At 55.6% G+C, this 45,430-nt stretch carries 35 protein-coding genes and 1 tRNA gene; 6 read left to right on the top strand and 30 right to left on the bottom strand.

Going from position 1 to position 45,430, the window contains the following annotated elements:
- Both K325_RS17935 and putA read right to left on the bottom strand, forming a co-directional pair.
- On the bottom strand, positions 1-1,706 hold a 1,706-nt coding region (locus tag K325_RS17935), incomplete at its 3' end, for a putative Ig domain-containing protein (RefSeq protein WP_036192755.1).
- 203 nt (positions 1,707-1,909) lie between these two features.
- The gene (gene putA, locus K325_RS0100185) at positions 1,910-5,539 is read right to left on the bottom strand and encodes a bifunctional proline dehydrogenase/L-glutamate gamma-semialdehyde dehydrogenase PutA (RefSeq protein ID WP_029652241.1); all 3,630 of its coding nucleotides are present in this window, start codon (positions 5,537-5,539) and stop codon (positions 1,910-1,912) included.
- A gap of 199 nt (positions 5,540-5,738) precedes the next feature.
- On the opposite strand from putA, the gene K325_RS0100180 reads away from it, so the two are divergent.
- Both K325_RS0100180 and K325_RS0100175 read left to right on the top strand, forming a co-directional pair.
- The gene (locus K325_RS0100180; protein WP_029652240.1) at positions 5,739-6,191 is read left to right on the top strand and encodes a winged helix-turn-helix transcriptional regulator; all 453 of its coding nucleotides are present in this window, start codon (positions 5,739-5,741) and stop codon (positions 6,189-6,191) included.
- 1 nt (position 6,192) lies between these two features.
- The gene (locus K325_RS0100175) at positions 6,193-7,329 is read left to right on the top strand and encodes a glycerate kinase (protein ID WP_029652239.1); all 1,137 of its coding nucleotides are present in this window, start codon (positions 6,193-6,195) and stop codon (positions 7,327-7,329) included.
- Here K325_RS0100175 and K325_RS0100170 read toward each other — a convergent pair.
- On the bottom strand, positions 7,318-7,959 hold the full coding sequence (locus K325_RS0100170; RefSeq protein WP_029652238.1) for a Crp/Fnr family transcriptional regulator: 642 nt from the start codon (positions 7,957-7,959) through the stop codon (positions 7,318-7,320). The genes K325_RS0100175 and K325_RS0100170 overlap by 12 nt on opposite strands.
- A gap of 112 nt (positions 7,960-8,071) precedes the next feature.
- On the opposite strand from K325_RS0100170, the gene K325_RS0100165 reads away from it, so the two are divergent.
- A complete protein-coding gene (locus K325_RS0100165; RefSeq protein ID WP_029652237.1) occupies positions 8,072-8,260 on the top strand; it encodes a YgaP family membrane protein in 189 nt (62 codons plus the stop codon).
- Between the two features lie 74 nt (positions 8,261-8,334).
- Here K325_RS0100165 and K325_RS0100160 read toward each other — a convergent pair whose 3' ends face one another.
- The 21 genes from K325_RS0100160 to K325_RS0100050 form a co-directional block, all read right to left on the bottom strand.
- A complete protein-coding gene (locus K325_RS0100160; protein ID WP_029652236.1) occupies positions 8,335-8,700 on the bottom strand; it encodes a MerR family transcriptional regulator in 366 nt (121 codons plus the stop codon).
- On the bottom strand, positions 8,681-8,983 hold the full coding sequence (gene ihfA / locus K325_RS0100155) for an integration host factor subunit alpha (RefSeq protein WP_011785529.1): 303 nt from the start codon (positions 8,981-8,983) through the stop codon (positions 8,681-8,683). Before ihfA ends, K325_RS0100160 begins: the two co-directional genes overlap by 20 nt.
- 3 nt (positions 8,984-8,986) lie before the next feature.
- Positions 8,987-11,359: a phenylalanine--tRNA ligase subunit beta gene (pheT, locus tag K325_RS0100150; RefSeq protein ID WP_029652235.1), complete on the bottom strand. Its 2,373-nt coding sequence runs from the start codon at positions 11,357-11,359 to the stop codon at positions 8,987-8,989.
- Between the two features lie 61 nt (positions 11,360-11,420).
- Positions 11,421-12,419 (bottom strand): phenylalanine--tRNA ligase subunit alpha, encoded by a 999-nt coding sequence (gene pheS / locus K325_RS0100145; protein ID WP_029652234.1) that lies wholly within the window; start codon positions 12,417-12,419, stop codon positions 11,421-11,423.
- A gap of 137 nt (positions 12,420-12,556) precedes the next feature.
- Positions 12,557-12,910, bottom strand: coding sequence for a 50S ribosomal protein L20 (gene rplT, locus K325_RS0100140; RefSeq protein ID WP_011785532.1), 354 nt, complete (start codon positions 12,908-12,910; stop codon positions 12,557-12,559).
- Between the two features lie 50 nt (positions 12,911-12,960).
- Positions 12,961-13,152, bottom strand: a complete 192-nt coding sequence (gene rpmI / locus K325_RS0100135; RefSeq protein WP_029652233.1) for a 50S ribosomal protein L35 — start codon at positions 13,150-13,152, stop codon at positions 12,961-12,963.
- Between the two features lie 94 nt (positions 13,153-13,246).
- Entirely contained in the window at positions 13,247-13,786 is a 540-nt protein-coding gene (gene infC / locus K325_RS0100130) for a translation initiation factor IF-3 (protein ID WP_084694134.1), read from the bottom strand.
- Between the two features lie 2 nt (positions 13,787-13,788).
- A complete protein-coding gene (gene thrS, locus K325_RS0100125) occupies positions 13,789-15,714 on the bottom strand; it encodes a threonine--tRNA ligase (protein ID WP_029652231.1) in 1,926 nt (641 codons plus the stop codon).
- Positions 15,715-15,864: 150 nt separating this feature from the next.
- Positions 15,865-18,465 carry a TRAP transporter permease gene (locus tag K325_RS0100120; protein ID WP_029652230.1) on the bottom strand — a complete coding sequence of 867 codons (2,601 nt, stop codon included), beginning with the start codon at positions 18,463-18,465 and terminating at the stop codon, positions 15,865-15,867.
- An 81-nt stretch (positions 18,466-18,546) separates the two neighbouring features.
- Complete coding sequence (locus K325_RS0100115) at positions 18,547-19,530, bottom strand: TAXI family TRAP transporter solute-binding subunit (protein ID WP_029652229.1); 984 nt, start codon at positions 19,528-19,530, stop codon at positions 18,547-18,549.
- A 187-nt stretch (positions 19,531-19,717) separates the two neighbouring features.
- Positions 19,718-22,105, bottom strand: a complete 2,388-nt coding sequence (locus tag K325_RS0100110; protein ID WP_029652228.1) for an efflux RND transporter permease subunit — start codon at positions 22,103-22,105, stop codon at positions 19,718-19,720.
- A 46-nt stretch (positions 22,106-22,151) separates the two neighbouring features.
- Complete coding sequence (locus tag K325_RS0100105) at positions 22,152-23,300, bottom strand: WD40/YVTN/BNR-like repeat-containing protein (RefSeq protein WP_029652227.1); 1,149 nt, start codon at positions 23,298-23,300, stop codon at positions 22,152-22,154.
- Between the two features lie 146 nt (positions 23,301-23,446).
- Positions 23,447-24,835: a DUF1329 domain-containing protein gene (locus K325_RS0100095; protein WP_029652226.1), complete on the bottom strand. Its 1,389-nt coding sequence runs from the start codon at positions 24,833-24,835 to the stop codon at positions 23,447-23,449.
- Between the two features lie 203 nt (positions 24,836-25,038).
- Positions 25,039-27,678 carry an aminopeptidase N gene (gene pepN / locus K325_RS0100090; protein WP_029652225.1) on the bottom strand — a complete coding sequence of 880 codons (2,640 nt, stop codon included), beginning with the start codon at positions 27,676-27,678 and terminating at the stop codon, positions 25,039-25,041.
- A gap of 31 nt (positions 27,679-27,709) precedes the next feature.
- On the bottom strand, positions 27,710-28,546 hold the full coding sequence (locus tag K325_RS0100085) for a DUF2797 domain-containing protein (protein ID WP_029652224.1): 837 nt from the start codon (positions 28,544-28,546) through the stop codon (positions 27,710-27,712).
- Positions 28,543-28,839: a YeaC family protein gene (locus tag K325_RS0100080; protein ID WP_029652223.1), complete on the bottom strand. Its 297-nt coding sequence runs from the start codon at positions 28,837-28,839 to the stop codon at positions 28,543-28,545. The genes K325_RS0100085 and K325_RS0100080 overlap by 4 nt, the downstream gene beginning before the upstream one ends.
- A 168-nt stretch (positions 28,840-29,007) precedes the next feature.
- On the bottom strand, positions 29,008-29,799 hold the full coding sequence (locus tag K325_RS0100075; RefSeq protein WP_084694133.1) for a rhomboid family intramembrane serine protease: 792 nt from the start codon (positions 29,797-29,799) through the stop codon (positions 29,008-29,010).
- The gene (locus K325_RS0100070) at positions 29,699-30,712 is read right to left on the bottom strand and encodes a metallophosphoesterase (protein ID WP_029652221.1); all 1,014 of its coding nucleotides are present in this window, start codon (positions 30,710-30,712) and stop codon (positions 29,699-29,701) included. Before K325_RS0100070 ends, K325_RS0100075 begins: the two co-directional genes overlap by 101 nt.
- Positions 30,713-30,718: 6 nt before the next feature.
- Entirely contained in the window at positions 30,719-31,603 is an 885-nt protein-coding gene (locus K325_RS0100065) for an NAD(+) kinase (RefSeq protein WP_029652220.1), read from the bottom strand.
- Between the two features lie 130 nt (positions 31,604-31,733).
- The gene (locus K325_RS0100055; protein ID WP_029652219.1) at positions 31,734-32,969 is read right to left on the bottom strand and encodes a hypothetical protein; all 1,236 of its coding nucleotides are present in this window, start codon (positions 32,967-32,969) and stop codon (positions 31,734-31,736) included.
- A 132-nt stretch (positions 32,970-33,101) separates the two neighbouring features.
- On the bottom strand, positions 33,102-35,165 hold the full coding sequence (locus K325_RS0100050; protein WP_029652218.1) for an NADPH-dependent 2,4-dienoyl-CoA reductase: 2,064 nt from the start codon (positions 35,163-35,165) through the stop codon (positions 33,102-33,104).
- A 135-nt stretch (positions 35,166-35,300) separates the two neighbouring features.
- On the opposite strand from K325_RS0100050, the gene K325_RS0100045 reads away from it, so the two are divergent.
- Positions 35,301-36,347, top strand: a complete 1,047-nt coding sequence (locus K325_RS0100045) for an AraC family transcriptional regulator (RefSeq protein WP_029652217.1) — start codon at positions 35,301-35,303, stop codon at positions 36,345-36,347.
- A gap of 35 nt (positions 36,348-36,382) precedes the next feature.
- Here the strand turns inward: K325_RS0100045 and K325_RS0100040 are convergent.
- A tRNA-Asp gene (locus tag K325_RS0100040) sits at positions 36,383-36,459 on the bottom strand.
- Positions 36,460-36,574: 115 nt separating this feature from the next.
- Positions 36,575-37,606: an AraC family transcriptional regulator gene (locus K325_RS0100035; RefSeq protein ID WP_029652216.1), complete on the bottom strand. Its 1,032-nt coding sequence runs from the start codon at positions 37,604-37,606 to the stop codon at positions 36,575-36,577.
- A gap of 236 nt (positions 37,607-37,842) precedes the next feature.
- Between K325_RS0100035 and K325_RS0100030 the strand changes: the two genes are divergently transcribed.
- Entirely contained in the window at positions 37,843-38,718 is an 876-nt protein-coding gene (locus tag K325_RS0100030) for a MaoC family dehydratase (RefSeq protein ID WP_029652215.1), read from the top strand.
- A 15-nt stretch (positions 38,719-38,733) separates the two neighbouring features.
- Here K325_RS0100030 and K325_RS0100025 read toward each other — a convergent pair whose 3' ends face one another.
- Genes K325_RS0100025 through K325_RS0100015 form a run of 3 tightly spaced genes read right to left on the bottom strand, consistent with a single transcriptional unit; the run spans position 38,734 to position 43,421 of the window.
- Entirely contained in the window at positions 38,734-40,302 is a 1,569-nt protein-coding gene (locus tag K325_RS0100025) for an ATP-binding response regulator (RefSeq protein WP_029652214.1), read from the bottom strand.
- A gap of 51 nt (positions 40,303-40,353) precedes the next feature.
- Positions 40,354-40,974, bottom strand: coding sequence for a response regulator FixJ (gene fixJ, locus K325_RS0100020; RefSeq protein WP_029652213.1), 621 nt, complete (start codon positions 40,972-40,974; stop codon positions 40,354-40,356).
- A gap of 38 nt (positions 40,975-41,012) precedes the next feature.
- Positions 41,013-43,421 (bottom strand): ATP-binding protein, encoded by a 2,409-nt coding sequence (locus tag K325_RS0100015; protein WP_029652212.1) that lies wholly within the window; start codon positions 43,419-43,421, stop codon positions 41,013-41,015.
- A gap of 237 nt (positions 43,422-43,658) precedes the next feature.
- Here K325_RS0100015 and K325_RS0100010 point away from each other — a divergent pair, with 237 nt between their 5' ends.
- The gene (locus K325_RS0100010; RefSeq protein WP_029652211.1) at positions 43,659-44,036 is read left to right on the top strand and encodes a hypothetical protein; all 378 of its coding nucleotides are present in this window, start codon (positions 43,659-43,661) and stop codon (positions 44,034-44,036) included.
- Positions 44,037-44,438: 402 nt separating this feature from the next.
- Here K325_RS0100010 and K325_RS0100005 read toward each other — a convergent pair whose 3' ends face one another.
- Positions 44,439-45,383, bottom strand: coding sequence for an IS5 family transposase (locus K325_RS0100005; protein ID WP_029652210.1), 945 nt, complete (start codon positions 45,381-45,383; stop codon positions 44,439-44,441).
- Positions 45,384-45,430 lie beyond the last annotated feature (47 nt).

The raw sequence follows: 45,430 nt of genomic DNA, 5'->3' as shown, positions 1-45,430 counted from the left end.
GCCCCGTTCGGGTTAAAGGTGTAGCTGCCGTCGGCGTTCAGGGTGAACTCCCCGCCGTTATCCCCCGACAAAGCCGAACCGGGATACACGGTGACCGCACCATTTGTAATCCCTGTCACGGACAAAACATCACCATCCGGATCGGCATCATTGGCCAGCACACCGCTGGCCGCATCCATGTCCAACACCGAATCCTGATCGGTGGTGCCGGTATCGTCAGCCGCTACCGGCGCCGGGTTGGTCACCGTCCATGTAAAGGTCTGGTCGACGGTTGCGCCCTGGCTGTCTGTGGCTGTGATCGTGACCTGGTATACCCCGTTACTTCCGCCCTGGCTGGCCGAAGGAGCCGGCGTGCCAGTGATCCGACCGGTGGCCGAATCCAGAGTCAGGCCATCGGGCAACCCGCTGGCGGTGTAGGTCAGGGTGTCACTGGCATCGGCATCAGTGAAGTACCCGGAGACGTCCAGGTCGGTGATGGTGACGTCATCAACGTCGGTCTGATCCGGAATCGAGCCCGAGGCCTGCGGGGCATCGTTGCCCCCGGTTACCGTAATGGTCAGCGTGGCCGTTGCCGTTCCGCCTTCTCCATCACTGATCACATAATCAATGGACGTTCTGGCGCTCTCGGAGTCACCCAGATACCCGAATTCACCGTTAGGATCAAACGAGTAACTGCCATCCGCGTGAATAATGAATATTCCGCCATGGCTGCCCGGCAGGGCAGCACCAACCCCGCCTGATGAAGGCGTCGCCCCAGAACCAGACAACACTCCGGGCTGAATCTGATTGACAGCAACAACTTCTATACTGTCTCCGTCCGGCGCGTGGTCATTTCCCAGCAGGCCAGCCGCTGCCGGCACCTGCAATACAACCTCTGAATCGGTTGCTTCCTGATCATTGACCGCAACCGGGGGAACGTTGATCACAGTCCAATCGAACGACTGGCTGATACTGGAGCCAAACTCCGGAGTAGCGGTCACCGTAACGCGGTAAACGCCCTCATTGGCCCCTTGACTGGATGAGCCATCAAAGGTGCCTGAAATTACGCCTGTACGAGGGTCCATAGTCATGCCCGGGGGCAATCCTTGCGCGGAAAAGCTCAGTTTTCCGGCGCCCTCCGGCTGAGTAAAGTAGGAAGCGATATCGACAGAGGTCAGAGATTCCGCATCGTAGTTGACCTGAGGATCAATGCTCCGAAGTACTTTCAGCTCTGTTTCTCGCCATTCCGGCTCGGAGGGCCGCGGTTCAGGCCCCTCACCGAACGACGTGATCCCGGGTTCAGACGGACGGTCTTCGCTCAGGGATCGCGGTGAGTCGCCGTACAGGGCTCTCTCTCCGGCCCCTTCAGACAGCCGGACATGATCGAAACCACTGCTCTGATACTGGACCTGCTTGTTATAGACCCGGTAAAGGCCCTCGCCAGGCTCGATACGCTGAGGATCAGAAAACTCGATCGTTGATTCGGTATACGCAGGGTCATGCAGGACCTTCTCAGACAGGATCAGCTCACCGTGGCCATGATCTGTACTCAACCGGACGATCTGCCCGTCAGGCATTCTAACAAGAACTGCAGAGCCATCCGGGATCAGAAGCGGAGCTCCTGCTTCCAACGAATCCCCTATCGCCAAAAGCTGACTGGCACCCTCCTCATTCCTGAGAAATGCAGTACCTTCAATGTCAATGACGTATCCCAGAATATTGCTCACGGCGCATCACCTTCGAACTATGGTTTTTCCTAGTACGGGATGATCTCACTCTGGCGATACAACTCTTTTGGGCAGCCGCCAAAAGGATTGGAGGAAGGAAAAGTTTATTTAAAGATCGATAACATAAGCCCCAAAAACAAAAAAAGCGCCAACCTGGCAACAGGCTGGCGCTCCATCACAGAACAAAGTCGTTACAGCACGACCTACTCTGCAGACGCAATCAGGCTGGCATTACCTCCCGCTGCGGTCGTATCGACACACAGGTGGCGCTCAATCACAAAGCGCTGATCCAGTTGCGGCTCGGTGATGATCGGCAGCAACGCCCCTTCCCGCCGGCAAAGCGCCGTTCGGTATTGCTTAAGCAAAGATTTCTCCGCAACACTGACAACGGCAGCAAACCCTTCCAGATCAGCCAGCACATCCGGATTGAGCATGCCATCACTGACAACAACCGGAAGACCAGCTTTAACCGCACCGGCCAACGCTTCATCTGCCCCGGGTGCGATCACAACCACCTTGTTACCCTGAGACAACGCCGTTCCCGCCTGCTCAATAGCAGCCTCGGCATCCGGGCCAAGGCACAAAACCACACCACGTCCATGACAGGACAGGTGGTTCTGCTCCCCCGTTGGCCCCGGCATTTCCTCATACCCTTCATCCAATGGTGCAGGTACCTTCCCGAAATAGGGCTCCAACACCGCCTGTCGCCCTTTTGCTTCCGGAATATCCAGCTCGGCCAGTTTGCGGATCAGCTTTTGTGCTTTATCTGCGCCCACCATTTTATCGGTAGAAGGCGCAGGCTTCTCAAGCACGCTGCCCTTGAGGAACCGGCTCACATACTGCGGCCCGCCGGCTTTAGGACCGGTACCGGAAAGCCCTTCTCCACCAAAAGGCTGAGAGCCGACAATGGCCCCGATCTGGTTTCGGTTCACGTAGGTGTTGCCGACTTTAATGCGGCTGGCAATGTGCTCGATACGGCGGTCAACCCGGCTGTGAATCCCGAACGTCAGGCCGTAGCCTTTGGCATTGATAGCATCGATAACCTTATCAATATCCCTGGCCTCAAACGTAGCCACATGCAGGACCGGGCCAAAGATTTCCTCTTCCAGCTCCTCAATGCCACTGACCTGAAGCACCGCAGGCGACACAAACAGGCCTTGCTCCGGTACCTTGAGTTTCTTCAACAGCTTGCCCTGCTGTTCGAACTTCTGACAATGGTCAGAAATCTTCTTGCGGGCATTTTCGTCAATCACCGGGCCCACATCGGTTGATAATTGCCACGGATCACCAATCCCCAATTCCTCCATCGCGCCATACAGCATTTCCAGAAGGTTATCGGCAATATCTTTCTGGACGTACAGCATCCGAAGGGCGGAGCAGCGCTGCCCAGCACTCTGGAACGACGACGCCAGCACATCCCGGACGACCTGCTCCGGCAAGGCGGTGGAGTCTACAATCATGGCATTGAGACCACCGGTTTCCGCCACCAGGGGCGCATCCGGCTCCATGTGCTCAGTCATCGCCTTGTTGATTCTTTGCGCTGTGGCGGTCGAACCGGTAAAACAAACCCCGGCGACCCTCGCATCAGAGGTCAGGCCTGAACCGACGGTTGCGCCGGTGCCCGGTAACAACTGGATAGCCGCTGCAGGAATCCCCGCCTGATGCATCAACTCTACGGCCCGGACAGCCAGCAACGATGTCTGCTCTGCTGGCTTGGCCACCACGGCATTACCCGCCGCCAGGTTAGCCAGAATTTGCCCGGTAAAAATGGCCAGCGGGAAGTTCCAGGGCGAGATACAGCACATCACGCCACGGGCTGCCCCATCGCCCTTATAACGAATGCCTTCATCGGCATAGAACATCGCGAAATCAACGGCTTCACGAATCTCCGCAACGGCATCCAGCAATGACTTGCCCGCCTCACGGGTGGTCAGCGCGAACAGCTCATGTACGTTCGCTTCATACAGGTCGCCTACTTTGCGAATCATCGCTGCCCGGTCCTCCACCGGCACCGCAGACCACTCCCTGAAACCATCCTGAGCCGCATCCAGCGCCGCAGAGATATCCGCCTCAGAGGCATAGGTCATGTGGCCCACCAGGTCGTCCGGGTTCGCTGGATTCCGTACTTCCACCACCTCATCACTGACTGAATCGACCGCCAACACCGGGCCGCCCTTCCACTGATGGCTCTTGTAACGATTCCGCCCTTCATCAATCTCGGCCACCGTTACCGGGTCGGTAATATCCCACCCTCTGGAGTTTCGGCGCTGCTCACCAAAGATTTTAGACGGGTGCACAATCGCCTGACTGGACAGGTTATGACCAAGCCCGACCACGACATCAATCGGGTCTTTGGCAATTTCTTCCGGAGTGATGCTGGTATCCACAATCTGGTTCACAAACGAGCTGTTGGCGCCGTTCTCCAGCAGCCGGCGCACCAGATACGCCAACAGGTCTTTATGAGCTCCAACCGGGGCGTAGATTCGACAGGGCACACCGCTGTCTTCCAGAACCTGATCATGCAGAGACTCCCCCATACCGTGCAGGCGCTGGAACTCAAACTTATCCCGCCCAAGATCCTTTGCAAGTTCCAGCACCGCAGATACCGAATGGGCATTGTGGGTGGCGAACTGCGGATAAATTCGATCGGTCATTGCCAGAAGCTTACGAGCCCCGGCCAGGTAGGCCACATCGCTGCATGCTTTGCGTGTGTACACAGGGAAACCACTCAACCCCATTACCTGGGCACGCTTGATTTCGGCATCCCAGTACGCGCCTTTAACCAGCCGGACCATGATGCGGCGATCCAGTTTCTCCGACAGAGCATAGAGCCAATCCAGAGTCTGTGATGCCCTTTTGCCGAAAGCTTGGACAACCACTCCGAAACCGTCCCAGTTTTTCAGTTCGGAATCGGAAAGAATGGCCTCGATAACATCAAGAGACAGGTCCAGGCGATCCTGCTCTTCTGCATCAATATTGAACCCCATATTGGCCGCCGCTGCCTTTCTGGCGAGCTTGAGTGCGCGTGGAACCAGTTCATTCATCACCCGCTCTTTATGGCCATACTCATAACGGGCCAGAAGCGCGGAGAGCTTCACTGAGATACCCGGATTGGTTCTCACATCACCCTTGCAGCGCTTACTGATACTGTCGATGGCGTCGGAATAGGCCTGATAATAACGGTGAGCGTCCGCATCGGTGCGAGCCGCTTCTCCCAGCATGTCATACGAGTAGGTATAGCCCCGGGTTTCCTGGGACTTCCCTCGATCCTGGGCTTCTTCAATGGTCCGCCCAAGTACAAACTGGCGCCCCATTTCCTTCATCGCCTGCCCGGCAACCGTGCGAACCACAGGTTCCCCCAGGCGCTTGACCAGTTTACGCAGCGTGTCCCCGACACTTTGCCGCTCCGAATCTTTCAGCAGATTACTGGTCATCAGCAAGGCAAGGGTGGCAGAGTTGATCATGCCGGATTTTGCTTTACCGACGTGAGCTCCCCAGTTACCTGAGGTGATTTTGTCTTCGATCAGGTCCTGAATGGTCAGATTATCCGGCACCCGCAACAACGCTTCAGCCAGACACATCAGCGCGACCCCCTCTTTGGTGGTCAGCCCGTACTCGGCAAGGAATTTTTCCATGATGGTCGGGCGCGCACTGTTGCGTACATCCCTCACCAGCTCGGCTGCACGGGCAGAAATGGCCTTTCGGGTTTCATCCGACAACCGTGCCTCAGCAATCAGCCGGTGAATCACTTCATGTTCATCCGCCAGGTAGTTCGCGCGGATGGCCTGGCGAATGTCATTGAGCTCCGGAGCTGGGGATTGCTGAAGACTCATGGTGTACCCTCCTGATTGTTTGAATACTGACCGCATTTTAACGAAGCAGGTGCATACAATTAGCCTATTCAGCCCTCAAACAGCGTTTATTTTTCCTTTTTTGCACCCCAGAAACTTACCTATATCCCTGCATATTCGTTAATATCAGACAACCTGACTTTTTTCGCAGGTTTCACCCCTATTTCAAAGGATAGCAGCCATGGCAGATCTCGACAGAATCGACCTTTCCATCATCCGGGAACTGCAGAAAAATGGCCGCATCACGGTGACAGACCTGGCGTCCCGGGTGGGTTTATCCAAAACGCCATGTCAGGTCAGAATGAAGAGACTGGAAGATCAGGGGTACATCACGGGCTACAGCGCCATGGTGAATCAGACCAAACTCGGGCTTTCCCACGTCGCATTCGCCCAGGTTACCCTGAGCGATACCAGCAGCAAGGCACTGGCCGCGTTCAACGAGGCTGTCCGACAGATCTCCGCCGTCGAACAGTGCCACATGATGGCGGCGAACTTTGACTATCTTCTGAAAGTGCGCACCCGGAACATGGCTGAATACCGACAAGTGCTCGGCGAACAGATTTCCAGCCTCCCACACGTGCTGCAAACCAGTACCTTTGCGGTGATGGAAAACGTCAAAGACCGAGGGCAATAAGATGAACATCGTCATTGCACCAGACTCTTTTAAGGAGTGCCTTTCCGCACAAGAGGTGGCGACGGCCATAGCCCGCGGCTGGAGCAAGGTCGCTCCGAACGACGAGCTTGTAGAGATCCCACTGGCCGATGGTGGCGAAGGGACAACTATCGCCCTGACAACCGCTGCAAAAGGGAAACTGCATCAAGTTTCCGTGACCGGTCCGCTCGGCGAGCCGGTACACGCACACTTCGGACTGATTAATCACGGCAGCACAGCCATCGTCGAAGTGGCTGAAGCCAGCGGGCTGCACCACGTACCCGCCGAGGCCCGTGAGGCCCTAAAAGCGTCCAGTCGCGGGACTGGAGAACTGATTATGGCAGCTCTGAAACATCAACCAAAAACCCTGATCCTGGGGCTTGGCGGCAGCGCCACGACGGATGGAGGAGCCGGAATCCTGCAAGCCCTGGGCGCCAGACTGTTAGACCATAAGGGCCATGATATTCCGCCAGGCGGCATCGGCCTGGCGTCAATGACCCACGCCTGCCTTGAACCCGCAATCCAACGATTCCTGGGCGTTCAGATTGTCGTTGCCTGCGACGTCACAAATCCACTCCTTGGCCCTCAGGGAGCGGCGGCAATATTCGGACCCCAGAAAGGCGCGAGCATTCAGGAAGTCGCCCAATTGGACGACAACCTGAGCCACTTTGCGAGAATCCTCGAAACTCAGGGGATGGACATCGCCAGCTTTCCCGGAAGTGGCGCGGCCGGCGGTATAGGAGGAATGGCCAAAGGCGTTCTTGGGGCCAGGCTTCAACCGGGAGTCAACCTGGTGATGGAGGCCCTGCAACTGGAACAGTACATCCGCACTGCAGACCTGGTGATCACGGCAGAGGGGGCCATCGACGCTCAAAGTGCATCCGGCAAGACACCGGCAGGCGTAGCGGCATTGGCCAGATCCTGCGGCATACCGGTTATCGGCCTGTGCGGAAAACTCAGCGGCGAACTCTCGCCACTGCATGACACAGGTCTGACAGCAGCCTTTTCCATTACACCCGCCCCCATGGCGCTGTCCGAAGCCTACACCAATGCTGAGGCCAATCTCGAACAGGCATCCGAACAGCTGGCCCGACTGATTCACAGTATCTCACGCCAGTGAGGTGGTCCTCAGCAGACCGGTCAGTTCAACCCGGCCACGGGCCAGCCGAACCTGTCCCCGGCGCTCCAGCTCTTTCAGCAGACGACTGACCACTTCCCTTGCCGTACCAAGTTCCACAGCCAATTCCTGATGGGTAATAAGCACTACATTCTGACCGCTGGAGGCCCGGTCTTGCAGCCACTCTTCCAGGCGCTCATCCATACGGTGAAACGCCACCTCTTCGACCAGCAACATGAGGTCGTCCAGCCGACGCCCATAGGATTCCATGATACCCAGCCGGAAACCGGCTGACTGATCCATCAACCGGTCGAACAAACCCCGCGGAATGATCGCGGCTTCAGCCTCGCCCTCGGAAATAGCCTCAGCCCGGTATCCGCGCCCCGTCATCAGGCACCCGATGGATAAGGTGCAGATGTCGTCGGCCCCCATTCGATAAAGCACAATACTGTGGCCGGACACTCCGGTCATCTGAACCTTGATGCTGCCACTCAGAACCAGAGGAAGACCGCGGCAATGCTCACCGGCACTGAACAAAACCTGCCCCGCCGGAAACCTCAGGACCTGAAGCCCCTCAAGCACATCATCCCGCAAGGCATCGGTCAGAGTATCGAGAATATGGTGTTTGGCCATCCGGCAGTGCCCTTTGCAGAAAGTTGCTGGTCTGTGTGACTTTATCACTGAACCCGATCTTCCGCAGACCTACACTGACATCATCACTCGACATCTCACAGGAGAAACCAAGATGACGGTAAACATGGGTTCCGCTGATCGCATTATTCGCGCCATCGCAGGCCTTGTCCTGCTGGCCCTGGTCTTTATCGGCCCTCAGACACCTTGGGGCTGGGTAGGGATTGTGCCGCTGGCAACGGCCCTTATTGGCAACTGTCCGGCGTACTCAATTCTGGGAATCAAGACCTGCAAAACCAAATAGCAGAAACACAAAGGCCAGAGCAGCTCTAGCCACTCTGGCCTTGTTATATTGAGATCAGGCTAGAACGCCTCGTTTCAGCGCACCGGCGCATTCAAGACATCCAGCACTTCTTCCAGCTCTGTAATCATCTGACGGATCAGTTGCTTGTATTGGGACGTGTCGTCTTTTGCCTCACTACTGCTTAGCTTCTGCTTGGCCCCACCTATGGTGTAACCCTGATCATACAGCAGACTTCGAATCTGCCGGATAGTGATCACATCGGCCCGCTGGTAGTAACGGCGGTTACCCCGCCGCTTTACCGGAGATAACTGAGGAAACTCCTGCTCCCAATAGCGCAACACATGCGCCTTAACCGCACACAGCTCGGCCACCTCACCAATAGTGAAATAGCGTTTCCCCGGAATAACAGGGAGCTCGTTATTATGACTGGGTTCCAGCATACGCTTCTACTTTCTGTTTCAGTTTCTGACCTGGTCGAAACGTAACTACGCGTCGTGCACTGATGGGAATTTCCTCACCCGTTTTCGGGTTCCTTCCCGGCCGCTGCTTCTTATCCCTGAGATCGAAGTTACCGAATCCCGACAGTTTCACCTGTTCGTTGTGGCTGAGTGCGCCTCTGATTTCATCGAAGAAAGCTTCCACCATTTCTTTGGCTTCACGCTTGTTCAGACCCAACTCTTCGTACAAGCGCTCCGCCATGTCCGCTTTCGTCAAAGCCGCCATCTGTCAACTCCTCAGTGTTGCCTCCAACTCTTCCTTCAGGGCTTCGATAACCCCGTTGAAGAGCGAATGCACTTCGTCCTCATTAAGCGTGCGTTCGGGATGCTGCCAGAAAAGACTCAGTGCCAGGCTACGATTGCCCTCACCCAGGCTTTCTCCCTCGTAGACATCAAACACACGCAACGCCGTGAGGTGTTCGCCAGCATGTTTTCGGGCCACATGTTCTACCTGAGCGAACGCCACCTCGCTCCCGATAATGATAGCCAAATCCCGGCGAACTTCCGGAAATTTTGAAACATCTTTGAAATTAGGCACATAACCGGTAACGATCGAATTCAAGAATAGCTCAAACAACAGGATCGTGCCATTAAGTTCAAGATTTTTCTGCACTTGTGGATGCAATGTGCCCAACCAACCGACACGCTCCCCATTTCGAAGCAATTCAGCCGTCTGTCCGGGGTGCAACGCAGGGTGCTGGCTTGCGACAAAGGCAACCTCAATACCCAACAGCCGGAACAGGCTTTCCAACTCTCCTTTTACATCAAAGAAGTCAGAAGTTCTGCGACCATTCACCCAGTTTTCAGGAGTCTGGTTACCAACCACCACACCGGCCAGCATCGGCTGCTGCCGAATACCGTCGTTGGTCTGCTCAAACCGCAAACCACTTTCAAACAATCGAATCCGGGGTTGCTGCCGGTTCTGGTTATAGGCAACCGTCTTCAGCAATCCACTCCACAGGGTTGTACGCATCACCGACAGATCTGCGGAAATCGGATTTGCCAGCGCGATACCTTCCCGCTCAGGGTCTACCAACTGCTGAATTTTCGGGTCGACAAAACTGTAGGTAATCGCCTCCTGATATCCCTGGGCTACAAAGTAGTTGCGAACGGCAGACAAGGGGCGCACGGCTTCTTCACGCGCGCGCAGCCCCAGCGAGCCGGTTGGCTCAGTAACCGGCAGGTTGTTGTAACCGAAAATCCGGCCAACTTCCTCAATCAGATCTTCCTCGATAGAGATATCCGGCCTGAAGCTCGGCACACTCACTCGCCATCCGTCTTTCAGCAGCTTATCTATGCGCAACCCCAGACGGGTGAGAATTTCTTCCACGGTGGTGCGATTGATCTTCAGCCCCAGCACGTCGGCAAGGCGCTGCTCACGAAGATCAATGGCACGCGGTTTCGGCAGGTGCTCTGCGCTGGCAACTTCCACAACCTCACCAGGCTCACCACCGACAATGGCCATCAGCAGACTTGTTGCGCGCTCCATTGCCTCACGGGCAAGCTCATAGTCCACACCCCGCTCAAAGCGATGGGAGGCGTCTGTGTGCAACCCATAGTGACGAGCTTTTCCTGCCAGAGTAATCGGATCGAAATACGCCGACTCCAGCACCAGATCCTGAGTCTTTTCGCTGACCCCGGAATGCTCCCCCCCCATAACCCCCGCAATAGCGACCGGTTTTTCGTGGTCCGCAATAACCAGGGTTTCTGCCGTGAGCTCAACCTGCTGGCCATCCAGCAACACCAGTTTCTCTCCGGCAGCAGCCATGCGCACAACAATTCCGCCACTGATCTCATTCCGATCAAACGCATGCATGGGCTGCCCCAGCTCCAGCATGACATAGTTCGTGACGTCAACCGCCGCATCAATCGAACGTATCCCGGAGCGGCGCAGTTTTTCCTGCATCCACAACGGGGTTTCCGCCTGAAGATTCACATTTCGCAGAATACGCCCCAGATAACGCGGGCAGCCTGCCGGAGCTTCGACCCGGACATCCGGAACCTCAGAATGCACAGCTTTAACTGGCTCGATAACTGGCGCTGTCGTTACCAGGCTGTTCAGCACACCCACTTCACGGGCAAGCCCCTTGATAGACAAGCAATCACTGCGGTTGGGCGTCAGGTCAACATCAATCGCAATATCATTCAGCTTGAGATAATCCGAAACTGGCTGGCCAACCGGCGCCTCCTCAGGGAGCTCCATCAGGCCATCGTGGCTTTCGGAAAGCCCGAGTTCGGACTCCGAACACAGCATACCTTCTGAAGGCTGGCCACGAAGCTTGGCCTTCTTGATCTTAAAGTTACCGGGCAGGACCGCTCCCACTTCGGCAAAAGGCACTTTCAACCCGTCCCGAACATTCGGCGCACCGCAGACCACCTGGACCGTCTGCTCGCCATTACTCACCTGACACACTCTCAACTTGTCGGCGTCGGGATGAGGAGCCACAGAAATGACCTCTCCCACGACCACGCCGGTAAACTCACCCGCGACAGCCTCAAAGCCATCGACTTCCAGCCCCGCCATCGTGATCTGATCCATCAACTCCTGAGAGCCAATGCTCGGGTTTACCCATTCGCGCAGCCACTGTTCACTGAATTTCATTGTCCTAACCCTGTCCTGATTCGGTTGATTCTGAGCCGGTTACCTTTTATTAAGCGCCGTCTTAACGGAACTGGCGCAGGAAACGCAGGTCGTTCTCGAAAAACATACGCAGGTCTTTCACGCCGTAACGCAGCATCGCCAGGCGCTCAACCCCCATGCCAAAGGCAAACCCGCGGTACTCCTCAGAATCAATTCCGCAATATTCGAACACTTTCGGGTGTACCATGCCGCACCCCATGACTTCCAGCCACTTGATGCTGCCATCCGGCTCCCGCCCCCACTCAATATCGACTTCCGCCGAGGGTTCGGTGAACGGAAAATAGGAAGGCCGGAACCGCACCTTGAGGTCGCGCTCAAAGAACACTCTCAGAAACTCTTCAACGGTACTTTTCAGATCAGCAAAACTGACGTTTTTCTCAACCAGCAGACCTTCAACCTGATGGAACATGGGCGTATGGGTCATGTCCGAATCGCATCGATAGACCCGGCCCGGGCAAATCATGCGAAAAGGCGGCTTGCCGGCCTCCATGGTCCGAATCTGGACCGGCGAGGTATGAGTTCGCAGCAACGTACCTGGATTGAAATAGAAAGTGTCGTGCATCGCACGGGCCGGATGATGCCCGGGGATATTCAGGGCTTCAAAGTTATGGTAATCGTCTTCGATCTCCGGGCCCTGTTCCACGCTGTAACCGGCACGGGAAAAGATTTCCTCGATGCGCTGCAACGTTCGGGTAACAGGATGAAGACCACCCAGATCCTGCCCGCGACCAGGCAGTGTTACGTCAATGGATTCCGCTGCAAGCCTGGCCTCAATGGCGGCTTTTTCCAGATCCGCACGCTTTGCATTGATGGCCTGCTCGACCTGCCCTTTGGCTTCATTGATTTTCTGGCCGGCCACCGGGCGTTCTTCAGCAGAGAGCTTCCCCAGGGTTTTCGCCTGCTGGGTAATCACACCTTTTTTGCCGAGGTATTCAACGCGAATTTGATCAAGCGCCTGCAGGTTGTCGGCCTTTTCTACGGCGCTCAACCCGTCCTGAACCAGTTGTTTCAGGTTTTCCATTGACCCTGCTCCAAACCAGAAATGGGGTAGGTTAAAACAAAAATAGGGGAAGAGCGTGCCCTTCCCCTATCAGTAGGCGCCATCATGAATCATGCGGCGCCCGAATCGATCAGCAATCGATGAAAGAGCTTAAGCGATCACAGGGACGCTTTGGCCTTCTCAACAACAGCGGCAAACGCCTGCTGCTCGTTCATAGCCAGGTCGGCCAGAACCTTACGATCGATTTCAACGTTTGCCTTTTTCAGGCCAGCGATCAGACGGCTGTATGACAGACCGTTTGCACGGGCACCAGCGTTGATACGGGCAATCCACAGAGCACGGAAGGCGCGCTTACGGTTGCGACGGTCACGGTAGGCATACTGGCCGGCCTTGATAACCGCCTGTTTGGCAACACGGTAAACACGGCTACGGGCACCGTAGTAACCTTTGGCCTGATTGAGAATCTTCTTGTGACGACGACGTGCGACCACGCCACGCTTTACACGAGCCATACTTTAATCCTTCTACCTTTACTTTCTAAGGAATGAGTCGCGCGGCTGAATCAGCACGCGGTCATGCGCTTGATAGATGCTACATCTGACTTGGCGATGAGCTTGGTGCCGCGCAGCTGACGCTTACGCTTCGGGCTCTTCTTGGTCAGAATGTGGCTGGTGAAGGACTGCTTGTGCTTGAAGCCATTGGCGGTTTTCTTGAACCGCTTGGTAGCTCCGCTTTTGGTTTTCATCTTCGGCATTTTTAAAACTCCGCATTCTATTATCGAAAAAAACAATCGTGCCCCTGAACGACAAATCCCCCGCCGATGCGGGGGACCCGTCATGGGATCAGGTTCACTTCTTCTTTCGGGGTGCGATCACCATGGTCATCTGACGGCCTTCCATTTTCGGCCGCATTTCGACCTGGGCCACCTCAGACACATCTTCCTCAATCCGTTGCATGAGCTTCATACCAAGTTCCTGGTGTGCCATCTCACGCCCACGGAACCGGATAGTGATCTTGCCGCGGTCCCCGTTCTCAAGGAAACGTATCAGGTTGCGTAGTTTGACCTGATAATCCCCTTCATCCGTTCCTGGTCGGAACTTCAGCTCTTTGACCTGCGTCTGCTTCTGCTTCTTCTTGGCAGCCGCCTTGGCCTTTTTCTCTTCGAAGATCTTCTTGCCGTAGTCCATTATCTTACAGACGATCGGATCGGAATCCGTAACCTGAACCAGATCCAGGGTCGCCTCTTCCGCCATGCGCAGGGCGTCTTCAATCGGAACAATACCCACCTGATTGCCTTCGGCATCAATCAGTCGGACTTCAGTTGCGTCAATATTCTCATTGATAGGCGCCTTGGGTGCACGCCCACCCCGATTCGTTCGCTGTTTAATAATTAGATCTCCGTTTTAGTTCTGCCTTTGCGTTCGACATCAGCTGCAAGCAGCTTTTCAAAATCGTCGACCGACATGGTTCCCAGATCTTCCCCTTTACGGGTTCTCACCGCAACGGCATTGTTTTCGATTTCTTTATCGCCAACAACGACCAGATAGGGAACCTTATTTAGAGTATGCTCGCGGATTTTAAAGCCGATCTTCTCGTTTCTCAAGTCAGCATTAACCCTATAGCCTAAAGAATCCAGTTTTTTGGCCAGATTCTGACAATAATCACGCTGTTTATCGGTAATATTCAGGACAGCAACCTGAGTGGGTGCCAGCCATGTCGGGAAAGCCCCTTCGTATTCTTCAATCAGAATACCAATAAAGCGCTCAAATGACCCCAAGACCGCACGGTGCAACATAACCGGGGTTTTACGCTCAGAATTATCAGCAACGTACTGAGCCCCTAAACGCCCTGGCATCGAGAAATCAACCTGTATGGTACCACACTGCCAGACCCGGCCCAGGCAGTCTTTCAACGAAAACTCGATCTTAGGCCCATAGAAGGCGCCCTCACCCGGCAATAATTCCCAATCAACGCCTTCACGATTCAGGGCTTCTTCCAGCGCAGCCTCCGCCTTGTCCCACACTTCGTCTGATCCTACCCGCTTCTCCGGGCGCGTGGACAACTTGTAGAGAATCTCTGTGAAACCAAAATCTGCGTAGACTTCATGCAGCATGGCAATAAAGGCGGAAACCTCCTGCTGGATCGTATCTTCTTCGCAGAAAATGTGTGCGTCGTCCTGCGTAAAGCCCCGAACCCGCATCAAACCGTGCAGCGCACCTGAGGCCTCATTACGGTGACAGGAACCAAACTCCGCCAGACGCAACGGCAACTCTTTGTAGCTCTTCAGGCCCTGATTAAAGACCTGCACATGGCAGGGACAGTTCATAGGCTTGATGGCAAAATCGTGCTTCTCGGACTCGGTCGTGAACATGTCGTCCTTGAACTTGTCCCAGTGCCCGGACTTTTCCCAAAGGTTTCGTGACACCACTTGCGGAGTCTTGATTTCCTGATAACCATGCTTGTGTTGCTGGACACGCATGTACTGCTCAATCTCCTGATACAGAGACCAGCCATCCGGATGCCAGAACACCATCCCCGGCGCCTCTTCCTGCATGTGGAACAGGCCCAGTTTCTTGCCAATTTTCCGGTGATCCCGCTTTTCGGCTTCTTCCAGACGATGCAGGTAAGCCTTGAGGTCCTTCTTGTTGCCCCAGGCAGTGCCGTAGATACGCTGCAACTGCTCGTTGCTGGTGTCCCCGCGCCAATATGCACCGGCCACCTTTGTGAGCTTGAAGGCTTTCAGCTTGCCCGTACTGGGCACATGCGGGCCACGACACAGGTCGATAAAATCGCCCTGGCGATAGAACGACAGGTCTTCTTCACCGGGAATATCCCCGATGATGCGAACCTTGTATTCCTCACCCATGTCCTCGAACAATTTTACGGCGTCGCCCCGGGACATAATGGAACGGGAGACCGGAAGATCCTGTTTCGCCAGCTCCTCCATCCGCTTTTCAATGCGGGCCATGTCCTCATTGGTAAACGGGCGCTCGTATTTGAAGTCGTAATAGAAGCCGTTTTCGATCACCGGACCGATCGTTACCTGAGCCCCCGGAAACAATTCCTGAACCGCCATTGCCATCAAATGGGCGGTGGAGTGGCGAATAACATCAACACCGTCGTCATCACGTTCCGTCACAATGGCCAGTTCCGAATCGTTTTCGATCAGATGGCTTGTATCTACAAGCTGCCCATTAACCTTACCGGCGAGAGCGGCCTTGGCCAGGCCAGCACCAATATCAGCAGCAACATCGTGTACGGTTACGGGTTCAGCAAAACTGCGGTGACTGCCATCCGGCAGAGTAATGACGGGCATGATGATCTCCTCATGGGGGTTCTCAGCGGTGATCTATACCAAAGATCACTTGGTTGCCGGACTGCGCGACACAAACCGCGAGCCGGATTTGTCAGGGAGTCTAACAGAAAAAAACCCGGCAGCAACGCCGGGTTTTTACGGAGCCTGGGCTCAGGCAGACTGCAGTTGAATGTCCTCCCTGGCCTTGCGTTTGAGCTGGCCAAACGCAACCAGCCCCAACAGCAGCAACGCCGGAATAAACATCAGCTCCTTCGGCGGCCGATCCAGTTTGATCTGGACCGCCTCAATGACCCACCCAAACTCAATACCAGCCGCTTCCGCCGCGCTGCCGAAGTTAACAAAGTCCACAACAAGATCGTTGCCCTGTTCAGACACTTCAAGCCCCGCACCGGCCAATCGTTCCTGCGGCGTACTACCTTCCGGAACCTCCAGCTCCACGTAAGTCGTCACATCGCTGCCATCCAACGCCATGCCAGACACCTTAAGAACAACCGGGGCATTCGCCGGCACTGTCTCGACGTACTCCATGACCGCAGTGCCCGGGCGCTCCTCATTGGGCGGATAGACCATGTCCCACCAGTATCCTGGCCGGAACATCGTAAAGGTAATCAACAGAAGTGCGAGAGTTTCCCACTTCCGGCTTCTGGTAAACCAGAACCCCTGGGTAGCCGCTGAGAACACCAGCATGGCAGTCACCGCACTGAACACGGTAACCAGCAGGTCAAACCACCCGGTCAGCCCAATCAGCAACAACTGCGTGTTGAAGATGAACATGAACGGCAGGATCGCTGTCCGTATGTCGTAGGTAAAACCCTGAATCCCGGTCCTGATGGGATCTGCCCCCGAGATAGCCGCCGCCGCATAGGCGGCCAGCCCAACGGGCGGCGTATCATCCGCCAGAATCCCGAAGTAGAACACAAACAGATGAACCGCAATCAACGGCACCAGTAATCCATTCTGGGCCCCCAAAGTGACAATGACAGGTGCCATCAGGGTGGAGACCACAATGTAGTTTGCGGTTGTCGGCAGCCCCATACCCAGAATCAGACTGATGATCGCAGTGAAGATCAGCATCAGCAGGAGATTGCCGCCAGACAGAAACTCCACGAACTGCGTCATCACCAGGCCAATACCGGTCAGGGTAACCGTTCCGACAACAATACCGGCCGTCGCAGTCGCAACACCGATACCCACCATGTTCCGGCCCCCGGTTGCCAGGGAATGGAACAAGTCATGAATACCACCGGTAAATTCGGAAAACAGCTCGCCGTGCCTGCGGAAGAAGGCTTTGAGGGGGCGCTGGGTGATCACGATAAAGATCATGAACAGGGTGGCCCAGAACGCCGACAATTGCGGAGAAAAACGCTCTACCGTCAGACACCAGACCAGAACAACAACCGGCAACAGATAATACAGCCCGGTTTTCACGGTTGGCCCAACCTCTGGCAACTGGTCCATTGCCTTGTTCGGATCGTCTTCCTCCAGCTCAGGAAAACGGGTGGCATATCCCACCAGGCCAACGTATATCAGCACCAGAAGCGGCCCAAGCACCCAGGGGGCAGCCTCGCCCAGAAAGCCCTTGGTCCACCCTACACCGTAGTAAACCGCAAATGTCAGAACAATCAAGCCGATCAGAACGACAACCCAGTTCAGCAGTCGATGAGCCAGACTCGGCCGATTGGGCCGCTCCAGACCTTCCATTTTCAGCTTGCAGGCTTCCAGATGAACGATGTAAATCAGGGCAACATAGGAAATCAACGCAGGCAGAATCGCATGCTTGATCACCTCCAGATAGGAGATCCCCACGTACTCCACCATCAGAAAAGCTGCTGCCCCCATAATCGGCGGGGTAAGCTGGCCGTTAGTAGAGGCAGCCACCTCAACCGCCCCGGCTTTGGTGGCAGGAAAGCCCACCCGCTTCATCAGCGGAATGGTAAACGTACCGGTGGTCACAACGTTGGCAATGGATGAGCCCGAGATAACGCCACTCAAACCACTGGAGACCACTGCCGCCTTGGCCGGCCCCCCGCGCATATGACCCAGCATGGCATACGCTACTTTGATGAAGTAGTTACCGGCACCGGCTCGCTCCAGCAATGCTCCGAATAAGACAAACAGGAACACAAAACTGGTAGAAACCCCCAGAGCCACGCCAAATACGCCTTCGGTCCCAAGCCACTGATGGGACGCCAGCTTGTTCAGGCTGACCCCCTTATGGGAGATCACGTCAGGCATGTAGGGGCCTGCCAGGGAATAGGTCACAAAGACCGCCGCCACAACCGTCAGGGGCAACCCGAGTGCTCTCCGCGTGGCCTCAAGCAACAGAACCAGGCCGCCAAGCGCCACCCATAGATCGATGGAGTTGGGCGCACCAGGGCGCTGAGCCAACGAGTCATAGAAAACAAAAAGATAAGAGGCCGCGAACGCAGCAGCCAGAGCCAGCACCCAGTCGTAAACGGGCACTTTATTGGCGTGCACCCCCTTGATCATAGGGAATGCCGAAAACGCGAGAAACACCGCAAATGCCAGGTGAATGGAACGCGCTTCCGTGGAATTGAAAATACCGAAATTCAGAATGAACGGCAGGGGAGATGCTATCCAGAGCTGGAACAGTGACCAGCAAACCGGAACAATGAACAGGATAACCGCCGCAGCGCCGGTAAGCGCCCTGCCCCCGGTTTCCGTCTGCAATAACTGCTCAACCTTGCTGGCATCCACACCCGCCCCGGTACCGGGGTCATTCTTTGCCATAGAATGTTCCTGTGATGGGAAGTAACCTTACTGAATCAACAGAGCGGGCCGGGAGCCCGCTCTGTTGGTGTGCCTCGCTGATCAGTCGATCAGGCCAGCCTCGCGATAGTACTTGGCTGCGCCGGAATGCAGAGGCGCACTCAGGGCATCAGCAACCATCTCTTCCTTCTTCAGGGTGCCAAAGGCAGGATGCAGACGCTTGAAGCTGTCAAAGTTTTCAAACACCGCCTTAACTACTTCATAGACCACATCATCAGGTACGTCCGTTGAAGACACGAACGTGGCCGCCACACCGAAGGTAGTCACGTCTTCGTCAGAACCACGGTACATGCCACCAGGGATCACCGCCTTACGATAGTATGGGTTGGCCTTGATCAGGGCTTCTGTGGATTTGTTATCGACGGATACGATCACGCTGTCGCAGGACGTGGTGGCTTCTTTGATGGCACCAGAGGGGTGTCCAACGGTGTAGAAGAAGGCATCAATGTTTCCATCGCACAGGGCCTGGGACTGTTCTGCAGCCTTGATCTCGGCGGCCAGGGAGAACTTGTCCATGCCCCACCCCATTTCCTCCATCAGAACTTCAGCCGTAGCGCGCTGGCCAGAGCCTGGGTTGCCTACGGACACACGCTTGCCTTCCAGGTCCTCAAAGCTCTTGATGCCTGAGCCTTTGCTGGCGACAACCGTGAACGGCTCCGGGTGCAGCGAGAAGACCGCTCTCAGTTTCTCGTTTTTCCCCGAGTCCTCGAACTGGCTGCTGCCATTGTAGGCATGATACTGCCAGTCAGATTGGGCGACCGCCAGGTCAAGCTCCCCTTGCCGGATAGCATTCAGGTTATAGACAGAACCGCCGGTACTCTCGACTGAGCAACGGATACCATGTTCTTTACGATCCATGTTCACCAGGCGACAGATGGCGCCACCCGCCGGATAGTAAACCCCGGTCACGCCACCGGTACCGATGGTCACGAAACGCTGTTCCTGAGCTGAAACCGCAGAGGACGCGGCACTCAGGCTCACGGCGGCTGCAACGGCAAAAGCGGACGCTTTGAGTTTCAGTGTCATGTGTGCTCTTCCTTTTCTTGGTAGTTATAATCGATTACCCGCACGGGTTGACGGGCAAACATCCGGTTCGTCCTAGAACATAGAACACTTCTGGCGATAAATAAAGCAAGGATTAGCACGCTAACCAGCTGAGCTTTCAACAAAAAAGCCCGCACATGCGGGCTTTTTTGTTATCCGGTGGCAGTTATCAGGACTTTGCTGCCTTTGCCTTGGCCAGCATTTTTTCCGGCCGGAGCAGGAATCTTGCCAGTGCCGGCAGCAGCCAGATTGCGCCGACCATGTTCCACAGGAACATGAAGAACAGCAGGAAGCCCATGTCGGCCTGGAATTTGATTGGCGAGAAGATCCAGGTCACAACACCGATACCCAGAGTCACCCCGGTAAAGATAACCGCTTTACCCGTAGACCGCAGGGTCTCGTAATATGCTTCCTGAAGCGTTTTTCCCTCCAGCAGGAACTTTTCCAGCTTGCTGTAGATATAGATGCCGTAATCCACACCAATACCAACACCCAGGGCGATAACCGGCAGAGTGGCCACCTTGATACCAATACCAGAGACCGACATGATCGCTTCACACAGGATCGATGTCAGCCCCAGCGGAATCACAATACAGGCCACCGCCCGAATCGAACGGAAAGTCAGGAAACAGAGCAAACTCACCACGCCGTAAACGAGCAGCAACATGATGTCTTTGGCATTGGAGATGACCTCGTTGGTCGCGGCCTCAATACCCGCGTTACCCGCTGCCAGCAGGAATGTATGCTCCTCATTGCTGTTGGCGGCTGCGAACTGCTCCACCCGCTCAACCACCGTTTCCAGAGTTTCAGCTTTGTGGTCTTCCAGGAACACCAGTACCGGCGTGAGACTGCAATCGGTATTGATCAATCCCGCCGGTGCATCCCGGATAGAAGCGTTGATGATGGTCTGGTTCCGGGAAATCTCATACCACTTCCAGTTACCCTCGTTCAACGCTTTGGTGACCAGCTTTGACACATCAGCCAAAGACGCCGAGCTCTGAACACCCGGCGTGTTCTGGAGCTCCCACTGAAGACTGTCCATCGCCCGAAGCACGTTGTACTGAGTACATTGTTCTTCAGGGGTTTTCACCATCGCAACCAGAACATCAGCACTGGTGGAATAATTATTGATGATGTAGGCGTTGTCTTTGTTGTAACGGGAGTCCGGACGCAGTTCAGGTGCTCCCTGATCCAGATCGCCCACTTTCAGGTCCTGCTTGTAATACAGCCCCAGTCCCAGACCAATCACGGCAATCAACAGCGAAATTGGCGCAACGCCAGGATGAGCAAAATAGGACATGATGCGCCATTTGCGATCCTGCTGCTCACCATGATTCTGAACGTGCCGCACCCCTCCTTTGGAAATGCCAATGTAAGACATGATCAGAACATGCAGCACCAGGTTGGTGATAATCACGAACGCCACCCCGAGACCCGCCGCAACCGCCAGATCACGAATAACATCAATCTCGATGAAGACCAGAGTAAGAAAACCCACCGCATCGGAAATCAACGCCAGCATGCCTGGGATATACAGTGCCCGGAACGCAAGGCGGGCCGAGGTAACCGCATCAAACCCTTTGGCAGACTCTACCGCCATGGCGTTCACAATCTGCACACCGTGACTGATACCAATCGCGAATACCAGGAACGGCACCAGAACTGAATAAGGGTCCAGCCCATACCCAAGAAGCCGCAAGGCGCCCAACTGCCAGAACACCGCAATGATGGACGTGAAGATCGGCACCAGGGTTCCGGCGATACACCGGGAGTACCAGTACAGAAGCAGCGTGGTCAGCAGAATGGTAATGCCCGCAAACCAGGCAATAGACCCAATCCCCTCAATGAGGTCTCCGACTTTCTTCGCGAAACCAACAATGTGGATGCTGACACCCGGATTCTGTGCTTCGTATTTCTGGCGGATTTTCTCTTCCAGTTCTCTGGAGAACGCAGCGTAATCCAGGGCTTCGCCCGTCTCCGGGTTCTTCTCATACAAAGGCGCATACACAATTGTTGATTTGAAGTTGTCCGAGATCAGACGACCAACCTCATTCGACCGCAAGACGTTCTGGCGCAACTGCTCCAGGCTCGCGCGGGAACCGTCGTAGCCATCGGGAATGACCGTTCCCCCCTGAAAACCCTGCTCGGTCACTTCAACCCAGCGAACGTTAGACGTCCACAGGGTTTTCAGCCCAGATCGATCCACACCGTTGAGGTAGAACACTTCGTCAGTGATCTGTTTGAGGGTTTCCATGTATTCCGCTGTGAAGATATCTCCTTCTTCAACAGCGACAGCAATACGCACAAAATTACCCAGATTATCCAGATCGTCCCGATGATCCAGCATATTGACGATGTACGGGTGCTCCAGCGGAATCATCCGCTCAAAGCTCGCGTCTGGCTGAATCTTGATGGCGTTGTAGCCAAGGAACAGCGTCAGCACAAAAAAGGCGATGAGAATCGGCGCCCGGTTGTTGAAAATCACGCGCTCAAGAAACGGTTCCGCCTTGGGCGTTGTCAGGTAATGTTCACCCTTGTCATGCATCGGGTCAGACATTAAAAAACCCCTCTATCCATTTATCCGTTGATGCCACACCAGGGCGTTAATTCAGATTCCGGCCGCGGGCATCGGTGATCGTCACACCGCCCTCACCGACTAACAGCAGACTGGTTCCTGACAAAGGAACCACACCCATGACACCTTCCCGGTCAGTTCGGAAATAGGGGCGGAAACTCTCGCCACCGTTGGCGCTCATCAATACAGCTCCGCCGTTCCCAACAAGTGTGATTCGGCCATCGTCGGCAACTGCCGCATTGTTGAGGGTTGCGCCACCTTCGTTGGGCACCATGGTCCAGGTGCGACCAAGATCCGTCGACAACAGCGTGTTGCCCCGCAGCCCGAATGCCAGCACCTCATTGACCTGACCGGTTCCGGTGACACCGAACAGAGATCCGTCGTAAGGACTTTCGCGCTTATCCCAGGTATCACCGCCATCCACAGAGACATGGATCTGGCCAGCCTCTCCAACCAGCACCAGCGCACCACCTGCCACCTGAGTAATGCTGTTGTAGTGGAAGTTAGTCGGGTTATCGAGCCTGGGCCCCCAGTCTTCCCAGGTTTGGCCGCCATCCTGTGTTCGCAGGATCATGCCGTAAGCCCCCACGACAAACCCGTGATTCTCATCCTCAAACCAGACATCCAGAAACGGGTTCACCGGACCAATGTCCATATCCGCCTGGGTGTTTTCCAGCGCAAAAAAGAGATCATCCAGCGCCCACTCAAGGTCACCTTTCTCGCCCTCCGGCGCCTGCTCTATGCGTGCCTCAAGCTCGGCAATCTGATCTTCTTTACTGGCGATAACGAGCTCGGCGGCCTGGAGCCCATCGAGCTGAAGTGCCCAGTTTTCACCGCCATCCTCGGAGTGGAGAACAACACCGCTGTGGCCAACCACCCAGCCATGTTGTTCGGTTCCGAAATCCACCGACGTCAGCGTGACCGCCACAGGTACTTCAGCCTGCACCCAGGTCTGTCCCTGATCGTCCGAGTAGATAATGTGGCCACGTTCGCCGACCGACACCACTCTGTCACCAGCGCGGGTAGCGTCGTTCAGCAGCGACTGCGGCGCCAGCTCTGTTGGCCTCGCGGGGGTCTCAATAATATCTGAAAGTGCAAACGCCACGGGTGCCGCCAGCGCCATAGAGAGGCCCAGGGTGGCAGTTCCCAGCGTCTCGCACATGAACCTTTTAGCCATTCAGATTGCCTTTACGTTGGTTAAATCCTGATGCATCTGCATGCGTTGCCTGCAGCAGACTTTGCAAACAAACCAACAGCCCATCCGGGCCGCCGGCTGACATTTCTCCCGGGCTTCAGGCGCCAGTGCGTTCCGGCGCCCAAACCTCAGCGTACGCTTCGCCTGCGCAGGGAGGCCGGTGAAAAGTAACGCTTGTTCGGGACATCGTTGGTGAACACCCGGGTGTTGGGCTCTTCGGTATCCAGCCCCAGCACGTGGTATCGACGGGCCTGAAGATCGTGATAAACGTCAAGTACCGTCCAGACTCCGGGCAACTCGTAATAGTTCTTGGGAATGCCCATGGTGACGCGCCACAGGGCACCACGACCATCGTACTGATCGAGAAGAACCGTGTTCCAGCTGTCCGCATCCACGTAGAAGCGCCGCTTGCCGTAGATGTGCCGCTCACCATCTTTCAGAGTCGCTTCCACCACGTGAACCCGATGCAACTCCCAGCGTGTCAGATCCGGGTTCAGGTGAGACATCCCCAGAATATCCGAGTAAGGAGTCCCCTTTTCACCAATCCGGTAGTTGTTGTAGGGAATGTAAATCTCCCGAACACCCTCATAGTTCCAGCTATACCGATCCATGGCACCATTGAAAATATCGGTGTCATCGGCCGTGCGCAGGTTGTCAGCAGCGGCAATAGGTGAGTCGTAACCCAGATTTGGTGCCCGGCGTACACGTCGCTGGCCAGCGTTATAGCCCCAGCCGTTCCGGGGGTTGATGATCTGGTTCAGGGTCTCGTGCACCAGAATGGCGCCCCCGGCGAGGCGGGGTGGAGACTGGGTAAATGACAGGTAGTAGAAGATCACATTATCGAGTTCGCCTTCACCACCCTCAGGATTGTAAAAATTGAAAAAGGCTTCCTGCTGCGAGGTCACCAGACTGTAATCGCCATTGGTCTGGACAGCGACCTCACTGGAACGCCGTGTCACGGACACACCGCGCCAGCGGGTCAGATGATTCCAGATCACCTGCCAGGCTTTTTCTTCATCGTTACCGTGTAGTATCGGGAACGGATAGCCCCCAAAAGCGCCTTTCAAACCTTCGGTTTCACCAACGATCTCAGCATTTACCGCATTCTTACGGGTATTTTCTGCCACCCAGGCAGGCACCGCATGGGTCCGCCGGGACTGGTAAACCGGAATACGGAAGGTTGTCGGATAGGTTTCCAGCATGGCCCTGACACCATCGGTCAGGTGCTCCTGATACTGATCCAGATTGGAGGCATTGATGGTGAACAGCACTTCATCATCCGGGAACGGATTGACATGATGCTGGCCACTGCCGTCGTAACCTGCGGGAGGCTCTGTCAGGCCGCCATCCCACGCCGGGATGGTACCGGCATCATTACCGGCTTTGGGCGATCCGAAGGGGGTGAGATCCTGGCCGAGACGCGACGCCTCCGATGCAGAGACTGCCGCGTGCAGCGGTGAAGCTGCAAACGACAGCGCCAGCAACCCGCCAAACAATACGTTCTTGTTATATCTCATTGTGCAACCTTAAATCCGTCTGGAAGCCTCTGTGGGCTTTTTTGTTATGGTCTGGTGCAATTCACAGACTTTCTGACAGATTAGCCGATCAGGCAAGGTTGTCTATCGACCGAAAGTGCGATTTTGTATCCGGCTGTGACGACGGTTTTCAATCACAGCCAGATCCAAAGTCCCGCCCATCAGGCCAGGAGCAGGGGTAGGCCTCAGTCCGCCAGGCTCTTGTGAACGACTTCGTACACATCCCCCGACAGGCGGTCTTTATCACGAACACGCTCCAGCGCCGACTTCATCAGCACCCGGTATTCCGGTGCAAACTTACGCCAGCGGGTCAACGGCGTCACCAGACGGGACGCAATCTGGGGGTTACTGTCATCCAGTCGGCAAACCTGCGTCGCCAGGAACGCATAACCGCTGCCATCGGGATTGTGAAAAGCGGCCAGATTCTGAGAGGCAAACGCACCGATCACAGATCGCACCTTGTTGGGGTTTTTCCAGTCAAAGGCCTCATGCTCAAGGAGCTGCGTAATCTGCGGCAGTTGCCCTGCCCGAACGCTGGCGGCCTGAACAGAGAACCAGAGTTCCACGACTTGCGGATCCTCCCTGAAGGCCTGATAAAAACCCTCAAGCGCCTGAGTGCGCTCTTCCACAAAGTCTGAATTCACCAACGCCCGCAACGCACCCAACCGATCCGTCATGTTGTCGGCAGAACGGAGCTGCTCCTGGGCCAGTACCAGGCCTTGCTGATCCCCGATGTGGAGCAACCACCCGAGGGCGGTATTTCTGAGGCTTCGACGGGCAACGGAGTCCGGTGTCAACTGATAATCGCCCTGCGCCGAGTTGCAGTGGTAGCATGCCAGTAATTCATCACGCAAATGGGTTGCCAGATGACTCAGCACCGCTTCACGGGCCCGGTGAATAGCGGCAACATCCGCCTGTTCAGACAATTCGATCAGGTAAGCCTCGGAGGGCAGCTGCAGCATCTTTGCCACCAGAGCCTGATCCAGGCCAGTATTCCGGAGCAGCGAGCGATAGGCATCTACCAGCCTCGGTTCAACCTCAGCCTCCGGCGCAACGATCAGGGACTGGATCACATCAACCGCCAGCCGCTGACCGGCATCCCAGCGATTGAAGCCATCGGGATCGTGGTTCATCAGAAACAGGAGTTGCTCCCGGGTCCATGGATAGTGAACCCGGACCGGAGCCGAAAAGCCCCGCAGAAGAGACGGCACCGGGCGTTCAGACACCCCGTGGAATTCAAAGCAGTGCTCACGCTCTGTCAGCTCCAGTACACGCTCAACCGGCGCGTCGTCGCTCCCGGCGCTGAACAGCAGAGGCAAGGGCTGCCCATCACGCCCCAGGAGGCCAACCGCAAACGGGATGTGCTGAGGCTTCTTGCCAGTCTGCCCCGGTGTATCGGGAACGCTTTGTCTCACTGTCAGGCGATAGACACAACGCTCCTCGTCAAACTCATCAGTTACCGTTAGCGCCGGGGTTCCGGCCTGCTCATACCATAGCCGGAACTGGCTCAGGTCCCGTCCGGATGCATCTTCCATCGCCCGGACAAAGTCGTCAGTGGTAACCGCCTGGCCATCATGACGCTGGAAGTAAAGATCACTCCCCTGTCGGAACAGCGACTCTCCAAGTAGGTTGTGGATCATTCTTACCACTTCAGCACCCTTCTCGTAGATCGTGAGGGTGTAGAAGTTGGAGATTTCCATATAGGACGCAGGACGGACCGGGTGCGCCATCGGCCCCGCATCCTCCGCAAACTGAGCCGTGCGCAAGAGCGTGGCATCTTCGATACGCTTGACCGTCGGTGACCCCATATCGGCCGAGAACTGAGCATCCCGGAAAACGGTGAAGCCCTCTTTCAGGCTGAGCTGGAACCAGTCCCTGCAGGTTACCCGGTTCCCGGACCAGTTATGGAAGTACTCATGGGCAACAATGGCCTCAATGCGCTGGAACGCTGCATCTGTCGCCGTTTCCTGGCTGGCCAGCACACACGACGAGTTAAAGATGTTGAGCCCTTTGTTTTCCATGGCGCCCATATTGAAATCATCCACGGCCACAATCATGAAGATGTCCAGGTCGTATTCCCGACCATACACGTCTTCGTCCCAGCGCATGGATCGTTTAAGGGCATCCAGGGCGAAGTCACACTTTTGGGCGTTGCGGGGCTCCACGTACATCCGAAGATCAATCGACCTGCCGGAGCATGTTGTAAATGTATCCTTCTTCTCTACCAGGTCACCGGCCACCAGCGCAAAGAGATAAGCCGGCTTGGGAAACGGATCTTCCCAGGTCACGTAATGACGACCACCTTCAAGATCTCCTTTCGCCACCGGATTACCATTCGACAGCAACACCGGATACGCGTCCCTGTCGGCTTCAATGCGGGTTCGGAAGCGAGCCATGACATCAGGACGATCCGGGTAGAATGTAATGCACCGAAACCCTTCTGCCTCACACTGGGTACAGAACATCCCCGAAGACTTGTACAAACCTTCCAGCCGCGTGTTGTTCTGAGGCTCAATCCAGGTCACCACCTGCAATTCAAACGCTTCCGGGACGGAGGATACAACCAGCGCATCCCCGAGATCGTCAAAGTCACCGGCTGCCAATGGCGTGCCATTCAAGGCCACCGATTCCAATACCAGGCTATCGCCATGCAGATACAGCGGCTCATCTCCGCCAGACGATTCAGGATTCCGTCGCACAGACAACACACTGTGCACCCGGGCACCGTCCTCAAACAATTCGAAACGAAGATCTACCTGATCAACCAGATAGGCCGGTACCTTATAGTCGCTCAGGCAAATGGTTTGCGGCTGATTGGTTCGCATTCATTCTCTCCAGACAAAAGACATGGCGGGCTCAGTCAAGAACCCGGAACCGGACTTCGTAGCCGGTAAACTTGCGGATATTGATCACACCGGTATCAAGCATGAGGTACTGACCTTTAACACCCTCAAGTACGCCCTCCACTTCTGGCGTTTTGTCCAGATTATGGGTTTTCACTTTCGCCGGCCAGACCTGAACCGGATAACCTAATCCCAGTGAGGCTTCGTCCACAATCCGAATGCTATCTTCACCATGCTGCGACCGAAGGGTCTCCAGATCCGCTTCGATCAGACCCAGCATCCTCTCCCGCTCCTGCACCAGATCCAGTTCCGGTACATCACCTTTGAGCATCGCCCGCCAGTTGGTGCGGTCAGCCGCATGACTCTTGCATGCCACCTCCACCAGCCCGGAAAGATACCGACTGGCCACCCGAAGCATGGGAATAGCGGTTACCGCACCCTGGTCAATCCACCGGGTTGGCACCTGAGAAGCCCGTGTGATCCCTACTTTCAAACCGCTCGAATTGGCCAGATAAACCACATGCTCCACCATGCAGTTGGCCTCGCCCCACTCAGGCTCACGGCAGGTACCCAGATGAAAATGGCATTTTTCCGGGCTCATGATGCAGCTATCACAGGCCGCGAGTTTCCGGAAACAGGGGTAGCAGTATCCTTGATTGAAACTTTTCTTGGTGGTGCGATCACAATGGACGCAACGAATCACACCATCAAACTCCAGGCTCACCTTGCGGCCCACAAGCTCATTCAGCGGCAGACGGGCATCACCAACGGCGAGGGTATAGGCCACCGGGTCTCCCGCCTCCGCCGGCATTTTCCGCAAACGGCCGGTTACATCCGTTGAAACTGTCAAACCTTTACCTCAACAAACTGATCAGGGTCTGCCTCGTTGTTCTGTTTCTCTTTTCGGAACTGCACCGAAGGATCACAAGCCGTACCGGCCTTTTCTCCCCGATCCAGATAGCCCACACGCTGCTCCTCAGGAACGTTGTGCTTTTCCTCGTAGTAAATCACCGCTTCCAGGCTGATTTCGCGCTGCTCCCGGGTCATCACCCGGCCGTCGGGCCACTTGCCAAGCTCAATGGCCTGCTTCAGGTTGCGGTAAACCGTCGGGTCCAGCCGCTCAATCAATTCTTCGTATGTCATTCCCGCCTCCTGAACATTTCTTCATCTAAAAACCGGCAAACTTATTTGACAATCAAAAATGATAACGATTATCATTAACCCACCAAATGACAACGGTCGTATCATTTGGTCTCTCTCATCAGGAGCTATAAGCTCTTTTACAGCCTCACCTTTCGGTGGGGCTTTTTTTTATCGCAGATAACGCCGTGGGGGTAACACGGCAGCCATAGCCAGACCCGCGAGGAAACCTCCCAGGTGGGCTTCGTTAGCCATTCGTCCAAGCCCCAGCACCTCTGGCAGCGGCGTGAACCCAATGACCATCCAAACCAGGGCGAAAGTGACCAGTGCTGGTGGAAACTGGAAACGCGGCATTCGGCGCTGGCTCAGCCAACAGTACCCCAAAATGCCATACACAACGCCGGAAAGGCCGCCGAACAAGGGGCCCGACACCAGATACTGCAACAGATTCGACCCAAGGCTGGCCGCAAAAAACAGAGCGACAAGCCTCATCCGCCCATCCATCCACTCAATCTGACTTCCAAGAAACCAGAGCATGACAGAGTTGAAAATGATATGGGTCCAGCTGAAATGCAGGAAATCCGGCGTCAACAGGCGCCAGACCTCTCCGGCAGAAAGCGTCAATAGCAGCGCATCCAGACGCCCCGACAGCGTTTCAAACGTTCCCCAGGGAAATGGCCGGGGGTCGACAATCATCATGGAGGCTGCCAACTTGCTCTGCCCCATGCCGGTAAGCCAAACCATGGCAATCGCGATCATAATGACCGCAATCACCAGGGGCGCGTGGCGCGGTGCAGGCTGCCAGCGCCCATTGGGCGTGATCGGGGAAGGCGACGAATTATCCAAGTAAACCTCTCTTGTTTTAGCGGGCAACGCTATCTTCACTGGTGGGATAGTCCGGCTGTTCCGGACGATCAACGTCAACCCAGACAAACTTGTCCCGGGATAACACTTTCTCCCCATCAAAGCGGTACGCCACTAGTTTTCCATACTTGACGGCACTGTAATCAATACAGGCCACGTTGTGTTTGAGCGGTGCTGGCGCCCCATCCATCCAGTAATGGCCAACAAACACCGGAGGCGCCTCCAGCGGATAGGTAATCAACTGTTTGCGCTCATCGTCAGTCAGGCCCATGCCGGCCACTTCCGTTGGCAGAGGGTCTGGCTGAAACACCACATCCGCATAGGTGTCCGGCTGATCGGCCCAGAACTTGGTTCTGAAAAACTGGCGAACGTACCCGTCACGCCCTGTGATCGACATGCCGTCCGGTAATCTGAGATCGGTCCCCCTCAGGAGCGTATCCATCACTTGGCCGGCAAACGACTCGATCGCGGCGGAGGCATGCAGGAAGTCTTCATCAATGCAGGCCCCGCCGTGGTTTTCACGAAACTGACTAATCAGTGTCTGATCCCAGCACGCATGCACCACACGAAAATTCTCTTCCTCAATAAAGAGCGGAATCGTGTAAAACCACTCCAGAAACTCGTTCCATTCGTGAGGATACGCATCGAACTGTTCAAGGGTTTCCTTGATCAGTCGGTCATGCCGCGGGTTGTGTTCCCTCAGGAACGTTTTGCCGCTGCCAGGCCGGGCACGAGTGCAATACCCGAGGGCGTTGTATTCATGGTTCCCCATGACAATCCGGGCAAAACCATGCTCGACCATATCCCGAACCAGATGCAGCGATTCCCGAATTCTTGGCCCCCGGTCAATAATATCGCCAATAAAAATGGCCTGACGCCTTGGGTGCTGGTAGATCCCGTTGAGCTTCCGGTACCCCATCTGCTCCAGCAGGCGCTCCAGCGTGTGTGAACAGCCGTGAATATCACCAATGATGTCGTAACCGCGATCTGCGATTGTCTTGATTGCCGCCATAATCAATCAACTCGCTGCTATTTCGCTTGCCCAGCCCAGTTTGTCCCGGCAGGTCGCGTAGAAATTATGATCGGTGGGGTGAATCAGACGGATCTTGAATGGTTTTTTGGTGATTCGAATGATGTCGCCAGGCGCACAGGCGATATTCATCTGACCATCGAAGCTGATCTGTGGGTAGGTTTCATTGGTTTCCCCGATCACCAGCTTGATCTCGCTTTTGCCATCAACAACGATCGGACGACTGCTGAGGGTATGGGGGAACATCGGTACCAGAACTACGGCATCGAGCTTAGGGTGCATAATCGGCCCCCCTGCTGACAGTGAGTACGCCGTGGACCCCGTTGGTGTGGCAACAATCAAACCGTCCGAGCGTTGGCTATAGACAAAGTGGCCATCAATAAAAAGATCGAAACCAATCATCCGGGTTGATTTCCCCGGGTGCAGAACCACATCGTTCAGCGCCGAGCCATAACCTAAGGGCTGGCCGTTTCGCTCTACATGGCCATCCAGAAGAAAGCGGGACTCTTCAATGTAATTACCTGCCAGCACCTGGGCCAGACGTTCTTCGAGGTCTGAGGGGGAGATATCCGTCAGAAACCCCAGACGCCCCCGGTTAACCCCCAGAATGGGAATCTTGGATTTGGCGAGTTCCCGGGCCGCGCCCAGCAGACTGCCGTCACCGCCGACCACGATGACCAAATCACAGATTTCCCCCAAAAGCTTTTTGCTGGCCACCTGCAGACCGTGGCCAGGAATCATGGCTGAGGTATCTTCCTCAATAATCACATGATAATTGTTGGCGGTTAGGTACTGCTTGAGCTGCCGAAGCGACTCAACGACCTTGACGCTGCCCATGCGCCCGACGATGCCGATATTCCTGAACTGGTCCATGAAGTATCCCGTGGTCTCTGAATGGAGCAGAGAGTACCGGCCCCCCGGACGGGATGCCAGACTCCCTGATCGATAAGGAACAGAAGGACAGTTTAACGAAACTCGGGCAGATTCTGAAAAAAGATGACGATCAGGCCTGATGATGCTCGCATCGGTCATCACGACCCGGCTCGAATTCGGCAGGTTGGGTTATCCGCATGATGGGCTCTCCGCAGGCCCTCCCATCTTCATCAACGTGATTACAAACGGGATGCTCATAGTGGGCCAGCCATTCACGATAGGCCGGTTCGTTCAGGCTGCAGCGCTCTGCGGCATACCCAAGAGGGTTGCCAAAGTAGGTATCAATCTCTTCATACGGCAAGGTAATGTGCCCCACACCCGGGTGGTAGGCCACCAGAAAGACCGACTGCGCCCGAAGCTGCTCCAGTAACGATTCCTCCGGAGGCTGACGGTGCAGCAGGTCGTGCCTGTCCTGCTCCAGGGCAACGATCTTCTCGTCACGGAGCTCCAGCTCACGCTGTTTACGTTCCAGCTGCTCCCTTAACAACACGGTCTCAGCGCTGGCATTGGCATCTTCCCGCCCTTGGTCCTCACGCCCCTCTGCCATCTTTTCCTGCATGCTCAGGTACTGTTCGTTGCGCTGGGACAATCGCTGCTTGAGCTGCTCGTTGCTGAGCCTGAGGCGCTCACACCTCTGCTCGAGATCCGCCATCTCGCCGCGCAACCCCTGCATTTCAAGACGATGCTCTCGCTGCAGGTCTGCCAGCGAATCACGATGTACACTTTGGAGCGTTTTGATTCTCAGGCGCTGTTCACGCAGCACCTGAGCCAGGCGGGCCCGGTCCCGGCTGCCCTCGCCGGCTTCTGACGAAGATGAGGTTGCCGTAAGTACCGGGATATTTTCTTCTTCAGGTTCGATTTTCTGAAACCGAAGCGTGTTGGCATCCACCGCTTTGCGAATGGCCTGAAAGTGGTTATTGCCCGGAGTCATATCCGGATCCCACAGTTCATTGGCGAACTCCGGAGCGGGACACTGACTCCGGCAGACCAGCCTGATGGCTCCGCCACCCATGTTTGGCCCCTTGGCGCCCTGATCGGCCAGGGATTCAATGGGCACATTCCAGTGGCTGTCAGCCCGGCCCTCATCATCAAACCAGATGCGGAAGAAGACCAGAGACGTCACCTTCAGGTTCGGGCTCAGGTTCACCAGGACCGCCCGGACATCCGTCTCCGCCAGGTCTGAAAGGCCAACGTAGCCATCCAGAAAAGCGCCAAACTCCGACAGCCTCATCTGCCGGGCAATCTGATTGCCTTCCACAAAAAAGACCGCCGAATAGCCATCGGCGGCCTGCCCGGCATTTACCATCAAACTTCTCCGTGCCTCGGGAATCTGAATTCCGGACGCCGGTCGGCGCCCGTTGGTTCCAATTCAACCATTATCTGACTAGTCTAGCCAGACAGGCCCCGAAACACAGCGAAAAACTGCAACGATTTGTGATCAGATCTCTGCAGCGAGTCGACTACCCTGATTAATGGCACGCTTGGCATCCAGCTCGGCTGCCACGTCGGCACCACCGATCAGATGCACCGGAATGCCAGCGGATTCCACATCAGCCTGCAACTCCCGAAGCGGCTCCTGACCAGCACAGACGATGATAGTATCAACGGCCAGAACCCTGTCCTGCCCCTGCTCCGCACCTTTCGGCGTTACCGTAATGTGCAGCCCTTCATCGTCAATCTTGCGATAGCTGACACCGGGTACCATCTGAACATCTCGATTTTTCAGGGACGTCCGGTGGATCCAGCCCGTGGTTTTGCCCAGATTTTTACCCACTTTGGAGGCCTTGCGCTGAAGCAGGTATACCTGCCGAGCCGGTGCAGGCACCTCTGGCGTCATGCCTTTAATACCGCCGCGATGCTCAACAGACAGATCCACCCCCCACTCCTGCATGAAGTGATCGGTATTAAGGGACGGTGACTCCCCTTTATGGACAACAAACTCGGAAACATCGAAACCAATACCACCAGCGCCAATCACCGCAACCCTCTGGCCTACCGGTTTGCGCTCCAGCAGCGCATCCAGATAACCAATGACTTTCGGGTGATCAATCCCCTCAATGTCCGGAGTGCGAGGTTCAACACCGGTCGCCAGTACCACCTCATCAAACCCACCGGCCTTCAGATCCTCTGCAGACACACGAGTGTTCAGACGAACATCCACGCCGGTCTTGTCCAGCATTTTTCGGAAATAACGAAGGGTTTCGTAGAACTCTTCCTTACCCGGAATTCGCTTGGCAACGTTGAACTGACCACCAACTTCACTGCCCGCATCAAACAGCGTCACCGTGTGACCACGCTCGGCGGCAACGGTCGCGAAGGCCAGGCCCGCAGGGCCGGCACCAACCACCGCAATGGATTTTGGCTGCGAGGTTTTCACATAGGCCAGCTCGGTCTCGTGACACGCTCTGGGATTCACCAGACAAGAGGTCAATTTGCCACTGAAGGTGTGGTCCAGGCACGCCTGATTGCAGCCAATACAGGTATTGATCTCATCGGCACGATCCTGCTCTGCCTTCAGGACCAGCTCAGCATCTGCCAGGAACGGACGCGCCATGGAAACCATGTCGGCATCGCCTTCGGCCAGCACTTTTTCGGCAACATCCGGCATGTTGATGCGGTTGGTCGTCACCAGAGGAATGCTGACCTCACCCTTGAGGCGAGCCGTCACTTTGGTAAAGGCCGCACGGGGCACCGAAGTTGCGATGGTTGGTACCCGCGCCTCATGCCATCCGATCCCTGTATTGATGATGGTTGCACCGGCTTTTTCGATTTCCCTGGCCAGGTGCACCACTTCTTCCCAGGTGCTGCCATCTTCGATCAGATCCAGCATGGACAGGCGGTAGACAATGATAAAGTTCTCACCCACGCGCTCACGCACACGACGCACTATTTCAATCGGCAGCCGGATACGGTTCTCGTAGCTGCCACCCCACTGGTCTGTTCGCTGGTTGGTATGGGAGACGATAAACTGGTTAATGAAGTACCCTTCCGAGCCCATGATTTCAACACCATCGTAATCCGCGCGCTGAGCCAGAGCTGCGCAGTTCACATAGTCATCAATCTGCTTCTGAATACCGGCTTCGTCCAGTTCTTTGGGTTTGAACGGGTTGATAGGCGCCTGAATAGCAGACGGCGCGACCAGCTCCGGAGAGTAGGCATATCGGCCCGCGTGGAGAATCTGCATACAGATTTTGCCACCTTCGTCATGCACAGCCCTGGTAATAACCTTGTGCCGGTCCGACTCTTCCTCGGTGCTCATCTTGGCAGCATGCTGGAAAACCGCCCCTTCGGTATTTGGACCAATGCCCCCGGTCACGATAAGGCCTACTCCGCCACGGGCGCGCTCAGCATAAAATGCTGCCAAACGATCAAAACCGTTTTTAACTTCTTCAAGCCCCGTGTGCATAGACCCCATCAGGGTGCGGTTACGCAAGGTGGTGAAGCCGAGATCCAACGGCTTCAAGAGGTTCGGATACTTGCTTTCGCCAGCAGCTGCGGTCATGGAATGCTCCTCATCTGATCAACCACGGGGCAAATGCCCCATTTATTATGGCCCTAACACTAACTGGCCATACACCGCCCAACAATATCCTAAAACAACATTTGATTATCCCCGGATAACATCGATAATGGGCGCATGCACAAACCCGGTACGCAGACCCAGAATGCTCTGGGCGACATCAGCCTTCTTTACGTCTCCGTCCTGCTGAAGGCCGTGGCGGCAGAGGGTGCCAACCCGGAACGGCTGAAAGCCAGCTTTCATCTCAACGCCCCGGAATCGGCAGCAACCGATGCCCGCATCAGTATCCCAAGGTTCATGCGCCTGGGGCACGCAGCCATAAACGCCACGGGCAACCCGGCTATAGGCCTGCGCATGGGTGCCCTGTCCCGGCCGGTCGACGCCGGCATCGCCGGTCTCTGCGCAGAGACCGCCGAAACGGTTGGCCAGGCGATGGAAACCCTGGTGCGATTCTCGTTGCTGACCAGCCGCAATTCCCGGGGAGCTCCCGGCGTTCATCGACACCAGCGCTCTATCCACTTTTATTCCATCCGCCCCTACAACGCATACAACTACTTTGTGGTGGATTCGGTGCTCGCTGGCTGGACACAACTTATCCGCCATATGACCGGCCGCTACGATGTTCTGGATCGCGTGAGAATTGAATACCCTTCCAGAGGGCTGGATGACGTGTTTGAAAGCTGGTTTCGCTGCCCGGTGGAGTTTGGTGCAAGCACTAATGATATACGCATCAAAGAGCAGGTCTGGGGACTGCTCCCATTGCAGGCCCATGCAGGCATGCATGAGAAACTAACGAATGTTTGTGAACTGGAGCTGCAGCAAATGCAGCGAGGCTGGAGCACCGCAGACCGGGCCAGGCACCATATTGCCCCCCTGCTGGTAGGCGGCAACACCTCTCTTGAGTCGCTCTCGGCAAAACTGGGCGTGACACCCTGGACACTACAGCGACAACTCGCACAGGAAGGCAGCGGCTTCAGACAATTGCTGGATGCCACACGCAAACAACTGGCGGTGGACTATCTGAAAGAGACAAACAGCTCACTGGCGGAAATTGCCTGGCTGCTCGGATTTGCCAACCCGCCGGCTTTTCATAAGGCCTACCAACGATGGCACAACATCAGCCCGGGCGAACACAGAAAGAAGCTCAGAATGAACACAGATTAGAAAAACTGAAAGGTAAGATAATCCTGGGAGGAAAATGGCGGAGCGGACGGGACTCGAACCCGCGACCCCCGGCGTGACAGGCCGGTATTCTAACCAACTGAACTACCGCTCCGCGCGGCGTGCCTGAGCTTTCTTGCGATTGCTCTGTGACAACGAGGGCGCATTATATAGAGGCCCTCGTTTATGTCAACGCTTTTTCAAAACTTTTTTCAATTTTCCGGGCCGGACTACATGGCATCAACCATGGCGTCCTTACCCTGTGCGGTTTTCCGGTATTCAATGGGGGTCATCCCAGACCAGCGTTTGAACGCACGATAAAAAGTACTGGGCTCCGAGAACCCGGTCAGGTAAACAATTTCATCAATGGATTCGTCGGTGGTTGCGAGCAACTGGCGGGCCAGCCGGTACCGAAAATCCGCCAAGACCTGATTGAAACTGGTTTCAGCTTCCGTCAGCCGGGTCCGCAGCGTGCGAGGCTTGATGCCTAACCTTTCAGCAACAGCATCCAGCGTAACTTCTCCACTATCGAGAAGTTCAGCAATAATTCGCTCCACCTGCCCGACAATGTCCTTTTTCTCAAGCCGGGCAACCTGCTCGCTGGCAAACCTCTCATGCAGCGCCAGCAACTCCGGCTCAGCGTGAGGGGATGCGTGAGACATAAATTCCGTGGGGAAATACAGGCGATTTTCTTCGGCGCCGAAAACCACGTCACACCCCAGCACCTCACGAACATGGTCCTGCCCCTGTTCGCGTTCGTGCTCGAATTCAATTCTCGACGGGTAAAAATTGCCATCGGTTATCGACCGGAAGAATGTAATCACCCCCTGGACAAAACACTCATTGAAATGCCGCAACCGCCGTACTTCTTCAGACGCAGCATCCAGAACCATGCAGGCTTCTTGACCGTCAACAAAGACCTCGGTATTGGCCGCATCACTCAACAGACGCTGATAGTTCAGCGCCCTCCGCAAGCCTTCACCAAAACTGGGGCTGCTCAGGAACAGATATTCCAGCACCTGCCCTTTATAGGCGGGCAACATTGCCCCTAGGTGAAGCCCCACATCCGGGTCCCCCGACACCTCCTCCACCGCCTGCCAGAAATAAAGCTGAGCGCTGTGGGGCGTTCTTAACTGATCTGTGTATACATACTGCTCGTCAACGCCAAGGCGGTTAAAAATGGCATCGGTATCGACACCCTTACGCTTCATTGCCTCGTATATCAGGCGCAGCATGACGCCTGCATCACGTAATTCCTGCATAGTATCCCGCTTTTTTATTTATTGGTTACTACTTTGACCCGCCGGACAGGCTCCGGAGCACGCAAGGTCAATGCCACGTCTGGCCGGGTTTGCCAGACTTTAGTCGTACATTAGAGCATATCAGGCCACTGAGGCACAGTTGTACCGAAATTTGGTCATACCCAGAATAAACCGCCATGCCGTCACAATCAGCTAACACGAATTCAGGCCTCCGGCCACCGAAGGAGAGCGCCACCATGCCAAAGCCAATGGTCTACCGGCACACCCCGCCAGCCCTGCTGCCACTGTATGGGAAGGCCCTGTTGCCCAAAAACAGGCATGGCCAAGAAGCCGAACCTGCCATCCCTGCGCTAGAGGCCCATCTGCTAGGCGTATCAACCGATACGCCAACGCTGGCAGACTACCGGACACTCTGTGGCTTTCGCCACGGAGCCACTCTGCCGATCACCTGGCCACATATTCTGGCCTTCCCCCTGCACCTGAAGCTTCTGACAGAGCCCGCCTTCCCTCTACCGCTTCTGGGCCTGGTACACCTTCGCAACACCATTACCCAACACCGCCCGCTGGGCACAGGAGAAAACCTGGACCTGCACGTTACCCTGGCCAATCAGCAGAGCACCGAACGGGGGTTGGAGTTTGATCTGGTAACGGAAGCCAGAGCCTCAGGGCGACTGGTCTGGGAAGAAGCCAGCACCACATTGTTCCGGAAGAAGCCAGCAACCAGCAACCAGGCCACAAAGCAGATGCCTCCGCTGGCGAACTACCCTTGCTCCGAAACCATCACGGCACCAGAGAACCTGGGGCGCCAATACGCCAAGGTTTCCGGCGACAGAAACCCGATTCACTTGCATGCGCTCAGCGCAAAAGCGTTCGGGTTCCCCAGAGCTATCGCACACGGCATGTGGAGCAAGGCCAGAGCCCTGGCTCTTCTGGAGACACAAAAAGACTGGAAAGAAGGCCCGGTCCGTGCCAGCTGTCAATTCAAGAAACCTCTGCTGCTTCCAGGGGCCGCCATACTGAACTGGAAAACCGGTGACGACAGGTGGGACTACCAACTGCTGAATGCAGGAGGCGACGCACCTCACTTTACGGGGTGCGTCGACTGGCTATAGGAAGGTATTGCGAACTCAGCACTCCGGAGCGCAGGACGGACCCTGGGCTCCGGCTATCGGCAGGGTAAACCAGAAGCAGGCACCCTCGCCTTCCGGGCGCTCATAGCCGATCTCTCCACCCTGAGCCTGAATCAACGACCGGCAAGTCGCCAAACCGATCCCCATGCCATCGTCTTTGGTGGTGTGGAAGGGATGGAAGAGCTTCTCCTCGTCTTCTTCAGAGACCCCGACACCGTGGTCCCTCACCTGAATGCGCACACACTTGTCGCCACACTGACGGGCGCTCACCTCCACCGACGCTGAGACTCCGGCACTGCGGGTCGCCTCCAGAGCGTTGCGGATCAGGTTCAACGCCACCTGCTGAACCTGGATCGGATCAGCCAGCACCTCTGGCAATGCCTCCTCCACCTGAACCTCAATACCGCCTTCGTTATTGCGCATGTCCACTTCGGCAAACTGACGGGTATCATCCAGCAGGCCAGGCACTGCCAATACTTCTTTCCCAGTGGCGGGCTTCTTCATGAAACGCCGGATCCGACGAATAATTTCACTGGCGCGGTGAGACTGAGCCTCGATTTTATCGAGAGTCTCCTGCAACAGAACCAGGTCTGGCTGCTCCTTGCCCATCATCCGCTTGGCCACACGGGCATAGTTGGTAATAGCGGTCAGCGGCTGATTGACTTCGTGGGCGAATCCCGCCGCCATCTCTCCCATAGTGCTCAACCGGGAAGTATGAGCAAGCTGATCGCGCTGCTCCTGAACCATAGTCCTGGCGTCTTCCAGCGCCTGCTCGTTCTCAAGCTCTGTGGTGATATCCCGGAACACCACCACGGCGCCATGGAGTTCCTCATTATCAAGTTTTGGTGTCGACCGGTACTCACCGGGGAACCCCGAACCGTCAGACCGTAGCATACGGATATTGCGTTGATTTTCTGCCACACCTTGCCGGCAGGTAGCCATCACCGGCAGGTTGTCTTCGGACTCAGCCGCGGTGGAAAAATGCCGTTCAAAGAAATTCTGACCAATCAGATCTTCAACCGGACACCCCATGATCATCGCTGCAGCCGGGTTGGCAAACTCGATAACGCCATGCTCATCCAGACCATAGATGCCCTCGCTGATCGAGTTCAGAATCCGGGTCTGGTCGCTTTGAAGTTCCCGATTCCTCGCCTGAAGCTCACGCTCCAGACGAATCACCTGTGCGTGGGTTTTAACCCGAACAATGACTTCCTGAGACTGGAAGGGTTTGGAAATATAATCCGCACCGCCAAGGGAGAAACCTTTGACCTTGGCCTGAAGATCATCGAGCGCAGACAGAAACACCACGGCACAATCCGCCGTCTGCGGATCAGCCTTGAGGCGCTCGCACACTTCATAACCATCCATCTCAGGCATCATGATATCCAGAAGAATCACTTCCGGATGATGTCGATGGGCAAGATCCAGTGCCTTCTCGCCCTCATTGGCAATCAGCAACCGGTAACCTTTGTCTTTCAGGGTCTCGTAGAGGACTTTCAGGTTCTGCGGGTTATCGTCCACCAGCAGAACGGTGACCTCAGAGTTCTCACTGACAGTTTCAGTCATAGAAATACGGCCGGTTAAAAACGTTCAGATATAATGACGGCGCCGGCCAACCTAGTCGATAAGGTCCTTTACGGACAGAACCATACGTACAAGATGAGCCAATGAATGGGTACCCATCTTGTGCATAACCCGGGAGCGGTGAATTTCAACCGTGCGCTGACTGATCTCCAGCTCGATGGCGATCACCTTGTTGGCCTGGCCCGCAATCATACGATCCATAATTTCTCTTTCACGAGGCGTCAGGCTCTTCACCCGGCGGATGATTTCCTGCTTTTCGTCCAGAGATTTCCGCTGCTCAAGATCCTGCTCCAGCGCTGCCTCAATTTTTTCCAGCAGCGCCTCTTCCCGGTAGGGCTTCTGGATAAAGTCAACCGCCCCCTCCTTCATCGCATCCACCGCCATCGGGACATCTCCATGGCCGGTTACAAAAATAATGGGCAGAATCGAGTGCTTGTCGTTCAGTTTTTTCTGCAGCTCCATGCCATCCATGCCGGGCATACGGATATCCAGAACAATACAACCGGCCATTTTGTCGGAATAGTCTTTCAGAAAGGCGTTGGCACTCTCGTAGGGTTTCACCGGCTTGCCATCGGATTTCAGCAATAGTTCAAGAGAATCACGAACGGCTTCATCGTCCTCTACCACGTACACAGTTTGCTGGATGTCAGTCATGGATCTGTAATCTCCTGTCCGTTTTATTATGGTGCCGGTCAGTGAATGGACGGATCTTTATGATCGTCCCGAGCCTGTTCCTGCCGCTCGTGCTCACGCATTTTTTCGAGTCGTTGCTGGATAATGCCAAAAACGCTCTGCTTCGGGTACCTGCCTTTGTCATCGGCTTTACCGGCAGGCTTACCCAGTAACAGTGTAACCGCCTCTTCTACCCGGGCAACCGCATACACTGAAAAACGACCAGCCCGGACCGCCTGGACCACCTCGCTGTCCAGCATCAGATTCTGGACGTTGGTCGACGGAATGATCACGCCCTGGGTGCCCGTGAGGCCACCTTTGAGTTCACAGGTCGCATAGAAGCCCTCGGTTTTTTCGTTAACACCACCGATTGGCTGAACTTCACCGAACTGGTTAACCGACCCGGTAATCGCCAGGTCCTGACGCACCGGAATCTCCGACAAGGCGGAGATCAGCGCACAGAGTTCTGCAAGCGAGGCGCTGTCGCCATCGACTTCACCGTAATTCTGCTCAAAGGTCAGGCTGGCTGACAAATGCATCGGATCATCGACCGCAAAATGCGAGGCCAGCCAGGAGCTGAGGATCATCACGCCTTTGGAGTGAATATTCCCGCCCAATTTCACATCCCGCTCAATATCCATCACCCCGCCATCGCCATAATAACAGCTGGCGGTTACCCGGTTGGACAACCCGAACTCAAAACCGCCGGTCGACAGCACAGACAGCGCGTTGACCTGGCCCACGCAGGTTCCCGTGGTGGACACAAGCGTGGAACCGTCGCGAATGGAATCGTAGAACTGATCGCGGATCCGGCTGCTGCGATAACGTGCGCTTTCCAGCGCCCGTTCAATGTGCACTTCTGAGATCAGCCGGGCACCAGCCTGGCGCGCCCAGAAATCCGACTCACGCAAGAGGTTGGCGATGTCGGCCGCGTGCAAAGACAACCGGTCCTGATGGTCTGCCATACGCGCGCAATGCTCAATGATACGCGCCACCGCTTTATTGGTGCAGTGCAGCAGCTGTTTTTCCACCACGAGGCTGGCAATAAACTTGGCATACAGAAGCTGACTTTCCTCCGTACGGTACATTTCATTCTCGAAATCAGCCGTCACCCGAAACAACTCCGCGAACTCAGAGTCGTACTCCTGAAGCAGCATCCAGGTTTCCCGGTCACCAAACAGGACAATCTTGACATCCAGAGGCACCGCTTCGGGTTCTATCGAGATGGTCCCGGAAAGGGTCAGCTCACGCTCCAGGGAATTGATCTGGATGGACTTTGAGCGCAGCGCACGCTTCAAACCGTCCCACACAAACGGCTGTTCCAATACCTTGATGGCGTCCATCAGGAGATATCCACCGTTGGCCCGGTGCAGACTGCCGGGGCGGATCAGCGAGAAGTCGGTAAACACCGTCCCTTTGTAGGTTACATTTTCCACGTAGCCAAACAGGTTGTGGTACGTAGGGTTATCCTCCACCACCACCGGCACTTCGTTGGTTTTCTGGTGCACCAGAAGATTGACCAGATACCGCCGGGGCATCTTTTTGTCCAGAGACGCCCAGGCAATGGCGGCCTGCTCTTCATCGTCTTCCAGAAAGATATCCAGATTATCCACCAGATCCTTGCGCACCGCTTCCAGATACGCGACGACATCCGGCTGCTCGCGATACGTCTGCACCAACTCATCAATCTGGTGCCCGGAGATCCCCTCCAGGGTCTCCTGATTCAAAGCTTGTTGCTTGTCGGCGTATTCCTGCTCCCAGTCTGCCATTTTCCGCAGGGCCTGGCGCAGCTTCTTCTCAAGCTTGTTAATGGAATCCTCAAACTTGTCCCGCTGCTCCTCCGTCAGAGCCTGGAAGCTTTCAGCGGTGTGGGGCTCGTCGCCATTCATGGCCACCAGACGATAGCCTCCCGGCGTGGTAACCGTCAGCCTTACCTTCTTGCGTTTTGCCTGGGCTGCAAGTTTCGCCAGCTCGTCTTCCTGCCGTTGGCCGTAATCGTTCTTGAGTTGCTCTGAGCGCTCCAGAAAGCTGTCACTGTCAAACGTCTGGGGAATCGTTTTCACCAGGCGTGCCATCAGCTTTTCCATATCCTGCTTGAGCTGGGTACCCAGCCCGCCCGGCAACTGCAGCAGTTTCGGGTTGCGAGGCTCCTCAAAATTGGCGACATAACACCAGTCGTGGCTCTGCTGCCGGGTATCCACATGATGCTCCAGATAACGCAGCATCATGGTGCGCTTACCCAACCCGTTTCGGCCAACGGCATACACGTTGTAGCCGCCATGGGGCATCGCCAGAGCAAAGCGCACCGCCTCCTGAGCCCGGTTCTGGCCAACAATTTCAGCCAGGGGTTCCAGTTGCCTTGTGGTTTTGAACGGAAGGTCTTTGAGGACGCAGGCTTTATACAGCTGGTGCAGAGGCAGTGACTTCAAATCGGCTTCCCATTACGGTCAGTTTTGTAGGATTTCAGGCTGGCCATTGTAGTGCCTGGGGCCGGGCCTGTCGCGTACCTCGTCCGGTTTTATCGAAAGGCCTCCCGCGAGACCTCAAATGCCAACCCGTTCACAAATCATGCGCTGGCTATTTTTCATCCAGAGCATCGATTACTACACTTCTCTATCCGGGCCTTTCCCGGCAACAACAACGACAAGACACGCAGTGAATAGAAAATGACGAATCACTCGGCAGACCGCCGCATCAAGGATCGTTTTCCCGCCTCGTGCCTTCAGGTCCAGCTTCGTGAATACGGCTTCTTTGCCCGGGGCAGACATCCGGTGAGCGTCACCTGCCTGGACATGAACCGGTACGGCATGGCGGTTCTTTGCCCGCGACCGGTCGACGCAGGGGTTCGGCTGATACTGGATATCAAAGGCAAGTACATCAATGAGCAAGGTATCGGCGCCCGGGCCATTGCCTGCCAGCCGTTTCAGGCCGGCTACCGGATCAGCCTGCAGTTTGCCTACTGCCTCGACAAAAACGCCTACACCCGCTCAATGGACAACGCCCTGTCCCGGATCGAAGGCTTCTACAACCGCTACGCGTGCTGATCAGATCACCCCGGAAAATCAGCGGCTCCTGACGATTGCCTGCGAGCGACAGGCGCTGACGCCAGCCAACAGTCGCAATGACATCATAAGTTGGCCGCTATGGTCGCAAAGCGAACTTTCAGGTTGTGTGTTCAACGCTGGGCTCAACGGTAAATCATGAGCGCAGTCAATAATTCATCTGTATATAGCGCGTGTTAGTTGGGAGCATGACCGTGACCTTTGCCATAGTTCACACCACTCGTATCAACCTCTATTCCTGGGGAGTTAGGGAGAGTCTGAATAACCGCCAATTTTCATCGGCATGAGCCGGCAAAAGATCGAGAATTCAAACACTACCCTCCCGTTGTTTGTCTGTTTTTTACCCGTCTACCGCCGTTTTGGCGGAAAACAGGCGCACTGGCCCTACGCCAGTAGGTATTTTTCACCGATCAGTAGGTTGCTGAACGCGGCCAGCAAATGCAGCCGGTTGTTGTTCTTGGCCAAGCCGCGATAGCGGACTTTGCTGTAGCCGAAGACCTGTTTGATGTACCGGAACGGATGTTCCACTTTTGAGCGGATGCTGGCTTTGATTTTCTCGGCTTTCAGCTTGTCGGCATCCAGGGTTTTCCGAGCACCAGGGCGCTTGGCGATAAACCAGGACACGTTCTTGCGGTTTTTATGCTCCGCCCATTTTTGGAGGCCAAGGTAGCCGGCATCACCGAATACTCGCTGCTCTTCACCGTGCAATAGCTTGCCGGAAGGCACGATGTCATGAACATTGGCAGCAGTGGTGTCGATGCTGTGGATCAGACCCAGCGTGTCATCGACACCAATGTGCATCTTCATGCCAAAATGCCATTCGTTGCCTTTTCTGGTCTGGTGCATCTCAGGATCTCGCTTGCCAGAATTGTTCTTTGTGGAGCTGGGCGCAGAGATAATGGTGGCGTCCACAATGCTGCCTTCACGCAGCATCAGGCCATTTTTCTCCAGGTGCTTGTTCACTTCTTTGAACAGCACGTTGCCAAGGCCATGTTGCTCCAGGAAATGACGAAACTTCAGAATCGTGGTTTCATCCGGCAGACGGTCCAGCTTCAGCCCGGCGAACTGACGCATGGATTCGATCTCGTACAGCGCGTCTTCCATGGCAGGATCACTGAGGTTGTAGAACAACTGCATGCAGTGAACACGCAGCATGGCAGACAACGGATAGGGAGGGCGTCCGTTCTGACCCTTGGGGTAATATCGGGCCACCTTCTTCTCCAGCTGTTTCCAGGGAATCAGCTTGTCCATCCGTTCCAGAAAGATCTCGCGGCGGGTTTTGCGCTTCTTGGTCTGGTACTCGGCTTCGGAGAAAGTGATCTGATCCATGGTGGCAACGATCCTATGCGGTTGACGATGGCCGTATTATCGCTGAT

This window comes from Marinobacter daepoensis DSM 16072 (assembly GCF_000421165.1).
In the GTDB taxonomy this organism is placed as follows: Bacteria; Pseudomonadota; Gammaproteobacteria; order Pseudomonadales; family Oleiphilaceae; genus Marinobacter; species Marinobacter daepoensis.
The sequence above is the reverse complement of the archived record's forward strand: the minus strand, read 5'-3'. Positions and strand labels throughout refer to the sequence as shown.

Bases quoted from the DNA above. Each gene is read 5' to 3' on its own strand.
- putA (WP_029652241.1), bottom strand. From the start codon at position 5,539: ATGAGTCTTCAGCAATCCCCAGCTCCGGAGCTCAATGACATTCGCCAG.
- K325_RS0100180 (WP_029652240.1), top strand. From the start codon at position 5,739: ATGGCAGATCTCGACAGAATCGACCTTTCCATCATCCGGGAACTGCAG.
- K325_RS0100175 (WP_029652239.1), top strand. From the start codon at position 6,193: ATGAACATCGTCATTGCACCAGACTCTTTTAAGGAGTGCCTTTCCGCA.
- K325_RS0100170 (WP_029652238.1), bottom strand. From the start codon at position 7,959: ATGGCCAAACACCATATTCTCGATACTCTGACCGATGCCTTGCGGGAT.
- K325_RS0100165 (WP_029652237.1), top strand. From the start codon at position 8,072: ATGACGGTAAACATGGGTTCCGCTGATCGCATTATTCGCGCCATCGCA.
- K325_RS0100160 (WP_029652236.1), bottom strand. From the start codon at position 8,700: ATGCTGGAACCCAGTCATAATAACGAGCTCCCTGTTATTCCGGGGAAA.
- ihfA (WP_011785529.1), bottom strand. From the start codon at position 8,983: ATGGCGGCTTTGACGAAAGCGGACATGGCGGAGCGCTTGTACGAAGAG.
- pheT (WP_029652235.1), bottom strand. From the start codon at position 11,359: ATGAAATTCAGTGAACAGTGGCTGCGCGAATGGGTAAACCCGAGCATT.
- pheS (WP_029652234.1), bottom strand. From the start codon at position 12,419: ATGGAAAACCTGAAACAACTGGTTCAGGACGGGTTGAGCGCCGTAGAA.
- rplT (WP_011785532.1), bottom strand. From the start codon at position 12,910: ATGGCTCGTGTAAAGCGTGGCGTGGTCGCACGTCGTCGTCACAAGAAG.
- rpmI (WP_029652233.1), bottom strand. From the start codon at position 13,152: ATGCCGAAGATGAAAACCAAAAGCGGAGCTACCAAGCGGTTCAAGAAA.
- thrS (WP_029652231.1), bottom strand. From the start codon at position 15,714: ATGCCCGTCATTACTCTGCCGGATGGCAGTCACCGCAGTTTTGCTGAA.
- K325_RS0100120 (WP_029652230.1), bottom strand. From the start codon at position 18,465: ATGGCAAAGAATGACCCCGGTACCGGGGCGGGTGTGGATGCCAGCAAG.
- K325_RS0100115 (WP_029652229.1), bottom strand. From the start codon at position 19,530: ATGACACTGAAACTCAAAGCGTCCGCTTTTGCCGTTGCAGCCGCCGTG.
- K325_RS0100110 (WP_029652228.1), bottom strand. From the start codon at position 22,105: ATGTCTGACCCGATGCATGACAAGGGTGAACATTACCTGACAACGCCC.
- K325_RS0100105 (WP_029652227.1), bottom strand. From the start codon at position 23,300: ATGGCTAAAAGGTTCATGTGCGAGACGCTGGGAACTGCCACCCTGGGC.
- K325_RS0100095 (WP_029652226.1), bottom strand. From the start codon at position 24,835: ATGAGATATAACAAGAACGTATTGTTTGGCGGGTTGCTGGCGCTGTCG.
- pepN (WP_029652225.1), bottom strand. From the start codon at position 27,678: ATGCGAACCAATCAGCCGCAAACCATTTGCCTGAGCGACTATAAGGTA.
- K325_RS0100080 (WP_029652223.1), bottom strand. From the start codon at position 28,839: ATGACATACGAAGAATTGATTGAGCGGCTGGACCCGACGGTTTACCGC.
- K325_RS0100075 (WP_084694133.1), bottom strand. From the start codon at position 29,799: ATGGGGAGAAAGTGTTATCCCGGGACAAGTTTGTCTGGGTTGACGTTG.
- K325_RS0100070 (WP_029652221.1), bottom strand. From the start codon at position 30,712: ATGGCGGCAATCAAGACAATCGCAGATCGCGGTTACGACATCATTGGT.
- K325_RS0100065 (WP_029652220.1), bottom strand. From the start codon at position 31,603: ATGGACCAGTTCAGGAATATCGGCATCGTCGGGCGCATGGGCAGCGTC.
- K325_RS0100055 (WP_029652219.1), bottom strand. From the start codon at position 32,969: ATGGTAAATGCCGGGCAGGCCGCCGATGGCTATTCGGCGGTCTTTTTT.
- K325_RS0100050 (WP_029652218.1), bottom strand. From the start codon at position 35,165: ATGACCGCAGCTGCTGGCGAAAGCAAGTATCCGAACCTCTTGAAGCCG.
- K325_RS0100045 (WP_029652217.1), top strand. From the start codon at position 35,301: ATGCACAAACCCGGTACGCAGACCCAGAATGCTCTGGGCGACATCAGC.
- K325_RS0100035 (WP_029652216.1), bottom strand. From the start codon at position 37,606: ATGCAGGAATTACGTGATGCAGGCGTCATGCTGCGCCTGATATACGAG.
- K325_RS0100030 (WP_029652215.1), top strand. From the start codon at position 37,843: ATGCCAAAGCCAATGGTCTACCGGCACACCCCGCCAGCCCTGCTGCCA.
- K325_RS0100025 (WP_029652214.1), bottom strand. From the start codon at position 40,302: ATGACTGAAACTGTCAGTGAGAACTCTGAGGTCACCGTTCTGCTGGTG.
- fixJ (WP_029652213.1), bottom strand. From the start codon at position 40,974: ATGACTGACATCCAGCAAACTGTGTACGTGGTAGAGGACGATGAAGCC.
- K325_RS0100010 (WP_029652211.1), top strand. From the start codon at position 43,659: ATGACGAATCACTCGGCAGACCGCCGCATCAAGGATCGTTTTCCCGCC.
- K325_RS0100005 (WP_029652210.1), bottom strand. From the start codon at position 45,383: ATGGATCAGATCACTTTCTCCGAAGCCGAGTACCAGACCAAGAAGCGC.